Consider the following 57,671-nt stretch of genomic DNA (forward strand, 5'->3'; position numbering starts at 1 on the left):
CGGGTTACCGGCACAGGGCTGGCTCATCTGAAAGATCTTTCGGAGCTTTCGATCTTGTCCTTAAAACAATGTCCTGTCACAGACGCCAGTCTGTCACACCTGAAAGATATGAAAGCTCTCACGCGAATCGATCTGAGTGAAACCAGCATTACAGACAAGGGTCTGGAGCATCTCAAATCATTGTCCGGTTTAAAGCACTTGAGTCTGTATAACACCGGTGTTACCACTGCAGGTGCGAAAGCAATCCAGGAACAACTCCCACACTGTCGAGTTTTCTATATCATTCCTTTCAGTGAGCAGGTGCAGAAGCAGATTAAACGTTTCCAGGAATTGGGGATGATGGTGCGGCCGACAATGGACGGATTTGAAATGAAAATGGGTGAGATCGTCGTTCTTCCCACCAGAAGACAGCTAAGTGATTCATTTCCTCATGTAGACCTCAGATTAAAGGAACTCAAAAACGTTCCCGACCTGAAGGTTTTATCTCTGGTCGATCAGCAAGTGACAGACAAAGGACTTAAAGTTCTAAAGCATTTGCCTCAACTACAGACGCTGGCTGTTTGCAGTCCTCTGGTTTCCGATGATGGATTAAAAGAAGTGACTCAATTGAAACAGTTGGAGGTTTTGATTTTATCGTCCTGTGATATCTCAGATGAAGGACTCGCTCATCTTGCGAATTTAAAAAACCTGAAAGAACTTTCCCTCAGAGATACAAAGATCACATTAGAAGGTTTAATTCACCTGAAAGACCTTAAGCATCTGGAGCGGGTCTCGGTACCCAAAAAAAACTTCCCCCAGGAAAAGCTCTATGAATTTTCAAAGTTATTTCCTGACACAGAAGTGTTTGACTATTAAGGCGCTCTCAACCAAGACTCCAACGTATACACCGGTACGGTTATATCGCTGGTATCAATTGTAAGACACAGTGTCCACGTCGAGTGTGGGAAATAGTGAAAAGATTTTTTCGGGTGATCTCACCGAATTCGGAGAGAAACTGGTGGTCAACATCGTGTGCATATCTATAAATGGTCGATATTTATAAAGAATTAACAAAACCGGCTCGCATATAAAATATGCGGGTCGTGGGACAGATTTCGTTCCCTCTTGTTTGACCGATGACTTTTTTCTTTTACTTAGTTCAGGGCCAGCCGTATAATTAAGATTCATTAGAAGTAAGCTACGTTTGTATTTGGAGTCATTTATGGCAGTCTGTTTAGTCCCCGTGAACCAGGGTCGCCCCATTGTGTTAGACAAGGCGATCATTCTTGTTGGACGGCATCCCGACTGCGATATCGTCATTAACGACAGCCCAAAGATTTCCCGCAAACACTGCTGCCTGGCGATTGTCAATGATCGCCCGGTGATCCGAGATCTGGGCAGTATGAACGGGGTTTACGTCAACGGAACACGTATCGATTCGGAAGTTCGTCTGAGACTGCATGACGAAATCAAGATCGGTAACGTCGCTTATCATCTGGAAAACATCGGTGCGGACGACAAGAAGAAGCAGGGACCAAAGGAAAACAACCTCAGTTCCGACGATGCCCCGACCAAGGCTCCTTCTGTACAGCACTTTAAAAAGCCTGGCAAAGACATCGACATCTCTCAGCAGTTCCCCGTCGCGATTTCCGAAAGCGGCCAGAACGTGAAAGCGAATGAGAATCTGGACAGCAACGATCTGAGCGCTGAAGATGAAGAAGACGAAGACAATTACTCGGACAGCTTTGAAGGACATGGCTCGAACGTCGAGTTCATTTCTTCGTCGTAGACTCTTCTACTCCGGTCTGCTCAGCAGGCGGAAACTGCCTCCCCCGATTTTTCATCTGAAATAACAGTGGGTGCCAGAACCTGAAATGAGCGATCGTCATGATCACCAGCAGTGTGATACAACTGATGATCCCGCCAATCAGAAACCAGCCTGACTGGTAAGCCCAGATCACTTGATGCTGACCCGCGGAAAGTTTCACACCCCGGTACATGCCATCCACCAGTTCTGCTTCCGCAGGCTGACCATCCACGTAGACTGACCAGCCGGGATACATGAGATCGGTCAGGATCAGCGTATCTTCTTCCGGCGTCTCTGCCTCAATGACAATTTCATTTGCCCGGTAGGACTTAATCTCTGCCTGCTGTTCGGCCACGGGATGTGTCCAGGCAACGCGACCGCGGGAACCTTCGAGTTCATAGAAGTAGACCGGTTCATCGAAGCGCCCCCAGGCGGGATTGATCACGGCATCGAAATCGCTCCATACCGGTTTGACCGGCCAGCGACTCAGGTCCAGTGGATGCTGACTCAGGATGTGTGTCACCCCTGCTTTTCTCAACCATTCAATCTGCTCCGGCGTGGCCGGTTCTTTAAAAGGCAGCGGTTCCGGCATGGCCACCGCGGGGTCGAAATACTGCTCGGGGCCGATACCCAGATAGACGGGCGTGGAAGCCACGCCAATCAAGGTCGGCAGGTTTGCGCCCGGGGCAAACAACCTCACCGGCTGACCGTACTTGCTGGTAATCTCACGCAGTGCACTCTGATCGACATTGTTAATCGGTGGATTCGGGATGACCGTAGCATAGGTCACATAGCGGCTGACGACCCAGAAATCCGCCGTGGTAAACAGGCAGACTAACGCCACCACCCCAATCTGAATCGCGGGCTTCCAGTGGGCGATGAGACGCTCCAGACAAACACCGGCGATTACCGCCACCGCAAATGTCGTAACGATGCCATAGCGTCCAGGACCGGTAAAGAAACTGAAACCGGGGATGTGTCTGGTGATCGGCATTAACCAGCCTGGTGTATAGAGGAGTGCCAGAAAACCAATGATTGCCAGTAAGACCAGTCGTCGGTCACGTGTCCACGCTCCGGAAAATGTACCGTAAATCAACAGCAGCAGTGCGGCGATCCCGAAGTAGAGATGTGCTTCCACCTGATTCGTGGCTTCCGAACCGGGAGCCAGTCCTGCATCAAGATTGACTTCATAAGGATACCAGGCCCAGGGCGCGACGATCTGCGACAGGTACCAGACGGGAATATGACCATAGCCGGGCTTATGCGAACGTTCGCCTACCTCGGCACGCTGACTGTGCTGTTTGAGTTCCCAGGTTGGCGCCAATTGAACTGCAGACAGTGCGTAGGTTGAAACAAAGGCGAGCAGCAACAGGATCACCGTGCGTCTGCGATAGGGTTTGAGTGCTTCGGTCGTATCATCCCGACTGAACCAGATGCGGGCGGGGATATAAACCAGCAGCATCAGTTGAGTGATGAAGGCCAGGTTAAAGTGGCCAGGCAGGATCTGCATACTGAGTGCGAAGCAGAGCAGAATCGGGTACCGCCAGTAGCGGGTCTGAAAGAAGGATTCCACGCACCAGAGTGTCAACGGGAGCCAGGCACCGCCGATGATGGCCCATTCCAGGCAGATCCGTGACGGAAACCAGCCGTAGGTGTAGACCAGCCCCGCGAAGAGTGCTGCCGCGATCGAATAACCGATCCGCCTGACATACAGGGCAGTGAAGACAAACGCAAGGATGTAATGCAGGATCTGCACGAAGTTATAAGCAGTATTAACGGGCAGAAAGCGGTAGGCGAAATAATTGAACGGGTAGAAGGCGCCGGTCTGGCTTTCCGCGACGAGGGGGAATCCATGACCGATGTAGGAATTCCAGAGCGGAAATTCGCCGGCCTGCAGGCGTTCTGCAAAGAAGGTTTTCTGTGGGAAGAAATAGGTATAGAGGTCGCCACCAATCAGTCCCCCACCCGACCAGAGACCGCTCCAGAAAACCCACGTCAGCGCGACGGCCATAATCAGAATGATACCGGCAAACAGGGGTGTGCCGAGCGGTTTTGTTTCCGCGGAGGGGGCGGGTTCGGCTTTCTTCTGGGAGGAACGACTCAAGCGACTGGACCTTGTGCTGACTGAATACTGTCTGAAATAAAAAAAGCAGGCGGCTGAATACCTGCGTGTATTCTAAGCCGCCTGCTCTGATGTCTCAACAGACTGCGTCCGGAAGTTAGTTCCCGAACATGCGGTTCAGGCGTGCCTGATGATAGGCCAGCTTTTCTGCGGAACTCATCGCTGCGAAATTCGGAGCTTCCTGAGTCTTCCCTGCTGCGGGTGTAGCCGCTGGTTTCTCTGCGGATGGGGTCGCCGGCTTGCCGCCTGCTTTCTTCTCCGGGAAGCTGAAGGTTTTGCCGTCTTCACCGCCATAGCTCATCACGGCGGTCTGGTAAGTCAGATCGGTTTCGAGATCGCGGTGCGGTTTAATGCTCAGTTCCTGCAGTACACCATGATAGGCTTTGACTGCGTCAACAGGCTGAATTTTGTCTTCGACCAGGTAACGCAAAAACTGAATGAAAGCGAGCTGATGTTCGGCCTGGTTGATCTTGCGACCAAAGAGGGCGACACGAGCCCCGTATTTCCGGGCATCGTAGATCAACTGGAAGGCATCGAGTGTCGTCCCTGCCGAACCGCCGAGAATACCGACGACGAGATGCGGATCATAGGCGACCAGTTCTTCCATGGCCCGCGGTCCGTGGTAGACCATCTTCAGAAAGACGGGACGTCCCGGCGATGCGACGCCGGCCAGGGTTCGGGCGATCAGGTCGTTAATGAAACCGGGGGCCAGATCTGCAGCGACCGCGTTACTGATGTTCGGATCGAAAATTTCCAGGAAGTGGCGGAACTTCTTACGTTCGGCTTCTTCGCGAAATTCCTTGTAGCGTTCAAGGGTCGCAAGGTCTTCTTCGAGATTGTTATTAAAGGTTACTGAGTAAAGACCCAGGTCGGCACCATAGGCGCGTTCTTCAGGCTTGCAGTCAAGATGTCCGCACTGGATGTGATCCAGGCTGGCCGACCGGAATGGTTTGGCCGGCGGCAGATGCAGTTTGCCTCCACGGGGAACGTGCACGTCGGTGGTGTCGTTGGCCCGGGCGGCGGGAGTGATCGGCGAGTTGTCGAACAGTCGTTCGTCGATCGTCAGTTTTTCACTGGTGCTGGCTGACATCAAGACGATGTCGACCACTTCCTGCTTGATGACTTCGCGAATCTGCTGACGGTATTCTGCCAGCGTTTTGTATTTGAGTTCCTGGTCGTGCCGTTCCGGAGAGAGTCCGGGGGCACCGATGCCGAAGGCCATGTCGGCGTCTTTGGCATCAGCAATGATAAACTCTTTTGAGCCGCTGGGGTCAGCGTGAATTGACTGAAGCTTCCTGTCGAGAGATTTTTCCATCACACAATCATTTCAAAAACAAAACGCAAAAGCAGAACGCATAAAACACTTCAGGTGGTCACCCGGCTGAGAATCAGCCGAGGACTTTGTCGACGGTTTCCCGCAGAACCCGGCCGGACTGAGTCAGAGCCAGCTGTTCTTTGGGCCAGAGTTCGATTTCCAGGTGCTGCATGACGCCGGTGCGGCCCATGACGGTCGGAACCGAAATACAGACATCCCGCAGACCAAAGGCACCATCCTGCAGTGATGAAACCGGCAGTATACGACGCTGGTCGAGGGCGATACAGTGTACGACATCGGCGATACTCACGCCGACAGCGAAACCAGCTCCGCCCTTTTTCTTGATGACTTCAGCTCCGCTGCCACGTGTTTTCTTTTCGACTTCAGCAATCAGACCGGCATTGACACCAGGGAACTTGTCCAGAGGGAGTCCGCCGACCTGGGCAGCTGACCAGACGGGAACCATACTGTCGCCGTGCTCGCCGAGAATCAGGGTGGAAACCTGTGTCGGAGGGACGTCCAGACGGGCTGCCAGCATGCTGCGAAGACGGGTGGTATCGAGAACGGTACCCAGACCGATGACCTGCTGAGGCGGCAGTCCGAGTTCTTTCATGGCCAGGTAGGTCAGTACGTCAACCGGGTTGGAAACGACGAAGACAATCGCCCCGGGTTTGGTGCCAACACGTTTGACGTCAGCCAGGATGTTTTTGAACAATTCGACATTGCGGTTAATCAGGTCCAGGCGGCTTTCATCGGGCTTACGACGCAGACCGGCGGTGATGACGATCACATCGCTGTCTTTCACCAGTTCGGTGCCCCCCGCATAAATCTTCTGATCTGCAGTCAAGGAGCTGCCGTGCAGCAGGTCCAGGGCCTGGCCTTCGACCAGTTCCTGATTGACGTCTACCAGAGCGATTTCCCGGACGATGCCTCCGGCCTGTAATGCAAAGGCGGCACAGGAACCGACGAGTCCCCCACCACCGATAATACTGACATTCATGATCAAATCTTTTCTATATATGACGAAGTGAGCTGTGAGTAATTCTGCAAACGCGTGCCCGGGTGATTTACCCGGGACGACGGCCCGGGGATTACTGCCCCAGGGCTGACATGACCTGATCGGTGATCGCTTTGATCAGCTGATCTGAGTTACCGCCGGCAGGTGCTGCTGCAGGCTGGGTCGATGGTTTCTGCAGGTATCCCGGGTAACTGGGAGCCGGCTCAAAGGCTTTCTGCTGCGGCAGACCTTCGGTATAACCTTCCCGGAAGGCGCTGTTGCCACAGAGATCACAGTCTTCAACGTGGAAACGGGGATCATCGAAACCGAGCTTCTGCTTCAGGTCGAGCAGTTCGCGGGTTTCGTTTTCCGTAAAGTAGTTGATGCGTCCGAGCTGCTTGGAGAGCAGCAGGATTTTACAGTACGCATCCAGAATTTCGGTTTTCCAGTAAGCGTCTTCCAGGGACTTACCGAAGCTGACGGTACCATGACCGGTCAGGATGATCGTGTTGGTGCCCCCTTTGAGGAAAGGCAGTACGGTGTCGGCGAATTTCTGTCCGCCCGGTGTTTCGTAAGGAGCCATAGGTACTTCGCCCATGAAGACTTCGACTTCGGGCAGCACACACTGTGGGATCGGCTCGCGGGCAACAGCGAAAGCGGTTGCGTGAGGCGGGTGACAGTGCACGACGGCTTTGACGTCGGGACGTTCTTTCATGATTGAGAGGTGCAGCAGGATTTCGCTGGTCCGCTTGCGGGTACCGGCGATCTGGTTGCCATCCAGGTCAACCGCACAGATGTCTTCGGGATTCATGAAACCTTTGCAGATCATCGTGGGCGAGCAGAGTACTTCGTTTTCGCCGACACGAATCGAAATGTTGCCATCGTTGGCAGCCGCGAAGCCTTTGTTGTAGACGCGACGTCCGATTTCGCAGATCTCTTCTTTCAGTTTCCGGTCGTGAATTCCACTGTTCCATTGACTCGACATGGTTTTGACTCCCAACGTAAATTTAAAAAGTATGTGTTTTCAGTTTGTGTGACTGGTCGTTAGTAAACTTCAACCTGATCCAGGATGGCCGACACATAGGCGTCGATCGGTTTGGTATCGGGATTAAAGGGAGCCGCTGCTTCCGCTCCTTCACTGACAGCAATCAGGCTGCCAGGTGAAGCACCCAACTCATCGTAGATCACAAACGGTTCCGTTTTCTTTTTCTTGTTTGTGTTCAGTTCGTCGCTCTTTAAGGGAATCCCGATAATCCACCGCGCGCCGTCCAGACTCGGATGCTTGCGTGACAGTGTCACTTTGCCGATGACTTCTGCGATTTTCATAATCTGGTTCCCTGTGTAGTTCCCTGAATTCGAATTCTTTGCCCACTCAGACTTCCGGATGCGGAGTGCCGGCGGAGACAAAGGCCTTCATCAGGTTTCTCAATTCAATGAATGATTTCTGCTCCGGGTTGATGCAAACGAGGTTTGGACTCATTTGCGACACAACCGTTCGCAGGTGATTCACATCCTGGATGGCGGCGGCACAGATTTTCTGATTCCGATTCGCCAGGCAGGCTGCTTTCTCTGCTGCCGAGACAAACAGGACCACGCCTGCGGCATCGGCACGACATAAACTGCTGACCGCCCCCTGGATCGCTTCGTCCAGAGAACCTGCCAGTTCCTGTGACCAGCTTGCGCCGGTCTGCTGTTCGATATTTGTCAGAGCCTGTTCCACCACGCCAGCCCGACTGAGGACTATCGCCCGCCAGGCGCCCCCCTGCTTCGCTTTTGTGGAAGCAGCGGCTGTCGCACGCTGAATCTCGACTTTGTGTTCCCGCAGATAATCTTTAGCCGAAGGGGTCAGAATGGCCCCGGCGGTGACGCCGATGACGGTCTGTCCTTTGGCTTTCTCTGCGAGCAGGTCGGCCGTGATCACTTTCTCTGACAGGATGACTGAGGAACTGTTCCTGACCTGGGTCATACCGCTGCCTGTTGCCTGTGTGACCTGCCCCTGACGGGAGAGGGTCGACAAGACATCGGCGACGACCTGATTGACCAGTTCTTCAGAAATCTGCATTAGTTTATTTCTTTTTCCTCGTAATCACCTGATCTTCATCGAGCACCCCCATGGTGGCCCAGCGGATGGGGGTATTGTCGGCCCCCACCATTTCCCGGACGGCAGCCCCGTCTGATGTCAACAGCACCAGATCGTGTTTGCCGCATCCGAGTTGATCGATGACCAGTTCAGGAAATCCATCTGCGTTGCCATCAATATCCAGTGTCTGGACGAGCAGCAGTCGCCAGCCTGCCAGACTGGGATGCTTTGCCGTGGCGGTTGCCCGTCCGATGACTCTGCCTGTCAACATATGATTTCAGTCCTGAAGTGGTGATCCGCGAAACGTAACTTAGATAATTCGTAAATGTCCGACGGTGGTGGAACGACGGAAGCGGGTGAAGGTCAGCGGGTTGGTGACCCCTTCCCCGGTGGGTGTCGCGATACTGAAGGAACCGTAGCCTTCACCACCGTTGCCCAGGGCAGCTCCACAGGGACCATTCTGCACAAACAGAGTGGTGTCCATGACGCGACCCATTTTGGTAATGGTTTCAATATTGCGTGAGTGAATCATGCTGGTGTGCCGGAATCCGTGTTCGAATTCTTTGGCCAGCTCGATTCCATGATCGGCGTTGCGACAGCGAACGAAAGGCACGAAGGGCATCATCTGCTCTTCAGGCACGAAGGGGTTGTTCGTATCGGTTTCACCGTAAAGTAACTGAGTTCCGGCCGGCACATTGACGCCGATCATCCCGGCGAGCACGGCGGCGTCTTTGCCGATCATGTCGCGGTTGAGCATAGCATGTCCGCCCGGTTCTTTGGGAGGAGCGAAGGCCAGCGATGTGAGTTGTGCGACCTGCTGAGCGTTCAGCTGGAATCCGCCATGACGTCCCATAGCTGACATCAGCTGGTCGAAGATACTGTCGACGGCGAAGACTTCTTTTTCGCCGATACAGAGCAGGTTGTTATCGTAGGCCGCCCCGATAATGATCGATTTGGCGGCGTTGTCGAGATCTGCGGTTTCATCGACGACCACGGGAGGATTCCCCGGTCCGGCGACGATGGCCCGTTTCTTGGCGGCCAGAGCAGCACGGGCAACGCCCGGTCCCCCGGTCACAACGAGCAACGGAATGCCGCGGTGATTGAAGATTTCGTCGGCGGTTTCCAGGGTCGGGTTACCGACGATGGTCACCAGGTTCTGCAGACCGGTCGCCTGGTAGATGGCCTGGTTGAAGCGACGCACCCCTTCACAGGCGATTTTCGCTCCGCTGGGGTGCGGGTTGACGACCAGCGTGTTGCCGGCGGCGACCATGTTGATGAAGTTACAGGCCAGAGTCGGCAGGGAGTGTGTTACAGGAGTAATGGCACCGATGACGCCGAAGGGGGCGTATTCGGTAAGGCTGATCCCGTTGTCCCCGGAGACGGCTTCGGTCTTGAGGAATTCCATGCCGGGAATGCTTTTGATCAGATGCAGTTTTTCGATTTTGTGATCGAGGCGACCGATTTTGGTCTCTTCGAGTTCCATGCGGCCCAGTTCTTCCGCCTGGGTATCGCAGATCTGCCGCACGATTTCGAGTGCCTTGGCCCGGTCTTCCAGAGTGGCCTTGAGCAACTGCTGCTGACCTGCGGTGGCAGCGGCAACCGCCTGGTCAACACTGTTGAACACGCCCCAGTCGCCATCGCTGCCGGCGGGTGCGGAACCATAGCCACCCCGGTTATTGAGCTGCGATAACACTTCCTGAACGACACTGCGAATGGCTTCTTCTGTCGCCTGCATAATCTATCTCTCCCCGAGTCGCCGGCTGTGAAAGCGGGTGTTTCCTGTGGCGGACTCAGTCTGTTTTATTTCAGTTTTGGTTTTCCAGGTTATAGTTTTCCATCTGGTTGCGAATCCATGCTTCCAGTTTTGATTTGGTCGGTACCGAAGCAATCATGACCAGCAGCAATATGCCGACAGCCACAAGCGAAAGTACCTGGCTTTCTGTCATATAGGCCACCAGATTGAGCATCGCCGCTCCTTCCAGTAAGGCCAGTCCCACAATCAGACGAGTCATGAAAATCTGATCGTAGGTTGCCAGAACCTCGTCTTCGTCCTGAATATTCTCTGTCTTAATTCTCTCCATGGCCTGGTTGAACATGTTGCGTCCTACCAGATCCGGCACAAAGGTGCGTAATGCCAGCATGACCGCTGTAGCACCCAGTCCCACATATGTCAGGAGCGGCAGATCGTCGCCGGGTGCTTCGTCCTTTCCCAGGATTCCGACCACGACCACTCCGAAGGTTACCACACCCATGATCAGGGCAAACCAGATGATGAACATCGTCCGGTGTCTCTGCTCTGGCGTTGCCTGTGGTAACTGTCTGGCCATGATTTGATTCCCGTTCAGAACGAACTTCAGTCCTTCGAGTTAAAAATCTCCCGGTTGCCAATGTGTACCTGATCGACGATGCCGATGATGGCTGCATCGATGGGCAGTTTTTTGGTTTCCGGTGTGAAGCGGGCTGATGACCCCTGCACACACAGCACGACCTCACCCTGCCCTGCCCCCACGGTATCGACGACGATAAACGACCGTCCGGTGGGAGTCAGATCACTCTGGTCTTTTTCATTGACGCGCAACGGTTCGACAATCAACAGTTTCTGACCGACCATCGCTTCGACTTTCTGAGACGAAACGACGCTTCCGGTGATACGTCCTACAAACATCGAACCAACTCCTGTTTAATCCCGTGAAAGGATACTTCTATTCTCGGGGCGTTACGCACGCCCTTCGATGGTTTCTACTGTCTGCCGTGCTACGACAATCTCCTCATTGGTAGGCACGACCCAGATCTGCACGTTACTGTCATCCGCCTGGATCTGTGATTCCTCGGACGCATTCTGATTGCGTTCCGCATCCAGTCGAATTCCCGCCCATTCCAGATTGCTGCAGACCTTTTCTCGCAGGCTGACACTGTTCTCACCGATTCCACCCGTGAAAACAATCGCATCCACGCCGCCCAGAACCGTCATGTAACCTCCCAGGTAATGCCGGATGGCTGAGTGGAACACGCCCAGGGCCAGTTGAGCCCGCTCGTGTCCGTTGGCGGCCGCTTCTTCCAGATCGCGACAGTCGCCACTCAATCCGCTCATCCCCAAAAGACCACCCTTACTCGACAGGTCTTCCAGAAGTTCCTCCAGAGATTTTCCGGTGGCCTTCTGCAGAACCGGCAGAGCAAACGGATCAAAATCACCCACACGGTTGTTGTGGGGCAATCCTGTCTGAGGGCTCATACCCAGACTGTTGGCTTTAGAGACACCTCCGTGCATGGCACAGAGAGAACTGCTGCCTCCCAGGTGGCAGGAAATCACCTTCAGATCGTCTTTACCGGTGAGCTCGGCCATACGTGAGCCGATATACCGGTGACTGGCACCATGGAACCCCCAGCGTTTGACTTCGTACTCTTCGTCCCATTGGAACGGGATGGCGTAGGTACGATTTTCCGGCGGGATGGTTTCATGGAAGGCGGTTTCGAGTGCGGCAACCAGCGGGATATCAGGGAATGCCTGACGCAGTTGTCGCATGGCCCGGGCATACGGAGGATTGTGAGCCGGCGCGATGTCGGACAGGGCCTCCATTTTGGTCAGCAGGGTTTCTTCTACCAGGCGTACGCCACTCATGTTTCCGGCAAAGACCGCTTTGAAACCAATACCGGCAACTTCGTCGGCTGACTCGAGACAACCCCATTCGGGGTTGGTCAACTGAGACAGACATAGGTTGACGGCGGCTGCATGGTCGGGCACGTTCTGTTCGTGCTCTTCCCGATGCTCACCAATTTCAACGACGCAGTGCGACTGTTCGCCGCCGATCCGATCGATGCCCCCGCGTGCGAGCTGCACTTCTGCGGGCATATCAAACAGGCGATACTTGAAACTGGTGGAACCTAAATTGGCAACTAGTACTTTCATTGCAGGAATCCATTCTGTGACTTGAGGACTGGTGTTTCGACTTCCCTTTTCCCGCAGTTCAATGGTGAACCCCGGGAAGAACCAACAGTACGTTTCTTAGATAAAGTTTGCCATCAGGCTTTCGGAGGGGCGTGCGATCACGTGAGCGCCAACCAGTTCTCCGATCTGAGAAGCGGCAGCAGCACCAGCGTCAACAGCAGCACGAACCGATCCGATATCACCCTGGATCACGGTGGTAATGTAGGCACCACCAATCTGAATCTGGTCAACCAGAGTCACGTTGGCAGCTTTCAGCATGGCGTCGGAAGCTTCGATTTGAGCGACCAGACCTTTTGTTTCAATCAGACCAATTGCTTCGGAACTCATTATGTTATTCTCTTTCAATGTAATGGGTTGAGCTGAATCCTGTGTTGCTTCATACCAGTTGAACGTCAACTGGTTATGTTCATCCTCAAAGCGTTCAGATTCAGGGACTTCAGCTGTCAAAGTTCAGAACCCGTTAATTACTTTTTGGCAGCGGCAGTTTTACCGGGCAGTACATTAGCCAGTTCTTCGTGCGGACGAGGAATAACCTGTACGCTGACAACTTCGCCTACTTTGCTGGCAGCAGCAGCACCGGCATCGATGGCAGCTTTCACAGCAGCGACGTCGCCGACAACAAATGCGGTTACCAGACCGCTACCGACTTTTTCCCAGCCAATCATCTGTACGTTGGCTGCTTTGAGCATTGCATCGGCGGCTTCAATCAGGCTGATCAGCCCTTTTGTTTCCACCATTCCCAGGGCTTCCATTGCTTTCGCCATGAGTCAGTTCTCCTTGTTAGAGACAGTAAAAAAACAGTTCGTGATTTCTACGGACCCGGCACCCGGATCCGCAACAGGAATTAAGCGATGCATCCGCATGACGCACCGGTGGCTGATCTGTTGAGGATCAGCTGTGTTTGCATTTACAGGATTCCGGGACGAAGAGTTTGACCGAAGTCGCATGATCGAGGTCGACGGCGTTGCCTTCGTCGGTATCGATGTGGACTTCCAGTTTGACGTCCGGGTTTTCGCGTACGACCACATCTTCGAGGACCGTCGTGCAGCCGGGGGAATCGACCCGCAGGTGCAGGCTGTCGCCGTTGGCACAACCGTAGTAAGCACAGTCAGCGGGTGACATGTGAACGTGACGGGCAGCCCGGATCACGCCGAAATCGAGTTCGACGACTCCCTGGGGTCCCATCAGCACACAACCAGGTGTGCCTTTGATGTCGCCACTGATGCGGACGGGCAGATCCAGTCCGAGCGAGATGGAATCGGTGTAGGCCAGTTCGACCTGAGTATCGCCACGGCAAGGTCCCAGAACGCGAACGTTGGGGATCATCCGGCGGCGGGGGCCGACAATCGCCACGGTCTGAGTGGCGGCGAAGTAGCCATCCTGGTAGAGGTCTTTCTGGACTTCGAGTTCAGAGCCTTTGCCGAACAGGACTTCCAGGTGTTCCTGAGAGAGATGCACGTGTCGTGCTGAGATATTCACAACCAGGGGGTTCGGGGCCGTCTGCAGTCCCGGAGCTGATGTGCCCGGGAGTTGTTGAGATAAAGCCTGACGAACCAGTTGTTCAACCTGCGAGCGAGAGATGGAATTTTTCAGTTGTGTCATAATATCTGATCTCAATTTATTGTATGGTCTCGATGATCGATTCAGAGATTGTCAGGTTTCGACAATCGTGAGTTTGATGCCGGCATCGCGGAGTACCTGCTGCCACTCTTCCGTGATCCCGTCGTCCACGACGATGTGATCGACGTCCGCCAGCGGGCAGAGGTAGGCCAGAGCCGAATGCCCGAATTTGGTACTGTCAGTCACCACGATCACTTCTTCTGCAGCGGCAAACATCTGCTGCTCCGTTTCCACCAGTAACATGTTGCTGTTGTACAGCCCGTCTTCCGTGATTCCGCCGACGCTGATAATGAGGCGACGCACATGGACGCTTTTCAGCGATTCCACAGCAGTCTTCCCCAAGGCAACGCCGGTTTTGGGAAACAGGAAGCCTCCGATCAACATCAGATCGACCTTGGGCTGGTTGACCAGCAGATTGGCGATCGGCAGTGAATTGGTGACGACCTGTAGTTCTTTGCCCGCCAGTTGACGAGCGACTTCGAGAGTGGTTGTGCCTCCATCCATCAGCACAGCCTCTCCGGGAGCAATCAGATCAGCCACAGCTTGAGCAACCAGCCTTTTTTGCCTGGACGACATAAAAGACCGATCTTCAAAAGTAGCTAAGGACTCTCCCACGTAAGCAGCGCCACCACGAGTGCGACGAATCTGACCGATTCCGTCAAGATACTCCAAATCCCTCCGAATCGTAGATTCCGAGGCACCGACAGAATCCATCAAATCCACAAGGGAGACAAACCCCTTGTTTTCGACAATCTTTAGGATGCTTTCCCGTCTTTCGTCAAGTAACATTGACATGCAAACTCCTCCTGAGACGATCTATTTCCCTAAAGAATATGCCTCTCGTAGCGCTTTCTTTCAATCAATATCTTCAAAATACACTCAATATATTTCACTTTCAATCAAAAACTGTCAGTTGTTTTGATATTTCCCAGAGACTTCATCTTTCCTAAAGCAAATATTCATCTGAGAGCGGAATTCGCTAAAGTCCCGCCTGCTTACCTGGTTTGACGGAAGTCTATATCCCAAACTTACATCAGAACCGGGACTTGAGTCGCTTTTGGGAGACATTTCAGGGCCTGAATTCTCTGTTTCTTCACCCTGGATACCGGTCACTGCCAGTGGGACGGGTTCTGTCAGTTCTAGCGGTTCCCCGGTTTCAACGATTTTGATCTGCACATTTGCTGTCTGTTTCAGTGATTGGTGATCACTCAGCCCCCTGCTCACGTCGATCACCTCCCATGGAAGGCTGCGCGAGGATCGCGCGGAAACGATCGTCAGGGAGGACCGGAGTGAAAGTCAAATCTTCGATAGCCGTTTCACTGCTCACGTGCACGCTCTGCGGTTGCGCTGCAGGTCCCGCCTCCTACCTGGCCCGGAAGTCTGAAACTCCCGCAGCTGAAAAACAGGAGGCGTCGTACACACTTTCCCTGGACGAAGAGACCGCGCCCACCCCAGAGACGCAGCAGGCTGCTGAGACAAAACTGGTGGCTCATGAAGAACCGGTGGAGCTGCCCCTCTCTGAGATCGCTGCGCCCCTGCCCCCCGAACCCGATCACACGACAGCGTTCCCCGCGAATTCCTGCTCTCTCGTGGAACTCGAAGCACTGGCCCAGGCACACAACCCGACCCTGATTCAAGCCCAGGCTCAGGTGGATGCTGCCCGGGGTGCCGCCTACCAGGCCGGCCTCAAACCAAATCCGGTGATGGGTTATAAAGCGGACCAGATCGGCATCGAAGGAACCCCCGGCGAGTTGCAGGGTGGGTTTGTCTCACAGGAGATCGTGACCGGTGGCAAGCTGAAGCTGAGTCGCGCCAAGTGGACGCAGCAGATGTGTATCGCTGAAACGAACCTGCAGGCACAATGCACGCGGGTACTCAACGATGTGCAGATCCATTACTACCGGACCCTCGCAGCGCAGCAGTTACTGGCGGTACAGAAGCAGTTGCTGGCGAATGCGGAAGATAACCTGCAGACCCATAAGGAGATGCTCAACCTGGGGCAGACCAATCAGGCGGGACTACTCCAGGCCGAGGTGGATCTGCAAAAGGCGCGTCTCAACCTGCAGACTGCAGAGAACGATCTGGAGCAGGAATGGCGTAAGCTGGTAGCGATGGTGGGTGTCCCCGAACTCGCATGCACGACCCTGGTTGGTTCGCTGGAACCGCAGAGCGAACTGCTGGACTGGAATATGGTGCTCAATCAACTGCTGGAAAGCAGCCCGGAGATTGTGGCTGCCTGGGAACGGGTGCAGCATGATGAGATCACCGTAGAACGGGAAAAGGTCCAGCCGATTCCGAATGTCCTGTTGAATGTGGACTTTGGTCACAACTATGAAACGGACAACTCGGTGGCGGGCGTGTCGGTCGGGCTGCCCATTCCGATCTTTGACCGGAACCAGGGGACGGTGGATCAGGCGCTGGCCGACCTGAATCAGTCGCGGGCCAATGTGAAAAGGTTAGAACTCTCGCTGATGAGCCGACTTTCGCACACTTATCGCGATTACCGGACCTCCCGTCAGCATGTGGAAGCTTACCGGGACCGCATGCTGCCTAAGGCGAAACAGGCTTACGAAATTACGCACGACAGTTATTACAAACGCCGGGCTCCGTGGCTGGACGTGCTGATGGCGCAAAAGATGTATTTGAACCTGCAGCAGGATTACATCCAGAGTCAGCTGCAGAACCAGGAAACCGAAGTGGCGATTCGCGGAATGCTGTTGACGGGCGGACTGAATATTCCGCCGGCCCCCATGGGTGGTGGACACATCGACGCGGTGCCCAAGCCCCGCTAAAGCGAACGGAATCATCAGTTAAAGTGAATCAAAACCAGGCGAGCCGGCCTGATGAAAGAGGAATGATGACAACTCCCCACGATCGCAGAAATTTTCTGGCACAGGGTGCGGCAGCAACCGCAGGTCTGTTCGCGACCCGTTCGGTACTGGGCCAGCAGAACGACTCATTCGCGACGACCGAACAGCAGAATACGGATCAGAACGACGATGGGTACCCCCGCCTGCATCCGGGGCTGGGTGGTCCGATCGGCAGCGCGACCGACCGGGGTAAACTGGTTCCGGGACTGGGGAAGACCGGCGAGCCTCCCGTGGGAATTACCGCACCGGACCTGAAGACCACCAGCGGTAAAGTCATCGACGGGGTTCGCGAGTTTCATCTGCACGCGATGCCCGTCCGTCGCGAAGTCCTGCCGGGAATCTGGATGGATGCATACGGTTACAACGGGGAGTTCCCCGGACCAGCTCTGGAAATGTACCAGGGAGAGCGGGTACGGATTGTGTTCAAAAACGATCTCCCTGAAGCCACGACGCTGCACTCACACGGGCTGGAACTGCCGATCTACATGGACGGGATTCCTGCCGTCACACAACCCCTGGTCAAACCGGGGCAGACGTTCGTGTATGAATACGACGTGCACCAGGAAGGGAGTTATTTTCTGCATCCGCACGTTGCGATGCAGGAGGCGATCGGAATGGTGGTCCCCTTCATCATTCATCCCAAGGTGGCGTACGAACCGGTTGTGGATCGGGATTTCGTATTGATGACACAGCAGTTCTCAATGATGCCGAACGCCAGCATTCCCAACACGACTTCGATGGACTGGAACTTCCTGACCATCAATGGCCGCTGCGGCCCTTATACGACGCCGCTGGTCTGCAAACTGGGCGAGCGGGTACGAATCCGTTTTCTGAATTTCAGTACGCTGCATCAGCACCCGATGCACCTGCATGGGCACACGTTCTGGGTGACGGGAACAGAGGGGGGCCGCATTCCGGAGTCGGCGTGGATTCCGGGTAACACCGTGATTGTCGGCGTGGCCCAGGCGCGGGATGTGGAATTCATCGCCAACAACCCGGGTGACTGGGTGCTGCACTGCCACATGTTCCATCACATGATGAACCATATGGTGACCCAGGTCGGACCGATTGTGCGCGAGAAGTGGAACGACGCGGAGGAAATTGTTCCCGGCTTTCCACAGATGATGTCGAGTGCGAAACTGACGAAGGAAGACATTCACAAACTGACCAGTCGCCGTGAAACGCAGGGGATGCGAGAGGGCTGGTATCATGGCGTGCATGGTCTGTTTACCGTCATGCGGGTGCTGCCCCCGGATCTATACGACAAGGTCATGCACACCAATGAGCCCATTCCGCCTTTCTCGAGCACGCCCAAGGGGCCGCCGCCGGGGAGTCAGTCGCTTTAATCTGCGATGACAGTACGACGCTCGACGACTTTGATTTTACCGGCAGCATAGAGGCGCAGCACTTCGGGATAAAGGTCGCATTCGGCTTCAAAGACCCGGGCGGCGACATCGTCGGGCGAGTCAGTCCCTTTCACGGGGACTGCGGACTGGGCGATGATGGGACCGTGGTCGTATTCGTTGTCGGCAAAGTGCACCGTACAACCGCTGACCTTTACGCCGCGTGAAACGACCGCTTCATGCACTTTGTGGCCGTAATAGCCGTGCCCGCAGAAAGAGGGAATCAGCGCGGGATGGATATTCATTACGCGGTACAGATAATCCTCGGGGATGTGAATCAGCGAGAGAAAACCGGCAAGCGTCACCAGGTCGACTTCGCAGGCGCGACACCGTTCAAAGATCGCATGGCTAAAGGCTTCGATGTTCTCAAAATCCCGACGGGCAATGACTTCGCAGTTGAGGCCGGCGGCTTCCGCTTTGGCAATCCCGCCACAACCGGGACGACTGGCAATTACCAGGGGAACCTCAATATCGAGCTGGCCGGCGGCTTTCTGTTCCAGGAAGTTGGTCAGGGTGGTGCCGCCACCAGAAATCAGGACGGCCAGTTTCAGGGGACGGTTCAGGACAGGTGAAGTCATCAATTCCGTTTTCGTGCTGTTGAAATGTTGTGGGTGTATGGTTTCAGGACCGTGGTGAATCAGGGGGCGACGAGTCTGATTTTGAATCGCGTGCGGATCCGGTTTCGTTTGCAGGTGGTTTGATCTGAGGCGTTGTTTCGGAAGACGTGGTTTCGGAGGAGAGTTGATCGAAGCTGACTTCCCCCTGGCTGGTTTGCAGTCGTTTCTCGCGGAATTCTTTGTCCCGCTGATTATTCCGCCACATCATAATCCCGACGCCTGCGATCAGCAGGATGAACGTGGTTCCCAGAATCACGACGAAGAGTTGCCCGCCGGTTTCATCGGTTTGAGGGGGCGTCCATTCGAGTCGTTGTGCGAGAATCAGCGGTGCGATGCGCGAGGTATCCTGGGCTGAGTAGAGGTACATTTTGAAAACATAACCGGTGACGGTGACATGATCGATCACATCGGTCCCTTCCGGGAGTCCGTTTTTCAGAGCCGGGGGGACTTCGGTGCAGATGACCACGACGGGATTCTGCTGCGAATCGTCGGTAAACATCCAGGCTTCGTAGAGTGTCTTAATGCCGAACTTGTTGTCCGCGGAGGCGGGATAATGGACGAGCTTACGAACCCGACCGGTGAGCGTGACCAGCCTCCCTTTCCAGCGGTTCATGTTTTTGAAGATATCGGGAAAAAGTGGGAGCTTGAGTTCGGGGTGTTCACGAAACGTTTTCAGTTCGGAGCGGCGGTTCTGCAGATTGAATTCCGCGGCTTGCTTCTGATCCTGCAGGCTGGTTTCCCGGAGGTGATTGAGGACGTAGTAGTAGAGCGTCTGTTCGTCATCCAGTACGCCGCCCAGGGCTTTGTCTTCCACTTCGTTGAACAGTGAGGGCTGCAATTGCTCCGGAAACGGTTTGAAGGGATCTCCGCCAGTTTTTTCATCCGCCAGGAGTGTCAGCGGGGCCAGCAGACTGACCAGTCCGACGAGCGTCCGGATTCGGCAAGAAGACAGCATATTTCGCTCCCAGGGTTTCACTTCAATAAGTTCTTTAATATAACAGTATTATGGCAATTGCCTGTGAGCCCTATTTTGTCGACCCACGGACAATTTGTCGAGCTTAAATTATTTCACAGCCGAGTGGTAATGCGTGGCGTAATCCCTTATTTGATAAGAGTTTTTGGTCTTTTACGCCTCAGAGAGAGCATTGACACAAAACAGAGTATCTCTATAATTCCCTAGAATTTGACTGAGCGCAACTGGGGTTTTCTGCTGTGATTCTTGAGGATCAATCCGATCCTTGAGTGTACCAGTGATGTCATTGCAGGGTAAAGTCTTATCAGACCTGGAGTGACCTGAGATTGCCTGAAACCTTCCACTGGATTGTGGGAGTAACTCACCTGGCGTCGACACCCTGTTAATTCAGGATCAAGGGACCTAAGGTCATACTGATATTATCTGCTTTTTTTAAAGTACCAACCGAATCCAAATAGTAACGGAGACAACCAGTAATGGCGGAAAACGTATTGGAATTTACTGATGCCAACTTCCAGTCTGAAGTATTGGAAGCATCTGAGCCTGTATTAGTCGACTTCTGGGCCCCCTGGTGTGGTCCCTGCAAAATGATGATGCCAACCATCGAGGAAATTGCCAGCGACTACTCAGGCCGTGTGCGTGTTGGAAAGCTGAATACCGATGAAAACCCCGGTATTGCTTCCGCAAGCAGCATCAGCGCCATCCCGACCGTAAAACTTTATAAAGGTGGTCAAGTGGTTGAAACGTTTGTGGGTGTGACTCCCAAAGAACGTTTCGCAGCATCACTGGACAGCCAGCTGTAACCACAGTGTGTTGAGTGGTTATTGAACTCATGTGGGCAGAGAGGAGGAGCTGATCCTGCCTTTCTGCCCTTTTTGTCGTTGAACCGACGCGCGTTCCCGATTGAACTGATTGCATAGTGGAAAGGGATTTCACAGCATCAGTCTCACACGGGAGCAACAGTCAGACGCTTCTCAGGGAAAGGAATCCCGGTATGAGCGAAGAAACCAGCCCGGATCAGAAATCTCAGACTTCCCCGCCTTTTGCGGGTTTCAAGCCTCCTGCGCCGGAACCTGAAGAATCTCATCCCCTGCCCGGCCCTGACGGAATCCAGCGTCGTCTGGACGTTCCGCATCGCGATTCCGAACTCACCTCGGAAGCTGACTCCAGTTTCAGTGCAGAGAAACAGGCTGCGCTGGAAGCAAGCCTCTCCCATGCTGCGGGTGCGGGTGAGACACAGAGCCAGGGTGCGAACGAATCGGGAACCTCACTGACCGGCGCAGAACTGCTGAACCAGGCGGGTGAAATTGCAAACTACCTGAAAACCCAGTTCGCCGAAATCAGTCGACGGGAACAGACGCTCAACAGTCAGCTGGGTGAAATCGATAACGAACGTCGTAAGATCCGCATGTGGGTCTCGCAGATCGAAGAGCAGTACGACGAGCGGGAAGCCAGTATTCGGGATAAAGAAACCGAGCTGATCCGTAAAGCGGTCGAGTGCGAGAAGCTGGCGAAAACGGTTCAGCACGAACAGGAAAAAGTTTTCGAAGCCCAGGATCGGATCGAACAGGAACGCAGCGAAATGCGTGACCTGATCCTGATGGAATTTGCAGAACAGCGAGAATCCCTGGAACGCCAGCGTCTGGATCTGATCAACGAACGGAAACGGATTCGCGAAGAAGTTCTGGAAACGCTGACCGAACAAATGCGCGAACTGGAACACGATCAGGACGAATGGCGGGGCGTGCGGCAGACCGAGTTGAATCATCTGAAGCGGGAACGCGAACTGCACGAAGAGACGATTCGCAAGGTTGAAGCGGAACTCGAATCCCGCCGGGATAAATTCGAACTGGAACTGAAAACCCGCCAGGCCGACTGGGAATCGAAACGCCACGCCGAGGAAGAGGCGCTGGCCACACGTGAACGGGACTTCGTCATCCGTTCGGAAGAGATCGAACACCAGCTGTCGATTCAGCGTGAGGATCTGGAGCGCGAGTACGGCTCCCGGGAGGATCAGTTCGACCAGAAACGGACGCTGATCGAGAACCGGATCAAGTTCCAGGAGAATCACCTGCTGCGACTGCGGAGCCAGGTCGAAAAAGAACAGCATGAATTCCAGCGTCAGCAACAGATCCAGCAGCAGCAACACGAGCAGAACGAACGCATTCACCTGCTGCGGATGAAACAGCTGGACCGCTTCCGCGATTTACTGCAGCAGCGCGAGCAGTCGCTGAGTAAGGAACGGGCGCTGCATACCGAATTACGACGCTCTGTCGAACGGTATGAGAAAAATCAGAAACAGCGGATGACTGACGAATACGAAGCCTGGCACAAGGAACGCGAATCGCAAAAGGCGGAACTCCGCCGTCAGCACGACATGCTGGCTCTGCATGCAGAGAACCTGGAACGCCGACGCGAGCGGCTGGATACGCTGCGAGCGGAAGTCGAAGAGACGCATCGCGCTACGCTCGAAATGCGACTGGCGCTCGAAGAGGGCTGGGCTCAGCTGACCCAGGCGGAAGGTGAGGAAGCAGCCCGCCTGCGACTGGATAAGGCCCGCGATGCACTGGCTTCACATTACCGGCAGTTACGCGAATCGCTGTCGGTGGAGCGGCAGGAACTGGATCATTCACAGGAATTGTTTCATCGACACCGGGATGAATTCCGCCAGGAACGTCAGGCCTTGTCCGAATGGATTGCCGAGCGGGATGAGCAGTTACGTCTACGGAGTGAGCAGTTGCGGTTTGAAGCAGAACAGCTGGCAACACGCGACGCGGCCTGGGGTCAGAAACGGGAACTGTGGTTGCAGGAGAAGGTTCAGGCGGAACAGATTATTCGCGACCTGCTGCAACAGTTAACCGACCTGACGGGCATTGAAGGCACGTTGAAGGCGACGGCCCTGCAGGCAGCAGCGGAAGAAGAAGCGACGCTCGATACAGATGAGGAAACGGAAGCATCTGCGGAAGAGTTTGATGCGGAGACGAAGCTGGATCTGCGCGACGAGGGTTAGCGTTTCTCGCTCAAGCACAGTTGGTCGAACCAACTGTGGCAGTCGGCGGGTTGGTGTGCTGGTTCCGAGTCGAGCGATTACTTTGGGACCTCTTGTTGCCTGAGGCAATCCCGGATTACATCCGGGAGCACCCGGTCTAACAGAAAATGTAATTTTGCGAGAGCGTTTGAAATCTTGCTCTGTCAGTTTCCTGCTCGCTGCGCTCGGCCCGAATTGCATTCGGGCTTACCCGTGATTCTTGAATGGAAGTAGCATTGTGCGAGCACAGTTGGTCGAGCCAACTGTGGTACCCGGTATCACAAAATGACCGGGGATTAACGCAGGTCTTTCCAGGCATCCCAACAGAGGAAGAGTACCAGGCCGGCGGAGACCAGGAACATGATGTCCATCATCATGCTGCCGCGAAAGGGGATGCCAATCGCGATATCAGCCAGTGCGAGGGCCGCCACGATTCCTGAAGCGGCCATCGAGCCCATGATCATTTTTTTGGGTGCATCTGACATTAAGATCCTCGTCTCTCTCTACCTCTGTCAAAGCTGTCTGCTTAATGGATGTCTTGTACTCGTCTTGAAATGACCTTCGATGAGCACTCTCGTTTCAAGTATACCTTATCCTCTGGTGGAATTTCCAGTCGATTCTGAGAACTGATTCCTCGCGTCGTTGATCCCTGCCCCGCTGCGATCTGCGAGACCTGAAAAACCGTTATAACAGTGCCAGCCGACACCTGCCGTGGGCTTCAGGACCCGAGCGAGCAGAGCTCGATGATGTGTCCGTCCGGATCGTTGACGAAGGTCTGAGTAGCTCCATCGGGCCGGGGTTTGGGAGGCGAAACGATGGGAATTCCCTGCTGCAGTGCCTGTGCATAGGCCTGATTCGCATTCTGTACCTGAAAGGCGAAATGGTGTGTGCGGGTGTTCGGTTCGACATCGGCCTGCCCAGCTGCGCCGGACTGATCGTGTTCGAGGATGAGGTGAATCTGCTGTCCGCCGATCTGGTACCAGTGGCCTTCGAAGGAAAACGCAGGCCGAGGCACCTGATCCATGCCCAGAAAATCGACGTAAAACTTACGTGAGGCTTCCAGATCTTTGACCACAAGAGTGATGTGATCGAAGGCTTGAACCTGCACACATTCTGTGGGGGCAACATTAGACATGAATTCGCCTTTCTTGTTTCAGGTTGCTGATCAGGAAACGGAGGAGGCCAGGATTGGTTCCCCGATGCTCCAGGAAGCGCCGTCGCGGACAATGTGCCGATAGAGGGTATCGCGTTCGACGGGGATGCGACCTGCTTCCTTGATCAGGCGATGCAGCATTTCGACGGTCAGCCCTTCCGGCGTTTTGGCTCCGGCATCGTGATAGATCAGTTCGTGAACCACGGTTCCGTCCAGGTCGTCTGCACCAAAGCTGAGGGCGGTCTGTGCGGTCTTTTCGCCGAGCATGATCCAGTAGGCTTTAATGTGATCGAAGTTATCGAGCATGATCCGTGAGAGTGCGATCATCTTAAGGTCGGTGAGTCCGGAGGCTTTGGGGATTTCTGACATCCCGGTGTTTTCCGGATGGAAGGCCAGCGGGATAAACGTCTGGAATCCGCCGGTCTCATCCTGCAGTTCCCGCAGGCGGCAGAGATGGTCGACGCGGTGTTTGGCCTGTTCGTAGTGGCCGTAGAGAATGGTGGCGTTACTCCGCAGTCCGAGGTTGTGAGCTTCGCGGTGGATGTCGATCCAGCTCTGGGCGTCGGCCTTGTGTTCGCAGATTTTTTCGCGGACTTCGGGATGGAAGATCTCAGCACCGCCGCCGGGCATGCTGCCCAAACCGGCTTCCATCATCTGTTCGAGCACCCAACGGGTCGGCTTTTTGGTCATGAAGCTGAACCAGTTGATTTCCACGGGCGTCCAGGCTTTGATGTGCAGCTCGGGATATTCGTCGTGAATGGTGCTGACGACATCGAGGTACCAGTCGAATTTTTTCTGGTGATGCAGCCCGCCGACGACGTGGATTTCCGTAGCGCCGCTGACGCGGGCTTCCTGAACACGTTCGCGAATCATGTCTTCGGTGAAGGTGTAACCGCGTTCTGATTTGAGGTCAGCCCGGAAGGCGCAGAACTTACAACGATAGACGCAGACGTTCGTCGGGTTCAGGTGGATGTTCGTGTTGTAGAACGCGAAATTCCCGTTCTTGCGTTCACGGACCTGGTTGGCCAGGCCGCCCAGCGTCAGGATGTCGACTTTCTCGTCCAGAAAAACACCTTCATCGAAGGTGATCCGCTCGCCGGTTTCGACTTTGCGGGTGATGGTTGCGAGCTGTTCCTGTTCGTTTTGATTCAGATTCATCAGACTGTCTGTTGATTCGTTTCGCGTATCAGAAAAATGGTGTTTAGTCAGACCTGCCGTCCGCGCAGCAGGACTTCTTTATTATGACGTTTCAGGCTGGCTTATGCGAGCCAGACATCGATCAATCCCACAAAGAACAAACCAATACTGATTACGGCGTTCACGTGGAAAAAGGCCAGATTGACGCGTCCCAGGTCATCCGGATTGACCAGCAGGTGTTCATAGATCAGTAGTCCCGCGACCGCGAGGACGGCGATCAAAAAGGGGATGCCCAGGGCAGCGACGTACCAGAGGCTGAACAGGCAGACGATGGTCATGAGGTGGCTGAACATCGCGAAACGCAGGGCTTTTTTGATGCCCCAGCGGGAGGGGATACTGGAAAGCCGCTTGTCCTGATCAAAATGGACATCCTGACACGCATAGATAATGTCGAAACCGCCGACCCAGAAGAAGACCACCGCTCCCAGCAGAATGGGTTCCAGCGAGAGCGACCCGCGGATGGCGATCCAGGCGGCCAGGGGTGAGAGCATGAGGGCTGTCGAGAGCCAGTAATGGCACCAGATAGTGAAGCGTTTGGCGTAGGAATAGCCGAGCAGAAACAAGAGCACCGGCACCGAGAGGTAGAGCGGCCAGCGATTGGGTAAAAACAGGAGTGTCGAGGCGATAAAGGCCAGTGAAGTCAGCAGGGTAAAAATGGTTACCGCGCGGACACTGATGAGTCCTGCCGGGATGTGTCGCCCTGCGGTCCGTGGATTTTCCGCGTCGATGTCGCGGTCGACCAGTCGATTGAAGGCCATGGCTGCCGAACGGGCAAACAGCATGCAGAGCAGAATCCCCACCAGTTCCTGCCAGCGAACGGTCTGACCGCGCCAGGCCAGTACGGCGGAGAGCAGCGCGAACGGGAGGGCAAAGATAGTATGGCTGAAGCGAATCAGTTCGAGTAACAGGCGCAGTCGGGCCAGCATTGAATTCATCTCATCAGAGGAGGATTGAGCGGTCGGGGTTGATCACAGGATACGATCGCTGGCTTCATCTTAGCTGATGTGCTGCGGGCACCCAAGTCAGGGAGACGGGAAACTCAGGCGCAGAGACAGGAATCGGAGGTTTCCGAGCTTACCGGCTGGGAAAAGTGTTCAGCGAAGCGACGTAATTCACAAAGCGATCTTCGACGCCGGGAATATCGCGGGGCAGCCGGGCACTGAGGACCTCGGGGGATTCGTTGGTCTTCAGCTCTGAGAGATATGCGAGCAGTGCATCCCGGGCTTCGGGCGTGCTGTTCAACATGAAATGCGTCCATGCCCAGGCTTCCTGGTAATCGACGCGTTGCATCTGCGAGACCTTCTCGAGCTGTTCCAGGCGTTTCATATCCGGCTTCCAGCCGTTGTTGAGGGCGGCGGTGAGTCGGGACGCGTGATCGCGATTGATCTGTCCGGGTGTATTGCCGGCGACTTCGAAGTATTCCGCGAGACCTTCGTCGAGCCAGAGCGGAACGGTCTTCAGGCTGGCGTGCAGGAGTCCGTGTGTAAATTCGTGGCGGAGATCTTCCTGGATGCGGTCACCCCAGAAGGTGTAGACGGCCAGCTCTTTGGGAGTGCCCACAAAGTAAGCGCGACGTGGAGGCAGTCCCGGGTAGGTCAGATCGAGATAATTGCGGTACTCTTCCTGGTTGGAAAAGAGATAGACGGTGACCTGCTCGCTGTTCAGGGGAATATTCAGGGTAGCGGCGACATCTTCCCGCAGCTGGATCAGATCCTGAAACAGGGGATGTTCCTGTCCCAGTTTGAAATCGCTGAGCACGATCAACTGTTCGGCACTGACGCTGTGTCGTGCGGGCAGATGGACGGCCTGATTTTTCGCGGCGGTCCGGCAGCCCTGGGCTGAGAACAGACAAAGTGTCAGACAGACATTCAGAGCGAGTGCTTTGAATGCGGGCCATGACTTCCGGTGGGGAGTCTGATCCGGGCTGACGGGTAATTCGGTTTTCACGGTGAGCAGTCGGGTCTCAGTAAGCGGGGATAGTATCTGTCAGTAAGTCGCAGTTATAAACGTTTCTGGGAGGATTCCGGATTGGCGGCAGAGCGCTGCTTATCCGTACCGGGAAACAGACCGTCGAAGAATCCATTCGATGCGGACTGAATAATGAGGTTCCCTTTTCCATTATCAATCAGTGACTGGGCCAGCCGGGGATGGTCTTTCCAGGTGGTCGCCTGCCATTTTCTGATGTCAGCGTAAGTATCGTGAAGACCGGCCTGTGATTTGGGGACCAGGTGCCAGCCTTCCTTTGACTGTACGATGTGATATTCAAATGCGGCATACATGCCACCCGCTCCGATCATCATGAAAATCAAAGCGGCTACGATTCGGCGCATCTCACTCACTTCCTTGTGTGTTAAATCCAGGTTCGCCTGCTGATCAGGGGCGGGATCATCTCAGAAACCGGCAAATGCGGCAAGAGTGAACCTGAGGATTCAGCAGCAATGACGATACATAAAGCCACCTTAAGTGGCGGGAGTACCGAAAATGTCCCCCGGATGGATTTTTCGACCGCAGAGATATTCTTTAACCTGCATGGCTCGCTTACCTTGCGGCTGAATCTGGTTGAGCTGCAGCAGCCCCGACCCTGTACTGACGACAACGCGTCTGGTGTCGGCGAAGACGACTGTTCCGGGTGCGGCCGCCTGTGGATCGACTTCTGGTTCGAGGGCTTCCAGATCTTCTGGAGTGAGCGGGTCGACATCCAGGATCTGCAGACGCAGGGGATCCTGTCCCGGATGCTGGAGGAAGGAGAACGGGCTGGGCCAGGGTTGCATGGCCCGGACGTGCCAGGAAATCTGTTCGGCGGTCTGGCTCCAGTCAATCGCGCCGACCTGTTTGTCCAGCGTAGGCGCGAAGGTGGCTTCCTCGTGGTTTTGTGGCGTTTCGACGAGTGTGCCGGCTTCGATGTCGGACAGTAACTGCATGGCCAGCGGTGCGGCGAGGTCGGCGAGACGATCCTGCAGCTGTCCCGTTGTTTCCTTGGGACCGATTTCGGTTTCGACCATGCCGGCGATCGGGCCGGAGTCGAGGGCGCGTTCGATCCGGAAGACCGAGACGCCGCTGCGGGTCTCGCCATTCTGGATCGCGTAGAGAATCGGGGCGGCGCCGCGATACTTTGGCAGCAGGGACGCGTGCAGATTAAAGGCACCGCAGCGGGGCATATCGAGCAGTTTCTGGGAGAGGATCTGTCCGTATGCGGCGACGAGGTACACGTCCGCCTGTAGCTGATCGAGTTCTTCGAGTGCTTCCGCGGTATTGATTTTTGGCGGCTGGAAGACGGGGATCTCGTGTTCCAGGGCGAGCTCTTTCATCGGGTTTTTGTGGCGGTGATGTCCGCGACCGGTCCGATCGGGCTGTGTATACAGGGCCAGAACCTCATGCTCGGAATCAATGAGCGCCTGAAACGCGGGAATCGCGAAGGTGCCGGTCCCCATCATGACTACTTTTAAAGGCACGGGAAATCTCCTCCTGATGAGTCAGCCTCAGTCTTTACTCGCCCTGCTGCGCCGACTGGCATCAAAGACAGGGAAAGCGCAGTTGCCGAACGAAAACAGTATCTCGGTGCGGATGACGGGCTGTGTTAATCCAGTTCCAGTTCGAGCTGGGCCAGTTGTTTGCGAAGTTCTTCATCCGAAGCAATTTCGCCTCGATCCTGCTGATGACGGAACTGAGCTTCGAAGTCAGCGATCTGGGCTTCCAGTTCAGCCTTTTTGGCTTCGACCATGCGATCCGTAAACATGACGCCTTCGATGTGATCGTATTCATGCTGTACAGCGCGGGCGGCCAGATCGTCGAGGGTGATCTCAAACAGCTGTCCGTTGAGATCGTAAGCTTCCACGGTAATTTCTTCGGAACGTTTGACGTCGCCGTAAAGCTGGGGGAGACTCAGGCAGCCTTCTTCCCCTTCGGCCGTCCCTTTGCGTTTGGTAATTTCCGGGTTGATGAAGACAAACTCTTCCTCTTTTTCGCCGGGATCGGAAGTCAGGTTGATCACAAACAGTCGATACGGAAGTGCGACCTGGTTGGCTGCCAGTCCGATGCCCCGTGCCTGATACATGAGCTCGAACATCGTTTTGACGATATCGCGCAGTTCAGGCGTGATGCTTTTAATGGGTTTGGATTTCCAGCGGAGGGCAGGATGGGGATAATTGACGATTTGCAACGCAGCCATAATTTGATGTACCCGGCGGGGTATGATACACAGTTCAGAAATCAGTCGATGACGGTACTCCAGTCTCTGCGAAGAGCGCGCAGGGAGGGACGCCATATACATAACTAACTGTATAGCAAGGCCGTACGGGAGATACAATCCTTATCCCCGTGAACAATGGCATTGTTCGCGTTTTTTCCAGCGTCTGGTCAGCCACGGCGCAGGCCACGAACGTGTTGTCGTGCCTGTCGACCCGTCTCAGGCCGAGACGACCAGACGCCACTGCACAGCCGCTACCACATGCATCTTAATACATGGGCAGCGGGTCAAGTGGAGCAGAAGCGGTAGCTGGTACTGATCCCTGGATGACAGGAGCAGCTGCAGTGGACTGATAAGTATCGTAGGTGTTGTAGGCTCCCTGAGGTGCGTAAGTCGGAGCACCGACACCACAGTTACCGGTTGAGCATCCACCGCCACCAAAGGGCATGACTGGTGCCATGGAAGGACCGTAGTTACAGCTACCGCAGTTGCCGTAACGTCCACACTGGCAACCTGTTGTCAGAGCGATCAATGCGATACCGAGCATTGTAATTCCGAAACGTTTCATGAGTTCAATCCTTTTCTTCAACAATGGAGCGACTGAAAAATTCAATCGCTGATAATCATTCTTTGATGTGGAATAGTTCTTACGCTTAAGAGGCAGCCGATGCCGCCGATCGATTCCAGCCCAGAGGGAGTATGCTCGACTTTGAGCCGGCCCAATGCGCTGTAAAACCACCGGGATGACGTTCTTGATTCATCGCCAGTGCGAGTAGTTCGTCTCTGATTTCATTCACACCCCGCGAAAGTGCCACGGTTGCGGAGTGGCGACCTTTCCAGATCTGCAGACCGGGGTGAAAGCCTTCAAACTGACCTGAGATAATCGTTTCCCAGGAGGCGTTCCGGCGGTTGATACTCACGGAGAGTTCGCGACGCAGGTTCCACCAGCGGAAAAACGTGGTCAGTGAAGTCACCCAGACCAGCGGCATCAGTTTGCGGTCCAGATTGATGTTTTCAAATAATGTCTTGAGTTGATTCTGCGATTCGATTGAGGTCAGCGAGACCGGCAGTCCCTGACGGTAGCTGCTGACCAGTTCCACGCGAAGTTTGCGGGCCGATTCCTCGTTCGCCCGGTTCAACCAGGCCGCTTCTGCATTCAAATGCAGGTGATCGAGAGTCACCGGCAGGGGGCTCATGACATTTGTGTATTCAAGGAAGTCCCGTCCCAGATCGGATTCGCCGTAGCAGATGACGCCCTGAAAGGGATAAGGAAAATCGCTGAGTCGAATCCAGACACCGCCGGTCTGCTGTAACCGGTCTTTGAGTCGGATGACAAATGCAGCATTGAATTGTTCGATTCCGTGTGACGATTTCTGATGCATTTCGTCCCGGGTGCGTGCCTGCGCCTGTTTACTGGTGAATTCCGCCAGGTCAATCAACGGAATCCGACAGTGAGAGAGTAACTGTCGATCTCGAACGTTGAAAGCTTTTTGTGACCCCACCAGCAACAGATTCCAGCTGGATGACTGATAGCCTGAGAGTTGGGCCAGGTCATCATGCAGCTCTGTGACAGGCAGTCCCATTTCGCGCAACCCCTTCACGACAGGAGCAGCTACTCCTGACAGCAATATCGGGTAATCCGGCAGTTGACGCGAAACAGACATGATTAAACAGTCTTTATATGTAAGAACGAGTATGGTGTCGCGCTGCGTTTCATTTTGAGAGTGAATGAAACACGACTTTGACAAAAACGAAGTGCAATCTGAAATCGATTGATGGGAATCAGTGTGGGAGGTGTGTGATCAACCTGTGAACCAGGCGCAGTGATCACGAATGTGAGGCGGGAAGATATTGCTTTTTGAAATTGAGGTCAATACGAAAGAAAGCGCTCAAACCAAAAACCTTTAATCTTTTTTCTGATTTTAGATCCTTTTAAAAAAATATTTTCGTTTTCTCATATAAGACCTGCTGAATTCATGTCATTTCAGAACCGGTACAGACAGCTCCTGATAAGGAAATGATTCAGCAATGATTGATGCAAGTCGCTTTCTGCCCCGGGCTGATCAGGGGGGAATTCGGTCGCAAAAATTCTCTTTCAAATTGGGGTTGGTGAAAATCGGGAGTGCCCTCTATAATCCGCCTCTCGCGAGTCAAATGGATTGACGGGCGAGACGGACTTTTGAGTTTCACCATCACCTATATGATGGGTCCCTCTCAATGAGTTGAGAGAGATATGAGATTGAAAAGCAGATACGATTTAGAGTTTACTGACAGAAATACAACAACGTCTAAGCATGGAGGCGCGGCGTGGAAACAGTTCTGGTTATTGGACTTGATACGGTTGCCGGAGCAAATATAGCAACCTGCTTATCCAGTCGATATCGGGTTGTCGGATTAACTTCAGCTACACCAGTTTCCCTGCAGGGATGCGAAACACATACTTACCAGGAAGATGATGTCGAAACGACACAGCACTGGATGTCCGTGGTTCGTCCCGACTGGGTTGTCTATTGTGGAGTCGCAGCGAATTCTTCCTGGTCGGTTGACCCTGCGAAGTTTTCCACCAAAGATCCCGTACTGGCAGCACGGAACTGGGTCAGTGCAGCGGAACTGCATTCCGCCCGATTCACACATATCTCGTCAGACGCCGTCTTCACCGGCCCCTGGATGTTCCACGAAGAGGACTGCCAGGGCATGTGCGAAAGCCCCGAAGCCGAACTGGTCCGGGCCATCGAACGTGAAGTCAGTCTCTGCAACGATACATTAATCATCCGCACCAACGTATTCGGCTGGACTCCCGCCGCTTACGGTGCAGGACAGGTTGAGCAGCTGGTGCAGTCTCTGCAGGACGGAAGTTATTCCGAAATGGACTGCTATCGGCACGGCACTCCGCTGCTGGCCACCGACCTGGCCGCGATTATCGAACACGCTTACCAGGAACGTCTGACTGGCACCTTCCATGTGGCTGGTGGCGAACGCATCAGTCCGCTGGAATTCGTACAGCGTCTGGCCAAGCAATTCGAACTGACTGTTCCCCTGCTGCCCCGGGCTACCGTGATGAACGAACGGGCCACCGGTTTTGCCAACGGAGAAACTTCTCTGCACACCCGCAAAATCCGTCGGGCTCTGAGCATCTCGATGCCGATGCTGGATGACGGTCTGCAGCGTCTGTTCGACCAGCAGACTAACGGCTACCTGAATCGTCTGAACAACGAGCCGGTGCGTTACTACGAGCAGGAAATTGCCGCGTAACGCGAAGCAGTTTAAAACCAAAGACAAAACCCCTGGTGGATCGACACCAGGGGTTTGTTTTTTTGATACTGCAATAAACTGTTAAGCCAGGATTTTTGTAACGAGCTTCGCGGGATTCACGCCGATCAGTTTCTGATCGAGGCCCTGGAAACGGAAGGACAGCTGATGCGGATCCAGGCCCAGCAGATGCAGGATCGTGGCGTGCAGATCATAAACGGGAACTTCGTCTTCGATCACATTGAAGCCGAAATCATCGGAACGACCGATGGTCGTCCCCCCTTTGATTCCACCGCCGGCGAGCCACATGGTAAAGGCATTGGGATGATGATCGCGACCATCATTGCCCCCCTGCACCATCGGCGTCCGTCCGAATTCGCCTCCCCAGACAACGAGGGTGTCATCGAGCAATCCCCGCTGTTTGAGGTCTTTAATGAGTGCTGCGGATGCCTGATCAGTGGCGGCACAGTTACTTTTGAGTCCGCCTACCAGGCCGCCATGCTGATCCCATGATTCGTGGAAGAGCTGCACGCAGCGAACGCCCCGTTCGACCAGTCGACGGGCCAGCAGGCAGTTATTGGCGAATGAGGTCTGCCCCGGTTCTGCACCATACAGCTCCAGCGTTGATTTGGTTTCCTGCGAGAGATCCATCACATCCGGTGCGCTGGCCTGCATGCGGTACGCCATTTCAAAGGAATTGATGCGGGTGGCAATTTCAGGGTCGCCCACCTGCTCCAGATGCCGCTGATTCAAGGCTTTGAGTGTATCGAGGGAATCGCGCTGGAGTTCCGTGGAAACCCCGGGAGGATTTTTGAGGTAGAGCACCGGTTCCTGTCCGCCACGGAACATGACTCCCTGATGCGTTGTGGGCAGGAATCCACTGCCCCAGCAGGAACTGCCCCCACTGGGACCTTTATTGCCGGAACTGAAGACCACGAAGCCGGGCAGATTTTTTGACTCGCTGCCCAGCCCATAGAGCGTCCAGGCGCCCAGGCTCGGTTTACCGAAGAGCTGAGAACCGGTGAGTGCCTGAATCTGCGCGGGGGCGTGATTGAAGGCATCGGTCTTCATACTTTTCACGATGGCGATATCATCGACGACGTCCGCCAGATGGGGCAGGATCTCGGAGAGTTCCGCACCGCATTCTCCATACTTTTTGAATTTGAACTTCGGGCCCAGGAACTTCGAGTTTGGATTGATAAACGCAGCTCGATAACCTTTGAGCAGTTCTTCAGGCGGCAGCTTGCCATCGAATTTACTCAGTACTGGTTTATCGTCGAAGAGTTCCAGATGACTGGGTCCGCCCCCCATGAACAGGAAGATGATGTTCTTCGCTTTGGGCGAATGGTGGGGCTCACGAGGTGCCAGCGGGTCCTGTGGTGCAGACGTGGAATTCGCCAGCAGGTCGCCGGATTCCTGAAGCAGTTGGGCGGTGGCGATTGCCCCAACGCCAACGCCGCATTGCTGTAGAAACCAGCGTCTGGCGATCGGATGTGCGGGATGTTGTATTTGATTCATGATGATAACCTGTCGAGGTCAGGAAGCGACGGAAACACCGGTCTCTTCCCTCTGTTATTCTTTGGTAATCGTTTCGTCCATGTTGAGCAGGATACGCGAAAGTGCGACCCAGGCGGCCAGTTCGGCGGTGGCGGGTTCCGGACTGTTATTTGTGGTTGTGATCTGCTTAACCTCGTCCGGATGCGCTGCGAAATAGTCGCGTTGTTTCTGCAGGAAGCGGGTCAGCAGTTGAACTTCTGCCTGTGAAGGATACCGGGAGACACAGCGGCGGAAAGCGGTTTCGATTCGCTCTGCATCGGAGGCGCCCTTAGCAGCCAGAGTGGTTTCCGCGAGACCCGTGGCACATTCCATGAACAGTGTTTCATTGAGCGTGGTCAATGCCTGGAGCGGTGTATTGGAACGGTTGCGTTTGACTGTCGCGATATCGCCGTTCGGCGCATCAAAGGCCTGCAGCATGGGATACGGGACAGAACGGAAACGGAAAGTATAAATGGCTCGGCGGTAGCGATCGTCATTCTGATCGACGTGCCAGGTTTTGGGACCGTAGCTGGCCGGCTTTTCGAACAGGAAGGCCGGCGCGGGGGGATACACAGAGGGGCCGCCAATTTCGGAATTGAGCAGACCGCTGGCCTTGAGGGCGATGTCGCGTACGATCTCCGCATCGACGCGATAGCGGGGACCGCGGGCCAGGAGTCGGTTGTAGGGATCCTGCTCCAGGAGTGCGGGAGTGACGCGGGACGACTGTTGATAAGTGTTGGAAGTGACGATCAGTGTATGCAGTTTTTTCAGATCCCAGCCTTCATCCATAAACCAGACGGACAGCCAGTCCAGCAGTTTGCGGTGTGTCGGCGCAGCGCCCTGGGAACCGAGGTCTTCACTGGTCGCAACAATGCCCTGACCGAAGTACGCCTGCCAGACACGATTGACAATGGCCCGGGCGGTTGTGGGGGACTTTCGATCTACGAGCCAGCGGGCGAAGGTCAGTCGATTGACTTCCGTTCCTTGCGGCAGTGTATTCAGAAAGTCGGGAACACCGGGATCGACCACCTGTTTCTGCTTGAGGAAGTCACCACGTTCGAGCAGATGGGTCTCGCGCGGTGCCGGTCGTTCCTGGTAGACGAGCTGTGTTGTCCCTTCAGGGTGCTGTTTCCAGAGAGCGGCGATCTGTTCGTTCTGCGTTTTCCACTCCGGGACGAGCGTCCGCCAGTAGCTGAATATTTCGGCCTGCTGTTGCGGTGTGCGTTGAGCTTCAGACATCGTCAGCAGTTCGCGAACGCGATCGGGCACCTGGTCTGCGGTCGCGTTCTCATCTGTCGTATACGAGATGCGAAACCGTCCCAGGTTCATGGTCTGGTTATCATCGCTGTTCCAGCCGCCATGCATCTGAACCAGGCTGATTTTCAGCTTCGTTCCCTCAGCATAGCCAAATGGCTTCTCAGCGTTAAAGACCGCTTCGTGGGGCTGATTCATCCGCCCCGGTCCCCCATCGATGCCCCAGGCGGTTGAGTTGTCACCATCAATGGCATACTCCACGGGGCCGGTAAATCCCCGCTCTCCTTTTTTATCTGCGTAGGGATTCTGGAGCTGTTGTCGCTCATTCGCGAAGTCTGCAGAAGCTTTTACGAATTTGATGTTGGCTTTCTGTTTTGCATCCTGGGGATTTTCGACACTGAGCCTGATATCGGTAAGCGCACATAATCCTTCGGTCGATCGGCCGGGCCCTCCTGCAGGCAGGTTGGGATGATTCAAGAGTTCCAGCCGCAGGGCCTTGACCTGAGAGGCATCGACGGTCGCTTCAAAATTCGAGGTAAAGCGAGACGGTGCATAGCCCTGTGCCAGTTGTGAATGATCGGGCTGTTCGAAGTAACGCTGCGAGTTGCTGTCGATGTTTGTGAGCTTCAGCACGTGCCACTGGGGCTGGTTCTGCTTGACGCTTTGTTCCCAGGCAGCCATTTCAGCGGCCCAGTTGGGCTTCCCAGATTTCAGCTGTTCTTCAATCGCATGGATCTTGTGAAACAGTTTAGTGCGCTGCGTCTGTTCTTCATCCGTATAGCCGCGAATGCTGGCTTCGTAGGAGTTGTTGATGCAGGCAAAGATCTGGTAATAATTCTCCTGCGTCAGTGGATCGTATTTGTGCGTGTGACACTGGCCGCACTGCAGAGTGAGTCCCAGAACGCTTTTGCCGATCGTATCCATGCGGTCGAACATGGCCGCCATGCGAAACTCTTCGGGGTCGATCCCCCCTTCTTCGTTGAGCATGGAGTTCCGCATGAAACCGGTGGCGACCTTTTGATCCTGTGTTGCCTGAGGGAGCAGGTCACCGGCGATCTGTTCGGTAATGAACTGATCGTAGGGTTTGTTTTCATTGAAGGCATCAATCACCCAGTCGCGATAGAGCCAGACATTCCGGGGCGCATCTTTTTCATAACCGTTTGAGTCTGCATAGCGGGCTGCATCGAGCCAGAGACGACCCCAGCGTTCGCCATAGTGAGGAGATGCGAGCAAGCGTGTCACCTGTTTTTGCCAGGCTAAGGAGCTTGGATCGTTGACGAATTGATCGACCTCTTCAATGGTGGGAGGCAGGCCGATCAGATCGAGACTCAAACGACGCAGACGTGTGATACGGTCTGCGGGTTCGGAAAACGTGAGGCGTCGCTGTTCAAGTTTTTCGAGGATGAATGCATCAATCGGATTCTGCACCAGCGACTGTTGTTTCACCTGGGGAACGGGTGGTTTTACGGGGGGCTGAAAGGCCCAGTGTGAAGCCCAGGGAGCACCGGCGGCGATCCATTGACGGATTTTTTCGATGTCTGCCTGGGAGAGTTTTTTACCCGAGTCGGCAGGAGGCATCCGCAGACTTTCATCGTCGGCGGTCATGCGCTGATAGATCAGACTCTCTTCCGGTTTGCCGGGAACAATCAATGCGTGCTCTCCCGCTTTGCCGAAGAGTCCTTCTTTGAGATCCATGCGGAAATCGGCTTCACGGTGTTCGTCATCCGGACCGTGACAGGCAAAACAGGCGTCGGATAACAGCGGGCGAATATCGGATGCGAAATCAAGGTCCGCAGGCGCTGCCCCTGATTCTGCAAAGGCGGAATTTCCGAGCGAGACTGTCAGCACGAGGCAAGCCAGTAGGAACAGTGAGCACGTTTGGTTGACCATAATCCTGCTTTCGGTCGTTCTTTCTGAGTCGAGAACCGACGCTGTGAGCAGTCAACGGGGCGGCGAAGTTTTTTTAAGCAGGTAAGACCTGGTCACAACCACTGCCAACCGGAGTTTATTTGCTGCACGGGAAGGATTCTCGAGCCTCAACACAGACACGAGTGAATACCGGTCCGCCACTTTACCCAAAGTGGGGTAGCTCAAGACTTCATCTAAAGCCATTTGAGCAGGTGACTTAGGTGCCAGGCAAGGTAGGTTTTTCCCCTGGCAGATCTTGTCTTTTATTATACGTCGTCAGTAGGGGTGAATTCAAGTTTTGCCTGAAAGAGCGGGTTAGAAACGGATCACTTTTTATGAAGCCCCCCTTCAAAACCTGTCCGTATATTTAACAAACCTTAACACTAGGCCCGTTTTGTTCCATTTTGCCACACATTATTCATCTCTACTTAACATGTCAGGGAGAAAGATCTTCACATTATCTCGATATTGTACTCCCAACTGAGATTTGCAGCCGGCACCGCAAATTTCTGCACACGAGTCCGAGTTGAATTCAACCAGAAGCGAAGAGAGTAAATAGAAAAGAAGAGAGTTCAAGGGGGGCAGATCATATTCGATCATCATCAATTGCCAGAGTGATGGGGGGATGACCTGTTTCTTAAAAAAGTAAACGTCAATCGTATTAACCTTCATTTGTTCGCGTCACTGTCAAACTTTTTAAACTAACAGGAATTGTAATGAAAAAATCACGTGCTCGTAATCTGAAACGCTCAGGTTTTACCCTGATCGAACTTCTGGTGGTGATCTCGATCATCGCTCTGCTGGCTGCCCTGCTGATCCCAGCTGTTTTCGCAGCCCGCGAATCTGCCCGCTCTTCACAGTGTAAGAGCAACCTGCGTCAGTTTGGTCTTTCCATGCACGCCTTCGCATCAACCGACCCCAGCGGTCGCTACTGCACCGGTGCTTACGACTTCCGTCGTGACGGATGTCCTGACACCTGGGGCTGGGTGGCTGACATGGTCAACAGTGGTGCTGGTCTTCCTCAGAAGATGCTGTGCCCTTCATCGACTCTGCTCGGTTCAGAAAAGCTGAACGACATGATCGGTGTGGCTAACACCAGTAACAAAGACAATGCTCCTCCAGCGCGTCTGCTGGATGGTGTCTGTGCAACCTGGACTTCCGGTACAGAAGGTACACCTGCCCGTATCTTACAGGTCGCCAAGCTGCTGGAAGACGGTTATGGAACGAACTACGCTTCCAGCTGGTTCCTCGTACGCTCCGGAGCCAAGACTTCTGCAGGCGTGACTTCATCAGGTCTGAAGGGTTTCGGCGGAAGTCTGGGACCGTTGACCATCCGTCGTCTGGATTCTTCTCGCGTGGCTTCCTCGGCTGTCGCTTTCATGGGTTGTGGAGCTCCTGGTGACGTCGGCGAAGCGGTTCTGTCTCACTCCGTTCCCGGATTCCTTGACGCTGGTGAGCGTCTGGCAGAGTCCTTCAACGATGGTCCCGGCACCTGGAATCCTTCCGCAGGAACGGGGGGAGCCATTGACCTGATGCCCGCTGGTACCAACGTTGTCGGTGCCATCCCTGCTGAACTGCCTGACCCCAACCGTGCCGGAACTCCCGGTCCCGATGGTAACCTCTGGCTGCAGGATTCTCGTGACTGGTACGCATGGCACGGCCGTGGTACTAACAAGATCTGCAACATCCTGATGGCCGACGGCAGTGTCAAGGCAATCGTCGACCTGAACGGTGACGGCTTCCTGAACCCCGGTTTCACCGGTTCTGCTTCCGGTGGCTCTGGATACACCGATGCGACTGTTGAACTGCGTCCTTCTGAGTGCTTCTCCGGTCCCTGGCTGGATGCTCAGCTGACCAAAGGTAACTTCGAATAAGCTTCGAAGCATCACCTGAATGAGAGATGTTACGAGTGGCCGGTCATTGACCGGTCACTCTTTTTTTATGCGCATGACAGATGATCTTCGAATTTGCTACCTGCTTCAGGCGATGATCTCTTTTATCACGTGCCCATGCACGTCAGTCAGACGGCGGTCGATTCCGTTGTGCCGGAATGTCAGTTTTTCGTGATCGATGCCCAGCAGATGCAGAATCGTTGCGTGCACGTCGTAGCACATCGTCGGGTTGGCAGGATCTGCGGGTTTGAAGGACCACTGATCTGACTCGCCATAAGTCGTCCCCCCTTTGATGCCACCTCCCGACAGCCAGTTGGTGAAGACGAACGGATTGTGGTCGCGACCTTTGCTTCCCTGGCTGCAGGGCATTCGGCCGAACTCGGTCGTCCAGAGAATAATCGTATCGTCGAGCATGCCCCTCTGCTTCAGATCCTGAATCAACGCTGCAGCTCCGATGGACATGCCGCGGCCTAAAGGCCAGTGATCGCGTTTGATGTCTTCATGCGAATCCCAGTTGCGCCGGGGAAAGCCGTTATCGGCGCCCGACCAGATCTGCACGAACCGCACACCCTGCTCCAGCAGTCGCCGGGCTACCAGACAGTTGCGACCAAAGTAGGCAATCTCAGCTGCCTCGCTGATGCCTTCCTGCACTTCAAAGTCGACCGAGTCGAGACCGTACATATTGAGCGTGCTCTTTGTCTCGCCGGACAGGTCCAGTACTTCCGGTGCCTGCAGCTGCATTTTCGCGGCCAGTTCGTAAGACTTGATGCGGGCATTCAGCCGCGAATCGCCGGCTCTCTGCTCTTCATGTTTCTGATTGAGCTGTTTCAGCGCGGCGAGAACATCACGATCGCTCTGGCGGGTGATGAAATCATTATTGGACGGAAACAGATTGGCGATGGGCGTTTTGGAATTCGGACGAATCATGGTGCCCTGGTTACTGGCGGGCAGGAAGCCGGCTGACCAGTTGGCGGCGCCATTGGGTGCGAAGCCCCGCGGATCGGGAAGCACAACGAACGTCGGCAGGTTATCGGTCATGCTGCCCAGACCGTAGCTGATCCAGGCCCCCATGCCGGGAAAGCCGGGGAGAATAAATCCGGTGGCCTGCATGAAAGTCGCCGGGCCGTGAACGTTCGACTTGCTGACCATATTGTGAATGAAGGCCATGTCGTCAACACAGGCGCCCAGGGGGGCGACACAATCGTTGAGCCACTTTCCTGATTCGCCGTACTGTTTCCATTTCCAGGGTGCCTGCATCGTTTTACCGGGAGAGGACTGGAACAGCTGCACCTTTTCTCCCGGGTCCCATTCGTTGCCATTATCTTTGATGAGTTCGGGTTTATAGTCGAACGTATCACACTGACTCGCAGCTCCCGACATGTAGAGCTGGATCACGCGTTTCGCGCGGGGCGGATGATGCAGGACGTGCGTTCCAGCAGGGGCAGCGCTCAGCAGTTGTTCCTGTTTGAGCAGCGACGCCAGGGCGATGCTTCCGAGTCCCCCGCCTGAGTACAGCAGAAATTCACGACGATCCATGAGATGACTTTCTTGTGTGTTAATCGATAAAGATAAATTCGTTGCTGTTGAGAATCAGGCGACAGACATTGGCCAGCCCGTGCTGCTCACCCACTTCGACGAGCAGCTTCACCTCGTCGGGTGTGGGGGCTCTGCCCAGCGCGGTCTCGAAAGCGCGGGCCACCTGTATTTTCAGTTCGGATGCATTGCCTTTAACCTGCTCCGCGAAGAACCCGGACATGCTGACCATGAACTGATCGTTGAGCAGTGCGAGTGCCTGTAGAGCGGTCAGTGTCTGGATGCGTTTGGGAGTGATCTGCGAAGGGTCGGCACAGTCGAGCGATTCCATAAAGGGATCGGGGACCGAGCGAACGATGAAGCGGTAAATTGAACGGCGGTGTGTCTCTGCTGTTTTGGGATCGTATTTCTGGTAGAGGTAATGCGGCGAGTGCTGTGGTTTTTCGAGGACGAACAGGCGATCCCCGGGGCCATACATGTTGAGATCGAGTTTGCCGCTGATCTGCAGGACGGCGTCGCGAATGGCTTCGGCTTCCAGTTTGCGCCGGTTCATCCGCCAGAGCAGACGATTGTCGCCATCAATTCGGGTGCCCTTCTCGTTGGTCTGTGATGACTGTTGATAAGCGGTACTGAGGACGATCCAGCGGTGCAGCTGTTTCAGTGACTGGCCTTCATCGCGGAAGCGACTGGCGAGATAGTCGAGCAGTTCCGGATGCGTTGGTTTCGCACCCATGCGGCCGAAGTCGTTGGGGGTTTCGACGATCCCTTTGCCGAAGTGATAGAGCCAGACGCGGTTCACAATCGAACGCCAGGTCAGCGGATTGCGGGGGCTGATAATCCAGTGGGCCAGCGCGGCCCGGCGGGCGCCTTCGTCTCCCGGATCGGGTAGACGCAGGTTCTGATCCAGGCCGTCAATCAGACCGGGGACGGCGGGTTCCACTTCACGAATCGGTGCCTTTTCGCTGCCTCGACTCAGCAGGAAGACTGGGCGCGGCTCGCCTTCTGTCGGACGGAAATTACCGCGACGGGGAAAATCGGTAGCTGCCGCAAAGACCTTTTTCTGCTGGGGGAGTTTGCCGAGCTCAGACTGCACACCTTTGATTTTAGCGGACCAGTCGCGGAGTGACTGTTTCTCTTCCTCGGATGAGAGGCTGGCCAGCAGGTCATTCCGTTTCTGTTTGAGTTGTGCGAGATCCTGATTGGAATCGAGGCTCTGATAAAATTTACCGTCGAACAGATTTTTACGGGACCAGCGGGGAGGTGCTTCGATGGAATCCAGCGAGGTAACCTGCGCCTGAGCGGCAAGGTTCCGTTCGTCCTGTGCGAGGACCTGAATTTCTCCCAGTGCGAAAATGAAATCATTTGAGCGGGGGGCGAGTTTTGTAGCCGTCAGTCTGAGATACTGAATTTTCTGGCCCTTCAGATCGAAGTGCAAAGGTTTTGTGCCGGGGTTCGCGTAGTCTTTGCGGGTCTGGTCGGCGATGATGGTGGACGCTTTGAAATCGGGTGTCGCTGAGATTTCCAGCTTGAAGCGTCGCGGGAATCCGAAGCCGGCACCAATGTTGTTGTAATTGTCATAAGCGGGAATCAGTGTGATCTTCTCCGCGCTGACCGGCTGCTTGAAGTTGAGCTGCACCCACTTGGCTGCCTGGGCGGACTTTTCAATTTTACTGTGGTAACCATAGGCGACGCCCTGCCCTGCTTTGGCTTCCTGTGCCTGTTTGAGTTCGGCTTCCATGCGTTTCAGTTCCGCCCCGCCCCGTTTTCGGATCTCTGTGTCGAGGTTCTGGAGGAGCTTCTGAACACGGGCCTGTTCCGCCAGCAGGATGTTCCGTTTGCGGGCGGTTTCGGGATCCGGATCAAAGGAACGTTCGGCGCGGTCGATGCCGGCGAAGACGGCCTGCAGACCGTAATAGTCTGCCTGAGAGATCGGATCGAATTTGTGATTGTGACAGCGGGCACACTGCACCGTGAGGCTGACCGTGGTATTCATGACGGTCGCCACCATATCGTCGCGGTCGAGGTTGCGGGTGATTTTCTTTTCGATCAGGTTTTCGCTGATCTCGATCTGGCCTACCCAGTCAAAGGGGCCTGCGACAATGAACCCGGTCGCGGGCACGCCGTCTGGTGAATGCGGGTTAATCACGTCGCCGGCAATCTGCTGTTGAATGAATTGTGCATAAGGTTTGTCCTCATTCAGAGCCCGGATGACATAATCCCGATACGGCCAGGCATTTTCACGGAGCTTGTCTTTGTCGTAGCCGTGCGTGTCGGCGTAGTGGACCACGTCCAGCCAGTGCCGCGCCCAGCGTTCCCCGTAACGGGGGGAAGCGAGCAGCTTATCGACGAGTTTTTCATAAGCCCGTGGATCGGGATCGTTAACGAAGGCGTCGATTTCAGCCGGTGCGGGAGGCAGGCCGGTCAGATCATAATAAACACGTCGAATCAGGGTCCGACGGTCGGCGAGAGGTGAGAACGTGAGTCCCTCTTTCCGCAGGCGGGCCAGCAGGAAGGCATCGACGGGAGTCCGTACCAGCGCGCGTTCTTTAGCAGTCAACTCCGGTAACGCTGGTTTTTCCAGTGGTTGAAAGGACCACCAGTCTTTCGCGGTCAGCTGGGCTTCGTGAATCCTCACTTCCGGCGGCCAGACCGCGCCTGCTTTGATCCAGTTACGCAGCGTGGCGATTTCCTGCTCGTTGAGCGGCGTTCCCTTTTTAGGCATCTCCGGTTCGGGGCCGGTGACGTAATCGAGCAGCATGCTTTCCGCGACGACGCCGGGGACGATCACCCGCACATTCTCGCCCCCCTTGAGCGCGCTCTGTTTGGATTCCAGTGAGAGACCGCCATCTTTCGTGCTTTCGTTATGACAGCGAATGCAGTGCTTTTGAAAGAGGGGGAGTACGTCTTGCTCAAAATCGGGTTCGGCGGCAACTATCGGTGCAGCGATGATCGGCAGGCAGCAGACCAGGGAGAGTGCGAATTTCAGATTCCGTGAAATGAGAGAGCACATGCAGGCGATTCAATCTATTCTCAGAGGGTGAGTCAATTCTCTGGCGGGACGATACGAGGAAACATGCGGCTCCTGACCGAACGGCCCTCATTTATATATGGCGCGCCGGAGTGCGAATTGGTACCAGAACTTTTCCTCTTTTTAAGAAAATCCCGGGATCGACTGATTTTCGGGTACCAATCGGCGAGTCGAAGCGCCATTTATTACAGAAGGAGAAACCATGCTGCCCTGTATCCTGTTTCCGCCTGCAGCATGATTCCCCGAAGCGCCTGCCATTGTTAGACTTAACTACGAAATGAACACTCCCGCAGACCATCCCGAATCGAGCGAATCTTTTTTCCGCCAGTTTTCCCAGTCGGACCGTAAGATCTACGGATACATCCTGGCGCTGGTGCTCGATGTGGCGGCTGCGGAAGATATTTTTCAGGAGACGTGCGTGATCCTCTGGAAGGAATATCCCCGCTATGATCCGGAACGGAGTTTTCTGAACTGGGCATACGGCATCGCTTTTAACCAGATCCGCAAGTACCGGCGGACATTCCAGAACCAGCGGCTGATTTTCAGTGATGCACTGGTGACCGTGCTGGCAGAGGATGTGTCCCAGATGGCAGAAGAACAGAGCGAACGCCAGCTGGCACTCACCCGTTGCCTGGAGAATCTGTCCTCCCCCGAGCGGGATCTGCTCGATTCCTATTACGGCGATCGACAGACCGCGGCTACGCTGGCCGAACGGGGGAACTGTTCGGTGCATGCGATTTATAAAACGATTAAAAAACTGAGGCGGGCGCTGCACGAATGCGTCAGCCGTCGACTTTCGAGTGAGGCTTCATCGTGACCCAACCCGATCCTGACATCCGCGAACAGATTCTGGAACTGGCCGACGCCCAGTGTGCAGGCATCATCACGGAAGACGAACTCGCTGCACTGGAAGGTCTGCTCACCGCGCATCCCGAGTACCGCCGCGAATACCTGAATTACGTTTTCGTGCACATCGGACTGGCGGGAACCGCCCAGGCCCGCGTGTTGCAGGATCCCGAAGCTGAACTGCCACTCAACATCAAACCTGCCACGGACCATACAAGCGAGCCCGTCGAACGGGGCTACCTGGTGATGCTGATTCCGATTGTCTGTTCGGCGATCTGCCTGGGCGCGGTGGGTATCTTTCTGTTAATGGGCGATTTTAAAGGGCTGTGGGAACCGGAGATGGTTCTGCAGCAGCGTTCTAAGTATTACTTCGATGACAGCGCCTCGCCGCCGGAAGAAATCGCCAGCGTCAACCAGGTCGCACGGGCCCGCTGGGAACTGCTGGGGAACAGCCCCGCTGTCACGGACCGCTTCCAGCCAGGCACGGTCAAAGTGACGTCGGGCGAAGTCGAGTTTGCCTTTTCGGGCGGTGCAGACATTAACGTGGCCAGCCCTTCCCTGTTTGGTTTTGAGCGTAAAGACCAGGGAACCCTGTTTTCCGGCAGCGTTTCGACGCAGCGTTCCGATCGGAAGGCTCCCTTTCGGCTGGAGACGCCGAGCATCGAGTTGATCGACCAGGGAACCGAATATGAAGTCAGTGTGAATGAAGCGGCTGAGACGTTCGTGCATGTGCTGGACGGTCAGGTCGCGGTCAAACCCCGCGGTCGGCTGCCGCGATTCTACTGGAACTTCGATGAGCCGCCCCAGACCGCGCTGTCCGATATGTTGAACCAGAGTCCGGTTCAGGCCGGAAAGAACGCGCTGCGGGTCCAGGGACTGATCGGACCGGGAGCCGTGCAGTTCAACAACCGGCCCGATGCGAGTCTGCGGCTGGGGAATGGCGGCGGACAGGAAGTGGGAACCGGCGATTACGCGGTCTCGACTGGGATCACCATCGAAGCGCTGGTGGTTTCTGACTGGAAAGCAGCAGAGTCGCCTCAGACCCGGGCTCCCTTCGATTACGATGAAATCTTCCGTAAAGAAGATGGCAGCTATCGGATCCTGCTCAGCTTTCAGAATGATGACAAAGCGGGAATCACACAGATTCCGCAGGTGGGTGATGGTCCCTGTCTCTCGTTCGGACTCTATCTCTCCGGGTTGGGTTACAGCGAACTGGACATGCCTCTGGACGGGAAAGAGGGCCGCCCCACGCTGGCTGAAATGCGTGATGGTCAGCCGCACCATATCGTCGCCACCTATAATGGCTGGACGGGTGAGAAAGCCATTTACATCGACGGCATCATGCGGATGAGCCATCGCTTTCCGGTGGGGACGATGATCATCAGCGGAGGTGCAGCGCCCGCAGTGATCGGAAACCTGATCTCAGCACAATCGGCTACGCTGGTAGGCCGCGAACCGTTTAATGGTGTGATCGATGAAGTCGCTTTCTACGACTATGCCCTCAATGCAGGCACGATCGCGACCCATTTCAGTCTGTTCAAAGCGGGTAAAGACTATTTCGACGGCCAGTTTCTGGACATCCTCCGCCAGGAAAAACAGGAAGATTACCTGTTAATCCACAAGGGACAGAAGATGAAATTCTCCGCGGAGACGGGCAAGCCGGTGCTTTAATCAACTGGCATCCTGCTTCGAAGCCCTGATTCGTCTTTTGAGAAACAAGCCGACGACAAGAAACAGACAGAGCTGCATCAGGCAATACAATCCCGCATCTACCGGATTGCGACTGACAAAAGCATAAAACACAAAGCCATTCGTAAGCAGGGTACTGACAACAGCCACGACTCTCGTGAAGATCCGTTTCGCCGTATTCAATGTTTGTAAGGGCAGGATCCACATCAGCACTGCCAGCAAAGAAAACCCAACAGCCGGACTTTGTAACATAATTGTGCAAGACACCAGCAGGAACGTCACGACCAGTAAGAAAATGACAAGATGATACCGGCGGGTGCTCATCACTTCCTTGCGGGGTAGGTCGACTAATTCAAAGAACCTACTCCAGAGCAGTCGCTTCTCTGGAGTAAGACCACAGGCATAGCGGATTTCTTCAAACTCAAAGCGTTGCCAGTTCCAGCCCGATGCTTTTTCCAGAATCAGCGCGGGACGATTTTCCAGATAGAGATTGTCGACCGTGCGATTGGTATCACTCTCGTAATAATAGAACTCTGAAAGATGATAGCATTGCGATTCCTGCTCATGGACCACGATTAGTTGATTGTTTTGTACGACCAGTGTGCGTGGCAGTTCCTGAGCTGCCCGCCTGCCTGCAAAATCATACTTCCAGTCGAGTAGAGCTATCAGTCCGACAAAACCGATGGGAGCGAGCATCAATAAACTAAATGCCATCCAGATACCACTAGCCCAAAAACTGACCAGAAGTAAGATGAATAAAATACCAATCACCGGGTATAGATAATTTTTCTTGAAATATTTCTTACGGGAGATTGCTTCTAACGGAAGCGTTTCTTCGAGGTAAGCATGCTCTCTCGCCCAGTCGAGGAGTTCCGGCGCTACCGAACGGATACATTCGACGCAGTAATATTTACCATCCCACATTTTGAGCGAGCGCCGCTGCGGACCGAAGAGCGACTCGCAGCGGGCGCAGGCATCTGCGGTGTTCACGATATCACTCCTCCAGTGAGCAGCCTTTGGTTTCTTTGATTGTGAGAATGATGCAGAAGGAGATCGCGGCGATGCCGGAGAGGTACCAGGCGATGGCCAGTGGATTGCCGGTTGCTTTGACCAGCCAGGCGGCGACCATCGGGGCGGTCCCCCCGAAGATGGCGAAGGGGATATTATAACTGATGCTGGCGGCACTCACCCGCACACCCCTCCGAAAGAGTTCGGTGATCGTCGCGGGAATGGCCCCGGCGAAGCAGGCGACGAGGACAGCGAAGCCGATCTGGCCGGTGAGGATCAGGGCGAAATTGTGGTGGTGCATCAGGCGGAGCAGCGCGGGAGAGAGAATCGCGACGCCGGCGGAGCCGACGAGCAGCAGTGGTTTGCGTCCAAAGCGGTCGGCGAGTATTGCGGTGATCGGGACCAGCACGGTGAGGGCGGCCATGCTGAGCGTATTAATGTCGAGAGCTTCCGCGCGGGTTTCGCCAACTTCTTCGACCAGCCAGGTCGAGAGGTAGATGAAGACGGTGTAAAAGGTCACGGCGTTCATCATGTTGAGTCCGGCGGACTGCAGCATTTCCGTGCGGTGTCCGGTCCAGGCATCCTTGAGGGGAGAACTGGGTTCCTGTTCGGCCAGCTCTTCCGCCAGGGGTTGATCGGGAATGCCGTGCCGAATGAAATAGCCAACAAAAGCGACCAGGACGCCGGCGAGGAACGGAATCCGCCAGCCCCAGCTCTGCAGTTGGATGTCGGTGGTGAAACTGTTAATCAGAGCGCCGACGGCTGAACCGAGCAGGATGCCGCAGGTGGCGCCGATCATACTCCAGGCCCCAAAGAAGGCCCGACGGTGCGGTGGTGCGTGCTCGACGAGGAACACGAACGAACTGGTGTATTCGCCGCCGACGGAGACGCCTTGAATCATGCGGAGCAGGATCATCAGGATGGCGGCGGAGATTCCGATCTCGGCATGGGTGGGCAAGAGTCCCACGAGCATCGTGGGAACCGCCATCATCATCACGGACAGGGTGAGTGCTTTCTTGCGGCCGATGCGGTCGCCGATATGTCCGAAGAGGACGGCTCCCACCGGTCGCATCAGGAAGCCGGCGGCAAAGGCACCGAAGGCGGCGATCAGCGAAGTGCGGGCGTCTTCGGCGGGGAAGAAGAGTTTGCCGATGGTGGGTGCAAAGAAGCCGTAGACGGCGAAGTCGTACCATTCGAGAATGTTCCCGATGAATCCGGCCGCGAGCACGCGCGTTTTTTTGCCTGCGGTTGCCTCTGCATCGATTTCCTGTGCCACAGTCGACATGAACGATTCACCTTCTGTATTGGGGTTGCAGCAATAGCGTTCTCTAACCAGGAATTTCAAACCTTATGAATTTCAGCTGGGGTACGGTTACTCAACAGGCGCTCCAATATTTAAATGGAGATCAGGGTATATATAAAAGTAGCACAGCACAGAAACCTCATCTGGATCGCCGATTGTTGAATAAATCTGACGGACTGTGAGGTGAAACGTGTTACTGGATTCTGCCAGTTCAAATACTGGAAAATAGAGATCATGAATGAGCCACATGCGATCAAATGCCAGGCCTGACTGCTCGCCCTTAAATGCGAAAGGAACTACGAAAAAGAAAGACGCCACATAGACACAGCAACCTGTCAGGATTCCAAGAATGAATTTGCGAATCATAAGGATTGTACCGTGGCAATGAGATCGTGAGCAGTATTTTGAAGCGTGGGTAGTTTATGTGATTCGAAGTGGTGGGGGAATATTGATTTCACGGTCTGATCAGAATGCCTGTTCGAAACTGGTGAGTTGGGATGGTACGTTACCGTTGTGATTTTCTACCACGAAAAGCACGAAAGACACGAAATTTCCTGGTAGGGCGATTTACCTGTGATTAGTTGAATGACTGATGGTTCGTGTTTTGTTGATCGGGGTTGGGGACCTGTTAATCCATTCAACTTTTGCTCTGACAGTTTCCTGCTCGCTGCGCTCGGCCCGAATTGCATTCGGGCTTACCCCGTGGATGCCTTTGATTGTTTACTTGTATTGAATCTCGCCAGGCGGGCGGCCACACAGGGCCGCATCCTGCGATGTGGGTTGGTGGGCTGGATCTCAATTGAATATTTGCGCTGCGACCTCCTGTTGCCTGCGGCAATCACGGATTGCATCCGCGACCACCCCGCACCCTAAATATTTCTTTTTTTGATTGACACATTTGTAGCACTGGCTACAATATCGGAGTATATGTAGCCCAGGCTACATTTTGCCGCTCACTGATTTGTAGCCTTGGCTACTTTTTAAACACACCTATTCTCCTGCCCTGTAAAGGTTTACCGTAATGAGCTACCCGCCTGCCCGACTGTCCCGCCGGGGTTTTACGTTGATTGAGCTACTGGTGGTGATCGCGATTATTGCCACGCTGATTGCCCTGCTGTTACCTGCGGTGCAACAGGCGCGGGAGGCGGCGCGGCGGAGTCAGTGCAAGAATAATCTGAAGCAATTGGGGCTGGCGTTACACAACTATCACGACACGCATTCCTGTTTTCCCGCGGGTTATTATTCGTATGGAACCAGCGATGGTTCGGGGCCGGGCTGGGCGGAGATTGATGCGAATACCTGGGATGCGGCACCGGGCTGGTCCTGGAGTATGATGCTGCTGCCTTACCTGGATCAGGCGAATATCTACAATGCGCTGGACGTCAACAGGCCCTGCTGGAACCTGGCGAATGCGGGGGCTGTGCAGACAAAGCTGCCGGTCTTTCTGTGTCCCTCAGCCTCGGGCGGCGATGAACCGTTTCTGGTGCGGGATAGTGCCGGCAGTCCGCTGGTGAAAGGGGGCGCACAGCTGCTGTTCGGTCGGTCGCATTATGTCGCCAGTCACGGTCAGGAATCGTGCTGGGGGGAATGCGGGGCGAGTACAACGGGCGTGATCTTCACGGATATTTACACCAAGACAACCAAGACGGTGACGATTAACGGCGATGCTTCGAAGGTAGCGGATGGACCGTTCTTCCGTAATTCACGCACACGGATGCGGGACGCCACCGATGGTCTCTCGAATACGATTTTCCTGGGCGAACATTCTTCGCGACTGAGTGATAAAACCTGGGTGGGTGTGGTGCCGGGGGCGTTTACGCATCCCCAGTTTTCGACACCCGAAAACGGACCGGACGCCGCGGCGACACTGTCGCTGGTGCATGCGGGACCTTCGGGAGGCGAGCTGGACATCACCGGGTTCCCGATTATCCATCCGGTGAACTTTCCGACCTACCACGTGGGGCAGATGTATTCCGAACATGTGGGGGGCGGGCATATCTGTCTGGGCGATGGTTCGGTGCGGTTTGTTTCGGAGAATATCGATCTACTGCTGTGGGCCTCCCTCTCAAGTATCAGTGAGGGTGAAGTGATCGGGGAATTTTAGTATGAAGTATCGCATGTGTTTCACACTGGCGGTGTTACTGGCTGGAAGCCTGCTCCTTACGGGTTGCGGGTATCCCGAGGTTTCGCCGAAGACCTATGAACTTTCCAAGACCCTGTATTCGGTCTGTAATCAGAAGAGCAGCGAGCGGCTGAAAAAGGTGCAAGCGCTGATTCAGAGTTCGCTGGAGCAGGAAGAGATCACCTCGCGGGAGGCGGACTGGTTGAACGGGATTATCAAACAGGCGGAGGCAGGCGAATGGGACGAGGCATTGCGGGAGTCCCGACAGATCATGGAAGATCAGGCGGGGCGGTGAGCTGGTACCGCTCGGGGGGTGAGAGCGGTTCGTGACTGGAATTGTTTTCTACCACGAAAAGCGCGAAAAACACGAAATTTTCTGGTGGGTGTGATTTACCTGTGATGGGTTGAATTACGGGCGCCGAATGTCCGACCACTCATTATTGGAACCTGTTGATTCATTCAACCTTTTCTCTGTCAGTTTCCTGCTCGCTGCGCTCGGCCCGAATTTTATTCGGGCTTATCCCGTCATGTGAGCGGAATGCCGCTCGCCACCGGTGAGTGGGATCAGCGCTGGAGATTTTACCGGCGTCTAGCGCCTTGCCGCTCAAGGTTGGTGGGCCAACTTTGTGCCTTTGAAGGATTGACCGATCTTGATTCTCGCCAGGCGGGCGGACACGTGGGTCCGCCCCTTACTAAGAGGGTTGGTGGGGTGGTTGTGGTTTGAGAGTGTTGTGCTGCGACCTCCTGTTGCCTGCGGCAATCTCGGATTGCATCCGAGACCACCCGGCACGTTTTAATTAAACGCTGCTCACGGTCATTGCTTTTCACCGGTGTTGCTTTGGCACTGGTTTTATTTTCTCTGTCCTCGCTGGTGCCGATGTGTAGGATTTCCCTCTGTACTGCGTTTGGATCGCGTTGTCTGTGGCCGTTTCTCGTTTCTGAATTCGGCTGTCATCTACCGAAGTCGTTTCAACCGGGGCTAATGCCCTGCGGCTAATTTAGCTTTACTGTTGTTGAAGTTCTGAGAACAAGAGTAACAGCATACCTTCGGTCAAGATGAATACTTACAAAGCGAACGCCATCGAACCCATTATCACGCTGAAAACTATTCAATAAACGTTACCTGACAGGTTGCTCTGGTTGGGAGCGTTTCTGAAATCAGATTTGTTGCGAGGAGATCATTCTCATGGACAGAACCTGTTCTGTTTTCTGGTTGCTGCAATTGCTGTCGGGCATGGTATTGTTGTTGTTTCATGCTGCAGATTCTGTCGAAGGGCGTGGGGGAGTCAAGACAGAATTTTGTCCCAATGTGGCCGGATTTTGTCCTGCTGTGTCCGGGATTTTGTCCCACTCTGACCGGGGTTTGTCCGCAAGTGCCCTGCTCTGCGGGCGATTATTTCGCAGGGGTGCGCAGTGTTCCGGTGAAAAGCAGGTGAAGAGTGAGGAGTTTGGTGGTGCAGATGTGAGAGTTGTGCTGGAGATGCAGTGCTCAGAAGACGCGCCTCGCGCGCGAGCCAGATGGGAACCAGGATACGCTTCGGGAGGCGTGGATCAAGGTCAGTCTGTTCAGGCGGCGGTGGTGGATTTTCAGTGGGGGAGGAAGCTGGATTTCAGGTGGGATTATTTTCTACCACGAAATTCACGAAAGGCACGAAAATTCCTGAGTAAGGGCGACCAGCTGTATTCGGTCATATTACCGACGGCTGGCGTTTTGTCCCTCAGAGTTGGGAACCTGTTTAACGATTCAACCTTTTCTCTGTCAGTTTCCTGCTCGCTGCGCTCGGCCCGAATTGCATTCGGGGGCACCCCATCTTTATTTATTATTGTGAAGCGGGTTGGTGGGCTGGTTCAGGATCCCGAGTTTGTGCTGCGATCTCTTGTTGCCTGCGGCAATCCCGGATTGTATCCGGGACCACCCAGGGAATGTCATATTGAAATTAATCAGCGGAGTTGGGGCGGAACTGTTTTTGCCAGGTCTTGGATTTGACGCTGATGTCGGTGTTATCTTTGTAGGATTTGCGGAGGTCGGTGAGTTGGATTTTGAGCTTGTTAATCGTGTCCTGGTAAGCGGGATTGCCGTACTGGTTGGACATCTCTTGGGGGTCGTTCTGCAGATCGTAGAATTCCCATTCGTCGAATTCGTAGAAGCGGATCAGTTTATACCGGGGAGTACGGATGCCGAAATGCTTGGCGACTTTGTGGACGCTGGGGAAATCGAAATAGTGGTAGTAGAGGGAATCGCGCCACTCGGGGTTTTCCCCTTTAAGAAGCGGTACGAGCGAACGGCCCTGCATGTCGTCGGGGATGTCGGCACCGGCGATGTCGAGGAAGGTTTCCGCGTAGTCGAGGTTCTGGACCAGGTTGGTGTTGACAGTGCCGGGCTGGGTGACGCCGGGCCATTTGACGATCAGCGGCATGCGGAAGGATTCTTCGTACATCCAGCGTTTGTCGTACCAGCCATGATCGCCGAGGTAGAAGCCCTGGTCGGAGGAGTAGACGATGATGGTGTTTTTATCGAGGCCGGTCTCCTTGAGCCAGGCGAGCATGCGGCCGATGTTTTCGTCGACACCTTTGATGCAGCGGAGGTAGTTTTTGATGTAGCGCTGGTATTTCCAGCGGACGAGTTCTTTGCCGGTGAGATTCGCTTTGCGGAGAGCTTCGTTTTTGGGATCGAAGGCGGCATTCCAGGCTGTGAGCTGTGCGGGTGTCATGAACTGCAGATTGCGGAAGCCGGATTTGTCGAGCGACTTGCCGGCGTTGGGATCCCAGCCTTCCAGCCTGGGACCAAAGTTGTCGTAGACCAGGTTCATGTAGTTTTCGATGGACATCTCCGCGTGTCGGGCCGGGCTGGCGTTGTCTTTCCAGTCGTCGAAGAGGGTAGTCGGTTCGGGGATGGTAATGTCGTCGTAGAGATGCAGATGGCGGAGCGCGGGCATCCATGTGCGGTGGGGCGCCTTGTGCTGGCACATGAGCATGAAGGGTTTGCCGGAGTTGGCGTTCTGCTTGAGCCAGTCGAGTGCCATGTCGGTCACGATGTCGGTGCAGTAGCCTTCGATGCGTTCGCGGCCCTGGGCGGTTTTGAATTCGGGATTGTAGTAGTAGCCCTGCCCCGGGAGGATTTTCCAAAAGTCGAAGCCCTGGGGATCGGAGGTGAGGTGCCACTTGCCGATCATGGCCGTTTTGTAGCCGGCTTTCTGCAGGAGCTTGGGGAAGGTCTGCTGATCGCCGTCGAAGCGGTTGCCATTCCGCATGAAGCCGTTGATGTGGCTGTGTTTGCCAGTGAGGATGACGGCGCGACTGGGTCCACAGATGGAATTCGTGCAGAAGCTGTTCTGGAAGAGCATGCCTTCGGAGGCGATTTTGTCGATGTTGGGCGTCGGGTTAATCTTCTCGAGGAACCCCTTGTAGGCACCGATGGCGTGGGGTGCGTGGTCATCGGTGAAGAGGAAGAGAATGTTGGGCCGCTGGGCCGCGTGGGACAGCGAAGGAAGAATGAGACAACAGAGCAACACGAGCGCGCGAATCATGAAAGCACCTTTGCAGAATTTCGATATCCAAATAGAGGCGGGTGTTTTCAGAATAGCGGCTGGCGGGGTCAGATGCCAGTCGGCGTGCGGCGGGAAGCTGGGAGGGAATTTGTTTGGGAGCTTAAGGAAACCCGTCAATCAGCGTGGTCGTCATCCCCCTTGAGGATGATGGCCAGGAAAATGGGAATCAGGATGATCAGGCAGAGGCCAAAGAAGATGGCGTAAGCGGGAATGTCGGGAGTGGCGAAGATAAAGACAGTCATTCCGAGCTGGAAGAAGAGATAGAGGAGGAACGCCAGGCTGGCGAGACCAATGCTGATGAAGAGCGTGAGATGCAGAATTCGTTTGCGGCGTTGCATGGTGCGATCGTCCCTCTTGCTCAGGAGGCCTGGATCTCCTCGGTATCTGGTTCGGGAGGGGTATCCGGGTTTTCTTTCAACAGGTTGATCGCGGCGATCAGAGTGCTTTGACTTGAGAAATCAGCGCCAACCAGAGCGATGACGGCCCCGAGGTTAACGAGGGAGAGCGTCGTCAGGTTGGCATCACTGGAGGAACAATAGACGAGTAGCATGACAACGTACCAGAGCACAAACAGAATGGCGTTTCGTTTGCGGATCTTTTTCATGTGCTGAATGAATTTGTCCAATGACTGTTCCCGTGGCATGTTGACTTTCCCATACGAAGGTGAGGTCTGGTATGTCAGACAAAAGAATGCAAGGCGTTGCTTTTATTTTACAAGTTGGAACTATGAATTTCAGGAGTAGATTGCGGATGGATTTTGGAATGGGGGAAGAATGGACATCGATGTTTCAAAAACTTTACAGGCGGCGTGCTTGCGAGCAAGGAGTGTCAGGACAAGCGTTTTTGAGTCGTCTAAAGTGATGAACACTGCGTGAAAGTAGGACAAAATCGGAAGTAATGTCGTAGCTCGGCTTGTGGTCACAGAGGGAATTCACTACAAAAGATACGTGGAATTAGTCGCTTTCGCGGGAAATTGTAGTCCCGGGAAGCCGTTAGTTGATTGCTTCAACTCGTCCACTCCGTTTCACACAATGTGCTCCCTGATTCAATTCAGCGCAGCTTTGAAAGGTTCTGTTTGAAGTAAACAGATAACAGATTGTGTCATGAAACTCTGTCTTTCCGGGATCTTTTGAGATCAGGACGGGAAGGCGGGCCCGCTTTTGCACTCGAGCGAACTGTTTCCTGTGCGCCCCTGTTCCATGTCGGCATGGACTGTCTGCAGACGAATGCGTTCGTCTTACAGGCTGACCGTGCGGATTCCACTTTGAAAGAGATATCTGGAGTATTGATGTTAGAGTTTTTCACGAAGCATAAAGCTTCAGTCAAGGATGATGTCTTGTCAGGCCTGACGGTGGCACTGGCGCTGGTACCGGAAGCCGTGGCGTTTGCATTTGTGGCGGGTGTTCCCCCCACGGTGGGTCTGTACTCGGCTTTCTGGATTGGACTGATCAGTGCGCTGGCAGGTGGCCGACCGGGAATGATCTCGGGAGCGACCGGAGCGATGGCCGTGGTTGTCGTGTCGCTGGTCGCGCTGCACGGAATTGAATATCTGTTTCCCGCGGTGATTCTCTGCGGGTTGCTGCAGATCACGGTGGGGCTGTTGCGGATGGGGAAACTGATCCGGCTGGTGCCTCATTCGGTGATGCTGGGATTTGTGAACGGACTGGCGATCGTGATTGGTCTGGCCCAGATCGGCAGTTTCAAAACACTGGGTTCTGACGGAACGATGACGTTTCTACAGGGCCCCTCAATGATACTGATGCTGGCCCTCGTCGGATTGACGATGGCGGTAATTGTACTGTTGCCACGATTTACGAAAGCGATCCCCAGTTCGCTGGCGGCGATTATTCTGGTCTCGATGATTTCGATCGGCTTTAACCAGTTCGCTCCTGCGACGTGGAAACCAGCCGGACAGGAAAATGTTGTACAGACGGTCGACGACCTGATGATGAATAACCTGCGGGCCAAAGCAGTTCAGGAAGCTGCGGACCAGCAGACTGGAGCGGAGCTGAGTGGAGAACAGGTTGCGGCTGCTGTCGCTTCCGTCCAGCCGGCTGCGGAGCCATTGCCGATGTTGTTCTTCCTGGACTCACGGTACGTGCTGGCCCCGTTTAACTGGGAAACGCTGTGGATCATCTTCCCCTTCTCGTTGATTCTGGCGGGCGTGGGTCTGATTGAATCGCTGATGACGCTGACTCTGATTGACGAAATTACCGAGACCCGGGGAAGCGGTAACCGGGAATGTATTGGCCAGGGGGCTGCGAATGTGGTCTGCGGTCTGTTTGGCGGGATGGGCGGCTGTGCGATGATTGGACAATCTCTGATTAACGTCAATTCGGGTGGTCGGGGACGGTTGTCCGGGGTTGTCGGAGCTGTGGGCCTGATGATCATGGTGGTTCTGCTCAAGCCGGTGATCTCGCTGGTGCCGATGGCGGCGCTGGTGGGTGTGATGTTTATGGTGGTAATCGGAACCTTCGAATGGAGTACCCTGCACACCTGGAATAAAGTCCCCAAGAGTGATGTGCTGGTCATGGTGCTCGTCGCCGGTTACACGGTACTGTTCCATAACCTGGCTGTTGCCGTTCTGCTGGGGATTGTGGTGCAGGCGTTGATTTTCGCCTGGCATCATGCCACGCACATGATGGCAGATATTCACTTTGAAGGGGAAGACAAAAAGGTCTACCAGTTACATGGTCCGTTGTTCTTCGCCTCGGTGAGCAGTTTTCGCGAGTTGCTGGATCCGGTGAACGATCCACCAATCGTGGCAATCGACTTCTATTTTTCACGTGTATATGACCAGAGTGCGATTGAAGCGATCAACAAGATCGCTGAACGCTATCGTCAGGAAGGCAAATGTCTGCAGTTGCGGAACCTGAATGCTGACTGTCGACACTTGCTGGAACGGGCCGGTGATCTGGCCGAGGTGGATATTGCCAACGATCGGCATTATCACATCACAGAGATGATCTAAGAGCACGATACCGGAATGAAGCGGGGCATTCGATCCGTTTTATTTCGAACTGGAATTTCGGGCTTTCGTCAGCCAGCGATCGAGCTGGTTGGCGAATTCCTGTCGGTCTTTGGCATTGAAGCCTGCAGGACCGCCGGTAATCTGGCCTTCCCCGCGGAGGTCGTCCATCAGGTCGCGCAGGGCGAGACGCTCGCCGATGTTGGCTTCGGTGTAAAGGGCACCACGGGGGTTGAGAGCCTGAGCGCCTTTGTCCACAACCTGTGCGGCAAGAGGTATGTCAGCGGTGATGACCAGGTCGCCTGGTTGTGCGAGTTCGACAATCCGTTGATCGGCTACATTCAGTCCGGGCGGGACGAGGAGCGAGCCGATAAAGTTGGAGCGTGGGACGGACAGAGGCTGATTGGCTACGAGCGTCACTTTGATTTCAGTGCGTTTGGCAGCTTTGAACAGCAGCGATTTCACTTCCGCCGGACAGGCGTCCGCATCAACCC

At 54.8% G+C, this 57,671-nt stretch carries 52 protein-coding genes (2 of these 52 cut by a window edge); 14 read left to right on the plus strand and 38 right to left on the minus strand.

Annotated elements, in window-relative coordinates; translation table 11 throughout:
• Window positions 1–855: the 3' portion of a leucine-rich repeat domain-containing protein gene (locus RID21_RS17565; RefSeq protein ID WP_350191061.1), read on the plus strand. 3,030 nt of this gene lie to the left of the window's left edge; the window shows 855 of its 3,885 coding nt (coding positions 3,031–3,885); the start codon falls outside the window, past its left edge; the stop codon is at window positions 853–855.
• 346 nt (window positions 856–1,201) lie between these two features.
• On the plus strand, window positions 1,202–1,768 hold the full coding sequence (locus RID21_RS17570) for an FHA domain-containing protein (protein ID WP_350191063.1): 567 nt from the start codon (window positions 1,202–1,204) through the stop codon (window positions 1,766–1,768).
• Here the strand turns inward: RID21_RS17570 and RID21_RS17575 are convergent.
• The 15 genes from RID21_RS17575 to RID21_RS17645 all read right to left on the minus strand — a co-directional run bounded on the left by RID21_RS17575 (window position 1,752) and on the right by RID21_RS17645 (window position 14,661).
• Window positions 1,752–3,890, minus strand: a complete 2,139-nt coding sequence (locus RID21_RS17575) for a YfhO family protein (RefSeq protein ID WP_350191065.1) — start codon at window positions 3,888–3,890, stop codon at window positions 1,752–1,754. The two genes, RID21_RS17570 and RID21_RS17575, sit on opposite strands and share 17 nt — an antisense overlap.
• 115 nt (window positions 3,891–4,005) lie before the next feature.
• Window positions 4,006–5,223 carry a beta/alpha barrel domain-containing protein gene (locus tag RID21_RS17580; protein ID WP_350191067.1) on the minus strand — a complete coding sequence of 406 codons (1,218 nt, stop codon included), beginning with the start codon at window positions 5,221–5,223 and terminating at the stop codon, window positions 4,006–4,008.
• A gap of 73 nt (window positions 5,224–5,296) precedes the next feature.
• Window positions 5,297–6,223, minus strand: coding sequence for a malate dehydrogenase (locus tag RID21_RS17585; protein WP_145191577.1), 927 nt, complete (start codon window positions 6,221–6,223; stop codon window positions 5,297–5,299).
• A gap of 91 nt (window positions 6,224–6,314) precedes the next feature.
• Window positions 6,315–7,205, minus strand: coding sequence for a class II aldolase/adducin family protein (locus RID21_RS17590; RefSeq protein WP_145191580.1), 891 nt, complete (start codon window positions 7,203–7,205; stop codon window positions 6,315–6,317).
• A gap of 59 nt (window positions 7,206–7,264) precedes the next feature.
• Window positions 7,265–7,546 (minus strand): EutN/CcmL family microcompartment protein, encoded by a 282-nt coding sequence (locus RID21_RS17595; protein WP_145044291.1) that lies wholly within the window; start codon window positions 7,544–7,546, stop codon window positions 7,265–7,267.
• 46 nt (window positions 7,547–7,592) lie between these two features.
• Entirely contained in the window at window positions 7,593–8,282 is a 690-nt protein-coding gene (locus RID21_RS17600; protein WP_350191069.1) for a hypothetical protein, read from the minus strand.
• A gap of 4 nt (window positions 8,283–8,286) precedes the next feature.
• Window positions 8,287–8,571 (minus strand): EutN/CcmL family microcompartment protein, encoded by a 285-nt coding sequence (locus RID21_RS17605; protein WP_350191071.1) that lies wholly within the window; start codon window positions 8,569–8,571, stop codon window positions 8,287–8,289.
• A gap of 39 nt (window positions 8,572–8,610) precedes the next feature.
• Window positions 8,611–10,035, minus strand: coding sequence for an aldehyde dehydrogenase EutE (locus RID21_RS17610; protein WP_350191073.1), 1,425 nt, complete (start codon window positions 10,033–10,035; stop codon window positions 8,611–8,613).
• A 70-nt stretch (window positions 10,036–10,105) separates the two neighbouring features.
• Window positions 10,106–10,627, minus strand: coding sequence for a hypothetical protein (locus RID21_RS17615; protein ID WP_350191075.1), 522 nt, complete (start codon window positions 10,625–10,627; stop codon window positions 10,106–10,108).
• Window positions 10,628–10,653: 26 nt separating this feature from the next.
• Window positions 10,654–10,965 (minus strand): EutN/CcmL family microcompartment protein, encoded by a 312-nt coding sequence (locus tag RID21_RS17620; RefSeq protein ID WP_145191594.1) that lies wholly within the window; start codon window positions 10,963–10,965, stop codon window positions 10,654–10,656.
• Window positions 10,966–11,016: 51 nt separating this feature from the next.
• Window positions 11,017–12,207, minus strand: a complete 1,191-nt coding sequence (locus RID21_RS17625) for an acetate/propionate family kinase (RefSeq protein ID WP_350191077.1) — start codon at window positions 12,205–12,207, stop codon at window positions 11,017–11,019.
• Window positions 12,208–12,303: 96 nt separating this feature from the next.
• The gene (locus tag RID21_RS17630) at window positions 12,304–12,573 is read right to left on the minus strand and encodes a BMC domain-containing protein (protein ID WP_350191079.1); all 270 of its coding nucleotides are present in this window, start codon (window positions 12,571–12,573) and stop codon (window positions 12,304–12,306) included.
• Window positions 12,574–12,710: 137 nt separating this feature from the next.
• Window positions 12,711–13,010 (minus strand): BMC domain-containing protein, encoded by a 300-nt coding sequence (locus RID21_RS17635; RefSeq protein ID WP_350191081.1) that lies wholly within the window; start codon window positions 13,008–13,010, stop codon window positions 12,711–12,713.
• A gap of 127 nt (window positions 13,011–13,137) precedes the next feature.
• Window positions 13,138–13,839 (minus strand): phosphate propanoyltransferase, encoded by a 702-nt coding sequence (gene pduL, locus RID21_RS17640; RefSeq protein WP_502892623.1) that lies wholly within the window; start codon window positions 13,837–13,839, stop codon window positions 13,138–13,140.
• Window positions 13,840–13,899: 60 nt separating this feature from the next.
• Complete coding sequence (locus RID21_RS17645; protein ID WP_228030229.1) at window positions 13,900–14,661, minus strand: DeoR/GlpR family DNA-binding transcription regulator; 762 nt, start codon at window positions 14,659–14,661, stop codon at window positions 13,900–13,902.
• Window positions 14,662–15,155: 494 nt separating this feature from the next.
• Here RID21_RS17645 and RID21_RS17650 point away from each other — a divergent pair, with 494 nt between their 5' ends.
• Both RID21_RS17650 and RID21_RS17655 read left to right on the plus strand, forming a co-directional pair.
• Complete coding sequence (locus tag RID21_RS17650) at window positions 15,156–16,658, plus strand: TolC family protein (RefSeq protein ID WP_350191083.1); 1,503 nt, start codon at window positions 15,156–15,158, stop codon at window positions 16,656–16,658.
• 62 nt (window positions 16,659–16,720) lie between these two features.
• Window positions 16,721–18,082, plus strand: a complete 1,362-nt coding sequence (locus RID21_RS17655) for a multicopper oxidase family protein (RefSeq protein WP_350191085.1) — start codon at window positions 16,721–16,723, stop codon at window positions 18,080–18,082.
• Here RID21_RS17655 and purN read toward each other — a convergent pair.
• Both purN and RID21_RS17665 read right to left on the minus strand, forming a co-directional pair.
• Window positions 18,079–18,717, minus strand: a complete 639-nt coding sequence (gene purN, locus RID21_RS17660) for a phosphoribosylglycinamide formyltransferase (protein WP_350191087.1) — start codon at window positions 18,715–18,717, stop codon at window positions 18,079–18,081. The genes RID21_RS17655 and purN overlap by 4 nt on opposite strands.
• A gap of 43 nt (window positions 18,718–18,760) precedes the next feature.
• Window positions 18,761–19,711, minus strand: a complete 951-nt coding sequence (locus RID21_RS17665) for a hypothetical protein (protein ID WP_350191089.1) — start codon at window positions 19,709–19,711, stop codon at window positions 18,761–18,763.
• 494 nt (window positions 19,712–20,205) lie between these two features.
• On the opposite strand from RID21_RS17665, the gene trxA reads away from it, so the two are divergent.
• Together trxA and RID21_RS17675 are read left to right on the plus strand one after the other, a co-directional pair.
• Complete coding sequence (trxA, locus tag RID21_RS17670; protein ID WP_145044304.1) at window positions 20,206–20,532, plus strand: thioredoxin; 327 nt, start codon at window positions 20,206–20,208, stop codon at window positions 20,530–20,532.
• Between the two features lie 191 nt (window positions 20,533–20,723).
• A complete protein-coding gene (locus RID21_RS17675) occupies window positions 20,724–22,739 on the plus strand; it encodes a coiled-coil domain-containing protein (RefSeq protein ID WP_350191091.1) in 2,016 nt (671 codons plus the stop codon).
• 314 nt (window positions 22,740–23,053) lie between these two features.
• On the opposite strand, the gene RID21_RS17680 is transcribed toward RID21_RS17675, so the two are convergent.
• The 10 genes from RID21_RS17680 to RID21_RS17725 all read right to left on the minus strand — a co-directional run bounded on the left by RID21_RS17680 (window position 23,054) and on the right by RID21_RS17725 (window position 30,957).
• Complete coding sequence (locus RID21_RS17680; protein WP_149337477.1) at window positions 23,054–23,242, minus strand: hypothetical protein; 189 nt, start codon at window positions 23,240–23,242, stop codon at window positions 23,054–23,056.
• Between the two features lie 233 nt (window positions 23,243–23,475).
• The gene (locus RID21_RS17685; RefSeq protein ID WP_350191093.1) at window positions 23,476–23,892 is read right to left on the minus strand and encodes a VOC family protein; all 417 of its coding nucleotides are present in this window, start codon (window positions 23,890–23,892) and stop codon (window positions 23,476–23,478) included.
• Between the two features lie 30 nt (window positions 23,893–23,922).
• Entirely contained in the window at window positions 23,923–25,068 is a 1,146-nt protein-coding gene (gene mqnE / locus RID21_RS17690) for an aminofutalosine synthase MqnE (protein ID WP_350191095.1), read from the minus strand.
• 101 nt (window positions 25,069–25,169) lie between these two features.
• The gene (locus tag RID21_RS17695) at window positions 25,170–26,033 is read right to left on the minus strand and encodes a UbiA-like polyprenyltransferase (protein ID WP_155365292.1); all 864 of its coding nucleotides are present in this window, start codon (window positions 26,031–26,033) and stop codon (window positions 25,170–25,172) included.
• Window positions 26,034–26,181: 148 nt separating this feature from the next.
• Window positions 26,182–27,054 (minus strand): DUF1570 domain-containing protein, encoded by an 873-nt coding sequence (locus RID21_RS17700; RefSeq protein ID WP_145044310.1) that lies wholly within the window; start codon window positions 27,052–27,054, stop codon window positions 26,182–26,184.
• A gap of 53 nt (window positions 27,055–27,107) precedes the next feature.
• Window positions 27,108–27,437, minus strand: coding sequence for a hypothetical protein (locus RID21_RS17705; RefSeq protein ID WP_145044311.1), 330 nt, complete (start codon window positions 27,435–27,437; stop codon window positions 27,108–27,110).
• Window positions 27,438–27,566: 129 nt separating this feature from the next.
• On the minus strand, window positions 27,567–28,559 hold the full coding sequence (gene fmt, locus RID21_RS17710) for a methionyl-tRNA formyltransferase (RefSeq protein WP_350191097.1): 993 nt from the start codon (window positions 28,557–28,559) through the stop codon (window positions 27,567–27,569).
• 125 nt (window positions 28,560–28,684) lie between these two features.
• On the minus strand, window positions 28,685–29,275 hold the full coding sequence (def, locus tag RID21_RS17715) for a peptide deformylase (protein WP_145044313.1): 591 nt from the start codon (window positions 29,273–29,275) through the stop codon (window positions 28,685–28,687).
• A gap of 286 nt (window positions 29,276–29,561) precedes the next feature.
• Window positions 29,562–29,861, minus strand: coding sequence for a hypothetical protein (locus RID21_RS17720; protein WP_155365289.1), 300 nt, complete (start codon window positions 29,859–29,861; stop codon window positions 29,562–29,564).
• 85 nt (window positions 29,862–29,946) lie between these two features.
• Entirely contained in the window at window positions 29,947–30,957 is a 1,011-nt protein-coding gene (locus RID21_RS17725) for a hypothetical protein (RefSeq protein ID WP_350191099.1), read from the minus strand.
• Window positions 30,958–31,600: 643 nt separating this feature from the next.
• Between RID21_RS17725 and RID21_RS17730 the strand changes: the two genes are divergently transcribed.
• The gene (locus tag RID21_RS17730; RefSeq protein ID WP_350191101.1) at window positions 31,601–32,545 is read left to right on the plus strand and encodes a sugar nucleotide-binding protein; all 945 of its coding nucleotides are present in this window, start codon (window positions 31,601–31,603) and stop codon (window positions 32,543–32,545) included.
• 81 nt (window positions 32,546–32,626) lie between these two features.
• Here RID21_RS17730 and RID21_RS17735 read toward each other — a convergent pair whose 3' ends face one another.
• A complete protein-coding gene (locus RID21_RS17735; RefSeq protein WP_350191103.1) occupies window positions 32,627–34,060 on the minus strand; it encodes a DUF1501 domain-containing protein in 1,434 nt (477 codons plus the stop codon).
• Between the two features lie 54 nt (window positions 34,061–34,114).
• The gene (locus RID21_RS17740; protein WP_350191105.1) at window positions 34,115–37,222 is read right to left on the minus strand and encodes a PSD1 and planctomycete cytochrome C domain-containing protein; all 3,108 of its coding nucleotides are present in this window, start codon (window positions 37,220–37,222) and stop codon (window positions 34,115–34,117) included.
• 734 nt (window positions 37,223–37,956) lie between these two features.
• Here RID21_RS17740 and RID21_RS17745 point away from each other — a divergent pair.
• A complete protein-coding gene (locus RID21_RS17745) occupies window positions 37,957–39,114 on the plus strand; it encodes a DUF1559 family PulG-like putative transporter (RefSeq protein WP_350191107.1) in 1,158 nt (385 codons plus the stop codon).
• 105 nt (window positions 39,115–39,219) lie between these two features.
• On the opposite strand, the gene RID21_RS17750 is transcribed toward RID21_RS17745, so the two are convergent.
• Both RID21_RS17750 and RID21_RS17755 read right to left on the minus strand, forming a co-directional pair.
• Window positions 39,220–40,668, minus strand: coding sequence for a DUF1501 domain-containing protein (locus RID21_RS17750; protein ID WP_350191109.1), 1,449 nt, complete (start codon window positions 40,666–40,668; stop codon window positions 39,220–39,222).
• 19 nt (window positions 40,669–40,687) lie between these two features.
• Window positions 40,688–43,675: a PSD1 and planctomycete cytochrome C domain-containing protein gene (locus RID21_RS17755; RefSeq protein WP_350191111.1), complete on the minus strand. Its 2,988-nt coding sequence runs from the start codon at window positions 43,673–43,675 to the stop codon at window positions 40,688–40,690.
• A gap of 295 nt (window positions 43,676–43,970) precedes the next feature.
• Here RID21_RS17755 and RID21_RS17760 point away from each other — a divergent pair, with 295 nt between their 5' ends.
• Window positions 43,971–44,510 carry a sigma-70 family RNA polymerase sigma factor gene (locus RID21_RS17760; RefSeq protein ID WP_145044321.1) on the plus strand — a complete coding sequence of 180 codons (540 nt, stop codon included), beginning with the start codon at window positions 43,971–43,973 and terminating at the stop codon, window positions 44,508–44,510.
• Window positions 44,507–46,210 (plus strand): LamG-like jellyroll fold domain-containing protein, encoded by a 1,704-nt coding sequence (locus tag RID21_RS17765; RefSeq protein WP_350191113.1) that lies wholly within the window; start codon window positions 44,507–44,509, stop codon window positions 46,208–46,210. Before RID21_RS17760 ends, RID21_RS17765 begins: the two co-directional genes overlap by 4 nt.
• On the opposite strand, the gene RID21_RS17770 is transcribed toward RID21_RS17765, so the two are convergent.
• The 3 genes from RID21_RS17770 to RID21_RS17780 all read right to left on the minus strand — a co-directional run bounded on the left by RID21_RS17770 (window position 46,211) and on the right by RID21_RS17780 (window position 48,905).
• Complete coding sequence (locus tag RID21_RS17770; protein WP_350191115.1) at window positions 46,211–47,218, minus strand: hypothetical protein; 1,008 nt, start codon at window positions 47,216–47,218, stop codon at window positions 46,211–46,213.
• Window positions 47,219–47,222: 4 nt separating this feature from the next.
• On the minus strand, window positions 47,223–48,521 hold the full coding sequence (locus RID21_RS17775) for an MFS transporter (protein ID WP_350191117.1): 1,299 nt from the start codon (window positions 48,519–48,521) through the stop codon (window positions 47,223–47,225).
• 87 nt (window positions 48,522–48,608) lie between these two features.
• Complete coding sequence (locus RID21_RS17780) at window positions 48,609–48,905, minus strand: hypothetical protein (RefSeq protein ID WP_350191119.1); 297 nt, start codon at window positions 48,903–48,905, stop codon at window positions 48,609–48,611.
• A 655-nt stretch (window positions 48,906–49,560) separates the two neighbouring features.
• Here RID21_RS17780 and RID21_RS17785 point away from each other — a divergent pair.
• From RID21_RS17785 to RID21_RS17795, 3 genes are all read left to right on the plus strand, one after another.
• Window positions 49,561–50,643: a DUF1559 family PulG-like putative transporter gene (locus RID21_RS17785; protein WP_350191121.1), complete on the plus strand. Its 1,083-nt coding sequence runs from the start codon at window positions 49,561–49,563 to the stop codon at window positions 50,641–50,643.
• Window position 50,644: 1 nt separating this feature from the next.
• Entirely contained in the window at window positions 50,645–50,956 is a 312-nt protein-coding gene (locus tag RID21_RS17790; protein WP_350191123.1) for a hypothetical protein, read from the plus strand.
• A gap of 891 nt (window positions 50,957–51,847) precedes the next feature.
• Window positions 51,848–52,648 (plus strand): hypothetical protein, encoded by an 801-nt coding sequence (locus RID21_RS17795; RefSeq protein ID WP_350191125.1) that lies wholly within the window; start codon window positions 51,848–51,850, stop codon window positions 52,646–52,648.
• On the opposite strand, the gene RID21_RS17800 is transcribed toward RID21_RS17795, so the two are convergent.
• The 3 genes from RID21_RS17800 to RID21_RS17810 form a co-directional block, all read right to left on the minus strand.
• Window positions 52,599–54,188, minus strand: coding sequence for a sulfatase family protein (locus RID21_RS17800; RefSeq protein ID WP_350191127.1), 1,590 nt, complete (start codon window positions 54,186–54,188; stop codon window positions 52,599–52,601). The two genes, RID21_RS17795 and RID21_RS17800, sit on opposite strands and share 50 nt — an antisense overlap.
• 134 nt (window positions 54,189–54,322) lie before the next feature.
• Window positions 54,323–54,547 (minus strand): hypothetical protein, encoded by a 225-nt coding sequence (locus tag RID21_RS17805; protein WP_350191129.1) that lies wholly within the window; start codon window positions 54,545–54,547, stop codon window positions 54,323–54,325.
• Between the two features lie 20 nt (window positions 54,548–54,567).
• Window positions 54,568–54,834: a hypothetical protein gene (locus RID21_RS17810; RefSeq protein ID WP_350191131.1), complete on the minus strand. Its 267-nt coding sequence runs from the start codon at window positions 54,832–54,834 to the stop codon at window positions 54,568–54,570.
• Between the two features lie 663 nt (window positions 54,835–55,497).
• Between RID21_RS17810 and RID21_RS17815 the strand changes: the two genes are divergently transcribed.
• Complete coding sequence (locus RID21_RS17815) at window positions 55,498–57,180, plus strand: SulP family inorganic anion transporter (RefSeq protein WP_350191133.1); 1,683 nt, start codon at window positions 55,498–55,500, stop codon at window positions 57,178–57,180.
• A 39-nt stretch (window positions 57,181–57,219) separates the two neighbouring features.
• On the opposite strand, the gene RID21_RS17820 is transcribed toward RID21_RS17815, so the two are convergent.
• A protein-coding gene (locus RID21_RS17820) for a YaiI/YqxD family protein (protein ID WP_350191135.1) crosses the window boundary here: on the minus strand, window positions 57,220–57,671 show its 3' portion. It continues 10 nt past the right edge of the window; the window shows 452 of its 462 coding nt (coding positions 11–462); its start codon lies beyond the right edge, outside the window; it ends in the stop codon at window positions 57,220–57,222.

It is taken from the genome of Gimesia sp. (assembly GCF_040219335.1).
Taxonomy (GTDB): domain Bacteria; phylum Planctomycetota; class Planctomycetia; order Planctomycetales; family Planctomycetaceae; genus Gimesia.

Excerpts from the sequence above, each read along its gene's own strand:
- RID21_RS17685 (WP_350191093.1), bottom strand. The coding sequence starts at position 23,892 with ATGTCTAATGTTGCCCCCACAGAATGTGTGCAGGTTCAAGCCTTCGAT.
- RID21_RS17645 (WP_228030229.1), bottom strand. The coding sequence starts at position 14,661 with ATGTCAATGTTACTTGACGAAAGACGGGAAAGCATCCTAAAGATTGTC.
- RID21_RS17585 (WP_145191577.1), bottom strand. The coding sequence starts at position 6,223 with ATGAATGTCAGTATTATCGGTGGTGGGGGACTCGTCGGTTCCTGTGCC.
- RID21_RS17790 (WP_350191123.1), top strand. The coding sequence starts at position 50,645 with ATGAAGTATCGCATGTGTTTCACACTGGCGGTGTTACTGGCTGGAAGC.
- RID21_RS17615 (WP_350191075.1), bottom strand. The coding sequence starts at position 10,627 with ATGGCCAGACAGTTACCACAGGCAACGCCAGAGCAGAGACACCGGACG.
- mqnE (WP_350191095.1), bottom strand. The coding sequence starts at position 25,068 with ATGAATCTGAATCAAAACGAACAGGAACAGCTCGCAACCATCACCCGC.
- RID21_RS17605 (WP_350191071.1), bottom strand. The coding sequence starts at position 8,571 with ATGTTGACAGGCAGAGTCATCGGACGGGCAACCGCCACGGCAAAGCAT.
- def (WP_145044313.1), bottom strand. The coding sequence starts at position 29,275 with ATGGCTGCGTTGCAAATCGTCAATTATCCCCATCCTGCCCTCCGCTGG.
- RID21_RS17655 (WP_350191085.1), top strand. The coding sequence starts at position 16,721 with ATGATGACAACTCCCCACGATCGCAGAAATTTTCTGGCACAGGGTGCG.
- RID21_RS17720 (WP_155365289.1), bottom strand. The coding sequence starts at position 29,861 with ATGAAACGTTTCGGAATTACAATGCTCGGTATCGCATTGATCGCTCTG.
- RID21_RS17580 (WP_350191067.1), bottom strand. The coding sequence starts at position 5,223 with ATGGAAAAATCTCTCGACAGGAAGCTTCAGTCAATTCACGCTGACCCC.
- RID21_RS17725 (WP_350191099.1), bottom strand. The coding sequence starts at position 30,957 with ATGTCTGTTTCGCGTCAACTGCCGGATTACCCGATATTGCTGTCAGGA.
- RID21_RS17805 (WP_350191129.1), bottom strand. The coding sequence starts at position 54,547 with ATGCAACGCCGCAAACGAATTCTGCATCTCACGCTCTTCATCAGCATT.
- RID21_RS17755 (WP_350191111.1), bottom strand. The coding sequence starts at position 43,675 with ATGTGCTCTCTCATTTCACGGAATCTGAAATTCGCACTCTCCCTGGTC.
- RID21_RS17750 (WP_350191109.1), bottom strand. The coding sequence starts at position 40,668 with ATGGATCGTCGTGAATTTCTGCTGTACTCAGGCGGGGGACTCGGAAGC.
- RID21_RS17695 (WP_155365292.1), bottom strand. The coding sequence starts at position 26,033 with ATGCTGGCCCGACTGCGCCTGTTACTCGAACTGATTCGCTTCAGCCAT.
- RID21_RS17675 (WP_350191091.1), top strand. The coding sequence starts at position 20,724 with ATGAGCGAAGAAACCAGCCCGGATCAGAAATCTCAGACTTCCCCGCCT.
- trxA (WP_145044304.1), top strand. The coding sequence starts at position 20,206 with ATGGCGGAAAACGTATTGGAATTTACTGATGCCAACTTCCAGTCTGAA.
- RID21_RS17600 (WP_350191069.1), bottom strand. The coding sequence starts at position 8,282 with ATGCAGATTTCTGAAGAACTGGTCAATCAGGTCGTCGCCGATGTCTTG.
- RID21_RS17570 (WP_350191063.1), top strand. The coding sequence starts at position 1,202 with ATGGCAGTCTGTTTAGTCCCCGTGAACCAGGGTCGCCCCATTGTGTTA.
- RID21_RS17745 (WP_350191107.1), top strand. The coding sequence starts at position 37,957 with ATGAAAAAATCACGTGCTCGTAATCTGAAACGCTCAGGTTTTACCCTG.
- RID21_RS17815 (WP_350191133.1), top strand. The coding sequence starts at position 55,498 with ATGTTAGAGTTTTTCACGAAGCATAAAGCTTCAGTCAAGGATGATGTC.
- RID21_RS17590 (WP_145191580.1), bottom strand. The coding sequence starts at position 7,205 with ATGTCGAGTCAATGGAACAGTGGAATTCACGACCGGAAACTGAAAGAA.
- RID21_RS17775 (WP_350191117.1), bottom strand. The coding sequence starts at position 48,521 with ATGTCGACTGTGGCACAGGAAATCGATGCAGAGGCAACCGCAGGCAAA.
- RID21_RS17705 (WP_145044311.1), bottom strand. The coding sequence starts at position 27,437 with ATGCGCCGAATCGTAGCCGCTTTGATTTTCATGATGATCGGAGCGGGT.
- RID21_RS17785 (WP_350191121.1), top strand. The coding sequence starts at position 49,561 with ATGAGCTACCCGCCTGCCCGACTGTCCCGCCGGGGTTTTACGTTGATT.
- RID21_RS17625 (WP_350191077.1), bottom strand. The coding sequence starts at position 12,207 with ATGAAAGTACTAGTTGCCAATTTAGGTTCCACCAGTTTCAAGTATCGC.
- RID21_RS17630 (WP_350191079.1), bottom strand. The coding sequence starts at position 12,573 with ATGAGTTCCGAAGCAATTGGTCTGATTGAAACAAAAGGTCTGGTCGCT.
- RID21_RS17760 (WP_145044321.1), top strand. The coding sequence starts at position 43,971 with ATGAACACTCCCGCAGACCATCCCGAATCGAGCGAATCTTTTTTCCGC.
- RID21_RS17740 (WP_350191105.1), bottom strand. The coding sequence starts at position 37,222 with ATGGTCAACCAAACGTGCTCACTGTTCCTACTGGCTTGCCTCGTGCTG.
- RID21_RS17800 (WP_350191127.1), bottom strand. The coding sequence starts at position 54,188 with ATGATTCGCGCGCTCGTGTTGCTCTGTTGTCTCATTCTTCCTTCGCTG.
- RID21_RS17665 (WP_350191089.1), bottom strand. The coding sequence starts at position 19,711 with ATGCTGTCTTCTTGCCGAATCCGGACGCTCGTCGGACTGGTCAGTCTG.
- RID21_RS17795 (WP_350191125.1), top strand. The coding sequence starts at position 51,848 with ATGGACAGAACCTGTTCTGTTTTCTGGTTGCTGCAATTGCTGTCGGGC.
- RID21_RS17780 (WP_350191119.1), bottom strand. The coding sequence starts at position 48,905 with ATGATTCGCAAATTCATTCTTGGAATCCTGACAGGTTGCTGTGTCTAT.
- RID21_RS17735 (WP_350191103.1), bottom strand. The coding sequence starts at position 34,060 with ATGAATCAAATACAACATCCCGCACATCCGATCGCCAGACGCTGGTTT.
- RID21_RS17595 (WP_145044291.1), bottom strand. The coding sequence starts at position 7,546 with ATGAAAATCGCAGAAGTCATCGGCAAAGTGACACTGTCACGCAAGCAT.
- RID21_RS17680 (WP_149337477.1), bottom strand. The coding sequence starts at position 23,242 with ATGTCAGATGCACCCAAAAAAATGATCATGGGCTCGATGGCCGCTTCA.
- RID21_RS17610 (WP_350191073.1), bottom strand. The coding sequence starts at position 10,035 with ATGCAGGCGACAGAAGAAGCCATTCGCAGTGTCGTTCAGGAAGTGTTA.
- RID21_RS17620 (WP_145191594.1), bottom strand. The coding sequence starts at position 10,965 with ATGTTTGTAGGACGTATCACCGGAAGCGTCGTTTCGTCTCAGAAAGTC.
- RID21_RS17635 (WP_350191081.1), bottom strand. The coding sequence starts at position 13,010 with ATGGCGAAAGCAATGGAAGCCCTGGGAATGGTGGAAACAAAAGGGCTG.
- purN (WP_350191087.1), bottom strand. The coding sequence starts at position 18,717 with ATGACTTCACCTGTCCTGAACCGTCCCCTGAAACTGGCCGTCCTGATT.